Consider the following 57,671-nt stretch of genomic DNA (forward strand, 5'->3'; position numbering starts at 1 on the left):
TCGATCATGGGCATCGGGACATCGCGGTGATTTCCGGGCCATTCAGCGCTTCGGACAATCAGACCCGGCTCGAAGGCTTCTTTGCCGAATTGCTGCGCGAAGGCATCGCACGCGAGGACGTCACGCTGATCGAATCGGACTTCTCGCCAGAAGGCGGCTACGCGGCCGCGCAGAAGCTGCTCGATTCGAAGCGGCGTTTCACCGGTCTCTTTTGCGCGAACGACACAATGGCGGTGAGCGTGCTGGCGCGCTTCCACCAGGCGGGCATTGCCGTACCGGACGAAGTCTCCGTAATCGGCTACGACGATGATTATTCGGCCGCCTATGCCGCGCCTGGCCTCACCTCGGTGCATATCCCGACGGCGGAGTTGACGCAGAACGCGGTGCGCTGGCTGATCAATCAATGTTACCGGACCTCGTGGGAGATCTTCCGCGAGTTTCCGGTGAGCGTGACGATGCGGGAGTCGGTGGGGCCGGCGCCGGGGGGGAAGGCTGCGTCGATCAAGGTCAAGGCAGCCAGTTGCAGCAGCGCGGCGTAGCCTCTTCTCGGAGCCGGCGCGCGGGTGGGTGTGCCAGGCCTCGCTCATGCGCCGCTTACGCGTGGCGTAGGCGCGGTTAGAACTTAGGTCCCGCTGCGCAGCGACTGTTCGTAGCGCAAACGCGCTTCTTCATCGAGCCGCGTGTCTTCGAGTTCCTGCAGCACGGCTTCGAGATCGATCGGCGTGGTGTCCAGTTCGACACGGCCGGTCAACCTGGCGTCCACGTGCAATGCGCCTGCTTCGTACAGCGACCAGATTTCCTTGCCGTAGCTCGTATCGAGCAACGCTGGCGCGAAGCGGCCGAAATACGTGGCGAGGTTGTTCACGTCGCGCTCCAGCATGGCCGGCGCTTCCAGATTGCCGGCGGCATCCACGGCTTGCGGCAGGTCGATGATCACCGGGCCGTCAGCTGCGAGCAGGATGTTGTATTCGGACAGGTCGCCGTGAATCATGCCGGCGCACAGCATGCGCACCACCTGGTTGAGCAGCAGCGCGTGCAATTCGAGCGCGCGTGCTTCGGTCATCTCGACATCGTTCAGACGCGGCGCGACGTTGCCGTCCGCATCGGTCACCAATTCCATCAGCAACACGCCGTCAGTGCAGATAAAGGGCTGCGGCACGCGCACGCCCGCGTTGGCGAGCTGGAACAGCGCATCGACTTCCGCGTTCTGCCACGCCTGTTCCTGCACTTCGCGGCCATAGCGGCTGCCTTTTTCCATGGCGCGCTGCTGGCGGCTGTTCTTGACCTTGCGACCCTGCTGATAGGACGCAGCCTGGCGGAAACTGCGCTGTTTGGCGTCCTTATAGACCTTTGCGCAGCGCGTGGATTCGCCGCTGCGGACCACGTAGACGGTGGCTTCCTTACCGCTCATCAGCTGCGAGATGACTTCGTCGATCAGGCCTTCTTCGACCAGCGGGAGCAGGCGTTTGGGTGTTTTCATGCGGCCGCCGGGGAGCGGTGGGCGGCTGATCGGCGCTGAGCGGCCGGACGTGCGGGGAGAGGGTGCGGAATTCGGATCATGCCGGATTATAAGGGGTATGGAGACATGTGTCGGAACGCGAGCGTCAAGGTGCCGGATGCAACCGGCGCTCCCCGTATGTGTGGCCGCCATGCGAGGGCATCACGCCTGAAATACAGACTCCATTCGCTGTATTTCGGGTCGGGACAGATTCACCGCGGTGGCTTCTTCCCGCCACGTGTTGACGGCGTCTTGAACTTCCGCAACGATGCGGCGCGCTTGCGTATCGTCGAGTCGATAAAACTCAGCGGTTTCGATCGCGGTTTCAAGACTCGGCAGGGCGCTTATGCCATCCAGCGTGAGCGCGTGTTCCCGCTTGCCCGGGTTCGGATTCATATCGAACGCTGGCGAGAGTCGCCAGCCCGATGCCTCGCGAATGAAGCCGTGATTGCGTAGATGATCGTCGCGATTTCCCACGAGCACGTTGAAGACGACTCTTCTGAAGAGTTGAGTGAGATCGTCGTCGATATGACCTTGTGCACCGTTGCCGGCGAGGTACTCGGCAATGTCCAGATAGCTTGCATCCGATTCGCCATCCTGACGTTCGAGCAAGGTCATGGCAGAGGTGTACATGCGCCGGCTGCCTTCACGGCGATCGAATCGTTCGACGCAGAACGTGCCATAACGTGCGCCGACGTACTTGAGTTCGGACTGCGGCACCCAAATGCCGGCTTTTCTCGCTAGTCGGTGGGCGATGTATTCCCACGCGCCGATGTCATAACGGTCGTCTTTCGCCGGGAATTTGGCGATCCAGAGATCGTTGCCCAAGCTGGTGAAGTTCGCTTTCGGGCGAGCGCCGCCGAGCGATGTGCCGGGGGCGATCAGCATGGCGAGCCACCGCTCGTACTCGGGAAGTTTCTCGATATCCGCCTCTTCAATGCGCAGGCTGATATACGCCAAGGTCGCGAGATCGGTGACCGGCGGCGCGGCATCGGCGCTGTTGTCGAGGAAATGTCCCTCCGTGCCCTGAAACCGCAGCGCGCCGACTCGCGTCAGATCGTGTACGCCCAGCAGGAAATCGATTTCCTGCAAATTACGCATGGGCCGGTCTTCGCGATCTGCCGCCGCGGCCTCGCGGCGCTCCATCAGCACGCGGCCCCAGCGATCCGGCGCTGAGTCCATGAAGACGCCGAATGCGGCGGACTTGGCAGGCGGATATTGCTCGTCGGTCCATAACTCGAGGCGCGGGTCGAGCATGAATGCCTGACGTCCGTCTACCCAACTGTTCTCATAGGCAAACGAGGCAGGCAAGTCGGTGCGTGTGGTCTGGCGATACAAGGTGCCGACCTGCTGCATGCTGCTCAGTTCGGCTGCGTCGAGAAATACCTTGAACGCATCTCGAGGTTTATTGCTGACCATCAGATTTCTTCGGGCGGTTTTTTGTCGGCTGCCCGGTTTTGATCGCAGCGGCCCCGGGCGTGTCCGTACGCGGTTTTCGCTGACCCGGCAACTTGAGATCCTGCAACTTGCGGCCGAGTTCGTCGTCGCGGGCGACGGCGTCCATGTCCTTGTCGAGGCCCAACACGCGAAGCGCTCGCATATAGGTGCCGAGCGCGATATTCGGATCGCCTTTCTCGAGGCGGTTCAACGTGTCGCGCGAAATGCCCAGCCTTTCGGCGAACAGAACGGTTGGGAGTTCGCGCCGCAGGCGGGCGAGTTTCAGCCGTTCGCCGAGAGCACGCATCTGCTTCTCGACCGACGGAAAGGGACGTTGAAAGGTGCGAGGCATGTCCGATAGATTAGGCAAATATTCTGAATGTGTCAAAAGTATCGGACAAATCGGGGGCTTGGGGCGGTATACAAATGAATGACACCACACAGGAATGTCCGATATTTTAGTCAAATTTTTATTTTGTGCCTAAAGTATCGGACATTTCAAGGTGGGGCGACCGGCGAAAGAGCCTTGCAAATCACTTCAAACCCCTTCGCCCGTCACCGGCCCCCTCAACAACGGCCCAATTGCCTCCTCGATGCAGTGGACGAAATATTCCGCCGGCCGCGTCAGTTGGGACTCTTGCGGAGACATCAGATACAACTGCAACGGCGGCGTCGGCGCAACGCGTTCCGCGCGTCGGTGGTGTATCGCGATACGTCCGGCGTGCACGACTCGGCAAATAATCTCGCGAAAGATTCGGCATTCGGCGTGATGCTTGGCTACGACTACACCCTCTCCAAACGCACGGGGTTCGATGCGCGCGCCGGCTTCATCCGTAACTACGACATTTCCACCGTACTGCTGAACAATAATCCGCTGCCGACACAAACCGGCAGCACCGCACCGGAACTCGGCACGACGCCGGTCACCGTATCGCTGGGCATGTATCACAACTTCTAGGCGCGAGTCTCCCCATGAATGCAATCCAACACACGGCTAGTGCTGTCGCGACCGAGGTGACCGACGTGAAAGAGCGACGTGGCTTGAGCCGTCGGTCCATCTTGCGCTTGATGGGCCGCGGTAACGTTTTTGTAATACTGCGCAACAGTGTTTTGCGTTTTCCCTCATTCATTTCGCACGGCAATCGCTTAAACTTGCCAGTAACAATTTGTTACGGGGTGCGAGATGTTGGCTGTGTTCATCATCGCCTGTCCGATCTGCATTGCCGCGTTGTTCGGTTTCGCGCGGCATGTGGATCCGCTGACAGGGCAGTTCAAGCGTTAAGTCCAAAGTAGGGGCAGTTCGGCAACGCTGCCGGAAGACCCGCGGGCTTTAGGGTTTTTCTTTACCCGTCCGCAGTCCCAAGCCTTGCCTTTGTGTGCCGAGTCGCGGCACGATGCGCGATAACCTTAGTTCGGGGCACCATCGCGCATGCGAGATTTTCTGTCAAACATCACCACACGCCTTGGCGTACTGAAGAGCGTGCTGCCTTTGAGCCGTGCCGCGGCGGCGCGCGATGCGCTGGCCGGCGTGCAACTGGCGTCGATGGATATTCCGCAGGTGCTCGGTTATGCGCGCATTGCGGGCATGCCTGCCGTTACCGGCCTTTACACCGTCTTTCTGCCGCTTATCGCGTTCGCGTTCTTCGGCGCGTCGCGGCACCTCGTCGTGGCTGCCGACTCTGCCACCGCCACCATTTTCGCCAGCCGGCTCTCGACCATGGCGCCGGCTTCGAGTGCCGAATATGCCGCGCTCGCCGGGATGGTCGCGTTGCTCACTGCCGCGCTCCTGTTCATCGCACGGATCTTCAAGCTCGGTTTTCTCGCTGACTTTCTCTCGCGCACGGTGCTGGTCGGCTTCCTCGCCGGCGTCGGCGTGCAGGTCGGCATCGCCATGCTGGGCGACATGTTCGGCGTGCCCGGGCATGCCGCGCGCAGCGTCGATCAACTCGCGCTCGTGGTGCGCGAGTCGGCGCAGATCAATCTGCCGACGCTCGCTATTTCTGTGCTGGTGGTGGTCTCCATTCTGGTTTGCAAGCGGTTTTTGCCACGTGTGCCGGTGCCGTTGATCGCGGTGGTGGCGGGTATCGCTGCAAGCGACGTCTACGGTTTCGCAGCGCACGGTATTGCCATACTTGGGCCGGTGGCTGGCGGGCTGCCGCCGCTGCGCATGCCCTCGGTCACATGGCAGCAGCTGCTAGATCTGCTGCCGGTCGCCGCCTCGTGTTTCGTCATGATCGTCGCGCAAAGCGCCGCTGCGAGCCGCGTATTCGCCGAGCGCTATCACGAAACCGTCGACACCAATGCCGATCTGCTGGGTATTGCCGCTGCCAACGCCGCAGCGGCGTTTTCCGGCGCCTTCGTGGTGAACGGCAGCCCGACGCAAACCGCCATGGCCGATCGCGCCGGTACGCGCAGCCAGTTCGCACAGATCGTATTCGCGCTAGTGGTGGTCGTGGTGCTGCTGTTTTTCAGCCGTTTTCTGCAGTACCTGCCGCACTGCGTTCTGGCCAGCATCGTGTTTACGATCGCCATCGGCCTGATCAATCTGACGACGCTGTTTTCGATCCGCCGCGAAAGCCCAGGTGAATTCACGCTGGCCGTATTCACCGCGGCGGCCGTGGTGCTGATCGGTGTCGAGCACGGCATTCTGGTGGCGGTGGCGTTATCGTTGCTGCGGCATGTGCGGCACAGTTACCAGCCGCACACCATGATTCTCGTGCCCGGCGAAGGCGGCATCTGGGTACCGGTGCCGGCCGCGCCCGGACTCCAGACCGCACCGGGGCTGATCGTCTATCGCTTCGGCGCCGATCTGTTCTACGCGAACGACCATTTTTTCGTCGACGACACCCGCACCCTGATCGATCATGCGCCGAGCCCGGTACGCTGGTTTGTGATCGACTCCGGCGCGATCACCGACCTCGACTATTCGGCGGCGCGTTCAATCGGCGAGTTGTGCGAGACGCTAAAGAGCCAAGGTACCGAAATGATCTTCGCGCGCGTGAACCGGTATTTGCGCTCGGACATGGACCGGCATGGGATCACGCCGGTCGTCGGTGCAAAATGTATTTTCAGCACCCTGCATGAAGCGCTGCGCGTGGCGGGCGTGGAGCAGCCTGGTACGAACGTGAAAGACGCGTCGTAAATATCTGTTGGCCGGACACGGTGGATTGCTTCAGGTTTGCGGCTCTTCGTCTGCAAAGAAGTAGCCGATAAAAAAACATGCGCCGGCCAGCAGGGCGCCGAGTACGGCCACTGTATAAGCGAGCGCGGTACCGTGCCAAAGACCGTCGAACCACTGATGAAGCTGCGCCATCAGTACCGCCGCATTGCCGCCGATTTGCTGCAATTCGATCTGATAGCGCGGGTCGGTGATGCTGTACATGGCGACGGCGCTGTCTGGCGCCGGAGCCATGGCATAGATGATCGCCGCGGCGATCAGACCGGCGAGCAGCACGGCGGTGCCCGCCAGATAAAGCCGCTTTTGCAATGGCGAGCGCTTTGCTGCCGGATTCAGGTTGTTGCCACCGCTCATCGTGTTCGCGTGTCCGCTCAAGTCATCAGGGTGACAGTATCGCAGAGCGGGCGCGTCTCGAAGGCGCGGCTAGCTTTTCGAAGTCAGCAGCTTGATACCGGCAATGCCGAACATGATCGCGAGCGACCCATCCAGCCAGCGACGGATCGCGACGTAGATGCGCCGTGCGGACGCAGTTGAAAACAGCACGGCGTAGCTGCTGAACACGGATACGCCGATCACCATGCAACCGAGCACCACCGGCGCGGTGTGCGACGTGCCGCCTGCCGGCGACATAGCCAGCGAAACGATCGAGAGCCACACCAGAATCGCTTTCGGATTGGTGAGGTGCAGCAGCAGGCCGCGCAGATAGAGCCGTTTGAGCGGTTCGCCTTCGCGCGCGGTATGCGTGGGCAGCTTTTCCGCGCTGAATGCCGAGCGCGCGGATTTGAAGCCGAGCCACAGCAGATAAAGTCCGCCGGCAATCTTGATCGCCACCAGACATTCCGAGTAAGTGGCAAGTACCGCCGACAAACCGAGCGACGCTAGCAACGCCCAGAAGAATGAACCGGACACCACGCCGAGGGCGAAGGTCAGCGCGGATTTCCTGCCGGCGCTCATGGCAAGCGACATGATCGCGAGATTGCTCGGCCCCGGACTCGCCGTGCCGACGAAATAGGCGCTGTAGGCGATCAGGACATCGGCGGTGAGGAAGGAACTGGCGGTCATGAGCTTGTACCTCGGCGGCAGGCAAACGGTGCCGCTCGTTGCGGCACAGGCGGAGAGCGCGGATCGATGCGCGAGCAACAATTCTGCTCGCCCGCGTGCCAATCTCACAGATACAGTTGACGGCCTGTGCAACGGCACAATCGTGCGTTTGCCGGCTAACCCAGGTCATAACCCAGGTAATAACCCAAGTAATGCAGCAGACTCAGGTAATTCAGCCTGACCGGGCAACTCAGGCTCCCGCCGCAGTGCCGATGCAGTCAGCCAGTGCCCCCGCTACTGCCTGCCGGCTATGCCGCGGACGCTGCACGAGTCCGATTTCACGGTGAAACGTCGCGTCGCCGAGTTCGAGTGCGGTGACGTTGGCGGGCCACCTGCCGAGTCCCGCTGTATTCGGAATCAGCGCCACGCCGATGCCGCGCGCAACCAGTTGCGCGATGCCCTGCAACTCGTCCAGTTCGATCACGTCGTGCACGTTCAGCCGCGCGCGCCGTAGAAATCGGTCGACCAGCCTGCCGCCGAACGACCCGCGGTCGTAGCGGATGAACGGTTCGCTCCTGAGCAGTTCGCGCCAGGACGGTTTGCCACGCGCAAGCGCCTTGGGCACCAGCAGCACGAACGGTTCAGTGACGAGCGTGCGCCATTCGAGTTCAGACGGCAGCGCGAACGGCGGTTTGATGATGACCGCGAGATCGAGTTCGCCCGAGTCCACCTGCCCGAGCAAACCCAGCGACACGCCGGGCACGACGCGAATCCGCCAGCCGGGACGGTCGTCGCGAAAGCGCGCCAGCGCGTCGGCGAGAAACGACACCTGCGCGGATGCGATCGCGCCGACCCGCAGCATGCCGCTTTCGGCCGCGCCCGTGCCGCGTTCCGAGAGCCGTGCGTAAAGCGTCATCATTTCTTCGGCGAGCGCGAGCGTTTCGCGGCCGGCGTCGTTGAGCGTCGCGGAACGGCCGGTGCGGTCGAACAGCGCGAAACCGAGTTCCGTTTCGAGCCGCTGCATCTGCGCGCTCACAGCGGATTGGGTCAGGCCGATGCGCGCGCCCGCGCCGGAAAACGTGCCGTACTGGCTGACGGCGAGAAAGGTTTTGAGTTCGCTGAGCATTGTCGATTGATCGATTTTGGTGGTGGTCAGATCAAATATATATCGTTTTTCACCATTTTTAGTCATGGTTAAAATTTGCCTTACGCGTGCGCCTTTCCGGGCCGCTTCATTGACCGTTCTATTGACCGATACACGAGCCCACATTCCTTTCTGCGAGTTTTCCCATCATGAGCGTTGCCGAAACCGTTTTGCCGCCGTTCCATCTGGCGTTTCCTGTGCATAGCCTCGCCGCCGCACGCGAGTTCTATGGCGAGTTGCTCGGCTGTCCGGAAGGGCGCAGTTCCCCGGACTGGGTCGACTTCAACTTTTACGGCCATCAGATCGTCGCGCACCTCTCGCCCGAGGAAATCGGCCACCGTCAGACGAGCAAGGTCGACGGCGATGCGGTGCCGGTGCGCCACTTCGGTGCGGTGCTCTCGATGCAACAATGGCAGGCCGCCGCGGACAAGCTGCAAAAGGCCGGCATCGACTTCATCATCGAACCGCACGTGCGCTTCAAGGGGGAGGTCGGCGAACAGGCGACGATGTTCTTCCTCGATCCGTCGGGTAACGCGCTGGAATTCAAGGCGTTTGCGGATATGTCGTCGTTGTTTGCGAAGTAATAGCGTCACGCGGTGGCGAGCAACCCCGACCGGGCGTCAGGAGCAGCGTGATCACGGTTAGCGTGTGCGTCGCCCTGACCGCAGTTCGCGGGCTCATCGGGTGACGCCTTCTCAGCGCTCAACCACCTTGAACACCCGATTCTTGTCGAGCGTAGCGGGATCGAGCGTCGTCTCGCCGCCTTGCGCGGGCAACGCGGGGCTGGCGTCTTCCAGCGCGAGTCCGGTATAGCGGCTTCGTGGCCGTATGACCTTGCCCACCCGAAGCTGCTCGATGCAATGCGCGAGCAGACCCACGCTTCGGGCCGTTGCAAACAACGCGAACGATGCGTCGCGTGGCAACGCCAATTGCGCCGCCAGGGCAGCAAGCGCAACGTCGATATTCGGCTTGAGCCCGGTCAGTTCAACCACCTTGTCGATGAACGACATGAGTTCTTGAGGTGGATTCAGCACGTCGAGCAATGCGCCTGCCCGCGGATCGCCGTCCGGATACAGATGATGTCCGAATCCCGGGATGGGAATGGCCGACTGCAAGTGATGGGCGACGACGTACTCCGCACCGAGTCTTCCGACGTCGTCAAACACGGCCCGCACGCGGCCCGACGCATCGCCATGCAGCGGGCCGGAGAAAGTCGCGAGTCCCGTGAGCAGGCATCCCGGCAGCGACGCGCCGGTGGAGGCGGTAATCCTCGCGGCGAACGCCGAACTCGTAATCTCGTGGTCGGCCACGAGGACCATGGCACGGCGGATCAGTTCGGCGCCATCGCGGTCCTGGCCCCAGCCGAGCGCGAGCCGTTCATGCGTCGGTTGTGCCTTCGCGTCACACTGCGCGCCAAACGCTTGCGCGATGAGCGCCACGAGCCGGCCAGCCTCGACATGCAGTGCGCTGTCCGTGCGTCCGTGGGTCGAGTGCCCGTTGGCCGCGAGCGCCGCCAGCGAAGTGAACGCGCATTGCCTGCCTCGCTCGTCGCCCTGTAGCGGCAGGTCACCGGTTTCGAAGGAAACGGGCGCGCGCGCATTCCAGAGAATGGCTGCCACCTCCTCAAGCGTGGCCGTGTCCGAAAGCCGGATGCTATCCCGTCCCCGGTAATACGGCCGGCCTTTCGAGAAGGTGGTGATGTCGCTGTAAATGCAGGGCTCCGCACCGAATATCGTCCCGGCGGCGAGCGCTTCGCGCTTGCGTCCCACCTGTTTTTTACGGCACAGACCAGCGACATCCTCCGCACGATAGAGGCTTTTGCGCGGGTCATGCGGATCCGGCATGACAGCGATGTTGCCTCGACTTACGTACGCGTAGACAGTCTGCGCCTGCACTCCGAGTTGTCGAGCCGCTTCCGTCAGAGTGATCCAGTTTCGCATGGGATGGCAGGCAAGGTGATGCGGCGGCCGGGGTAGCGGGGCAAGTGCGATCCGGATCGCGCCTTGCATACGAGCGCGCCCGATCCAGCGTCAATAGTGACGTTTTTTCAGGTAAAAGTCATCTCGGCGGGGCGCCGCTCCAGGACTTCCACGAGAATATCGCCCGGCGATCGCACGAAGCAGGCTCTGACGCCGGGGCGAACCTGCTTGACCGGCTCGACGATTTCCGCGTCGCAGCGCAACAGATGCTCGAACGCGGCGTCGAGATCGTCCACGACCACGCCGAAATGATCGATGCCCTGCTTTTGCTGGCTATCAGGGCGGCCGGTTTGGGCGCCCGTCAGCGCCGTGATGAAAAGGTTGATGCTGCCGATGCGCAAATCCACTCGCCCCGGGCGGCGCACGATCTCCGCGTTCAGGCAGCGCGCAAACCATGCGGCGGTGGCTTCGGCATCCGCCGAGCACAGTTGCAGATGATCCCACTTGAATTCAATCATTCGATTTCACCAGATAGTTGAAAGCGTCACAGTTCGATGCGGGAAAGCTTCCCCAGCAGCACGGAGTACGAGAGTGCGCCGAGCAGGCATATCGCGCCCATCAGGTTGAGCGCCCAGTAGAAGTGACCGGTGTGGTGGGTGATGTAGCCGATCATGAGCGGGGTGGTGACGGCCGCGATGTTGGCCGCTAGGCTAGTGATGCTGCTGGTCAGTCCCACGTACTGCCGAGGCGCGATTTCGGAGACGGCGGCCCACGACATCGATCCGACGCCCTGCGCGAAGAACGCGATCGTCAGGATGGCGATCACCCCCTCGTTCGACTCGACGAAATTGACGAGTACGATAGACGCGCCGAGCAGCGTGCCAATAATGAGCGGTGCCTTGCGTGCAGTGGAAATCGACACGCCGCGTCGGATGAAAAAGTCTGAGAGAAAGCCGGCAAGGAGAATGCCGACCGTCGCGCCGATAAAAGGGAGTGCCTGGAAGATCCCGACCTTGATCATCGACATGTGACGCGCTTCGATCAGATAGGTCATGAACCAGGTGGTGAAGAAGACCAGCAAGGTGTTGTTGCAGAACTTGCCGATGCAGATGGCGAGAATCTGCCGGTAGCTGAGCAGCTTGAGTGCCATGCGCCAATCGAACTTCTCACGGGGCTTGCGCGCCACCGTACCGCCTTCATTGATGTATTGCAGTTCGGCGGCATTCACGCCCGCGTGCTGATGTGGATCACGGTAAACCCGGTACCAGAGAAAACTGAACAGTATGCCGAAGCCGCCCGTCACGTAAAAGACCGTACGCCAACCGTACGCGGCGGAGATCCACAACAGCAAGCCGGTGAACAAGGGCGTCCCGATGTATTGCCCCATGACATAGACGCTGGTCGCGAAACCGCGCTCCCGGGCGGGAAACCACAACGTCACGGCACGCGCGTTCGAAGGAAAGGCCGGCGCCTCCATTGCGCCGATTGCGAGCCGCGAGCCGAGCAACATGTGATAGCCGGTCGCGAAACCCTGCGTCAACGTGGCGAATGACCAGCCGAGGAGGGACAGCCCATAGGCGAGGCGCGAGCCGAGAACGTCGGTCAGTATGCCGCCGGGCACTAGAGCAATGGAATAGGCTAGGCCGAATCCGGCAAACAGTTCGCCCATCTCCATCCTGTTGAGCGCAAGGCCTTTCGAGAGGCCCGGCGCAACGATACCCAGCGCCGACCGGTCCACGTAATTGAGGATGGTTGCCGCGAGCAGCATCGAGAGCACGACGTACCGCACCCTGGAGCGTTTCGTGGTATCCGCGTAAGCCGGGTTTCGGCCCGGCAATGTGTGTTCCTCTACGGCTTTCATCGGTGTCTCCAGAACATTCGCCAGTTGTCTTTTTATAGTTGGCGCAAGGGTGATTTATCCACGGCCGACAAACGGCATGGTGGTCGCCATGATGGTCATGTTGAGGACATTGGCTTCGAGCGGAAGACTGGCCATGTGCACGACCGCATTCGCCACGTGCGTCACATCCATTCTTGCTTCTGGCGCCATGCTTCCATCCGCTTGAAGTACGCCGCGGTTCATACGTTCCGTGAGTGATGTTGCCGCGTTGCCAATATCGATCTGGCTGCAGGCGATGTTGAATGCGCGTCCATCCAGCGCGATCGATTTGGTGATGCCGGTGACGGCATGTTTCGTTGCCGTGTAGGCGATGGTATGCGGCCTCGGCGAGTGGGCCGAGATCGATCCGTTGTTGATGATTCGTCCCCCTTGAGGCGACTGTGCTTTCATCAGGCGATAAGCGGCCCGAGCGCACAGAAAGACGCCGGTCAGATTGGTGGCCACAACATCGTTCCAGAAATCGACCTCGTAGTCTTCCAGGGGAACAGCCCCCGCGTTGCGGCCCGCGTTGTTGAAGAGCACGTCGAGCCGGCCGAATGTATCGGCGATCTGCGAAAACGCGTGCTCGACCGATGCAGCGTCGGCAACGTTGGCCTGGAATACATGCGCCTCTCCGCCGGCAATGCCGATTGCCTCCTTCGTTTCCAGCAGCGGTTCGGCTCTGCGGCCGATCAGCGCGACGGCGAATCCAGCATGGGCGAGCGCAAGGGCGGCGCTACGGCCGATGCCGGAGCCGGCGCCCGTAACGGCTGCGAACTTCTTCGATGCAGGCATTTGACTTCCTCTCAACGATTCAATTGAACATGGGAAAGAGAGTTGCATTCGCGCGACGTGGTGAGCAATCTTGATTCATTGAATCAACATCTGAGGGCCTTGCCGATGGGGACCGCACCAGGGTTTTCCTGATGCGCGTGTTGCCGGCAGCGAAGCGGAAGGCAGGCGTAGACGCAAACGAATCGCAATGCGCAGGCGCCGCGAACAATAAGGGGTGAATCACGAACGAGGAGTTGATTCATCCAATCAACATTGACGCTCCGATCTGCGGTTTCGTAGTCTCTCGACATCTGTCTACCAAAGGAAAAATCATGTCGGAAGATAATCGCACCAGCCTGTTGATTGCGCGAAAGGTTCCCACAGCCGTGGCGAATCGCGCTGAGGCCGAATTCCATGCCTTCGTGACCGAGTCCGATATGGACTCGTGGTCTGTCGTCGACTTTTGCACGAAGCACGAGGTGCCGGCCGTCCTGATCGGGAAGAAATCCGGTTTGCAGGCGGAGCACATTGCCGCGCTGCCTTCGACCGTCAAGATCATTGCGAACGCGAGCGCGGGCATCGATCACATGGACGTGGCCGCCGCCCGCGAAAGGGGAATCGTCGTCACGAACGCGCCCGATGCATTGACCGAATGCACGGCTGATTTCTGCATGCTGCTCGTGCTGGCGGCCTGCCGTCGCGCGTCGGAGTACGAACGAATCATGCGAAACGGATGGGGGAAATCGTTCGGCATGACCGGGATGCTGGGCACGCGAGTGAATGGCAAGACGCTCGGTATCGTCGGATTCGGCCGTATCGGCCGGGCGGTCGCGAAGCGTGCGCAGGGTTTCGGTATGCGCGTGATCTACACGGACATCCGCCGTGCGGATCCGTCGCTGGAGAATGGCGCGACGTTTTACCCCAGCCTCGAAGAAATGCTGCCGCATTGCCAGGTGCTCACGCTGCACGTGCCGGGAGGGGGCGTCCCGCTGATGTCGACAAACGAGTTTGGACTGTTGCCCAAGGGCGCGGTTTTTGTCAACGCGGCGCGTGGCGGCCTGGTGGACGAAGACGCGCTCTACGAAGCCCTGACTTCGGGACATCTGTTCAGCGCGGGGCTGGACGTGTACCAGAACGAGCCCAACGTCGACAAGCGCTTCGCAGAACTCGACAACGTGTTCCTGACGCCCCATATGGCCAGCGCCACGATCGAGACCCGCGACCAGATGGGGTTTACGGCGCTGGATAATGTCGCCGCCGTGCTGGATAGCCGGCCCGCCTTGAATCCGGTCTGAGGTTCGACGCAAGGTACCTGGACGAAGCAAATCTGCGCGTAAGGTATTAGCATGGCGCAATAAATTCTAAAGGCATGTCTCGCATGGGTTCGGCAAGACATGCCTTTAATCGCCCCCTTAAAATCGTCCATCTTCACCTCATCAAACGTTTGCATTCTCACAACGCGATGTTGTTTGAGGCGTTGCCAATTCTTACATTAGCCTTCCTGACAAATTCGCCATTTTCGCGCCATGCAGGCGTTGGTGCTACCGATCTAGCATAGGTCCTGTTTCACCGGGAGAGGCACGGGCATAGTCCCCGGCAACATGTATTCATGTTTGCCGGCTTCGGCATGTCAATGCTAAAGCAGCGCGGCCTTCCAGCTACGGTGATTCAATTCCTTATCGGTACTCTCTCGGGCGCGTTTCATGTGGATCGTCAACGTTGCGCTTAAGCGGCCATACACGTTCATCGTGATGGCCATTCTGATCTTGCTGGCGACGCCATTCGTGCTGTTGACCACGCCGGTCGACGTGCTGCCGGAAATCAATATTCCGGTGGTCAGCATCATCTGGAATTACACGGGCTTGTCGGCCGAAGACATGGCCAACCGCATCACGTCCGTCAACGAGCGCAGTCTGACCACCACGGTCAACGACATCGAGCACATAGAATCGCAGTCGCTGCAGGGCATCACGATTCTCAAGATATTCCTGCAACCAAACGCGAACATTCAGACCGCGATCGCGCAGACGGTTGCGGTCGAACAGGCGCAGCTCAAACAGATGCCGCCAGGCGCCACACCGCCTTTGGTGATTAGTTATTCGGCCTCCAGCATCCCGGTGATCCAGCTCGGCTTGTCCAGCCCGAAGCTCTCCGAGCAGGCGCTCAACGACACCGCGCTGAACTTTCTGCGACCGCAACTGGTGACGATTCCAGGCGCCGCCGTGCCGTATCCGTACGGCGGCAAATCGCGGCTGATCTCGGTCGACCTCGACACGCGCGCCTTGCTCGCAAAGGGCCTGACGCCTTCGGACGTGGTCAGCGCGTTCAATGCGCAAAACCTGATTCTGCCGACCGGCACGGCCAAGATCGGGCCCAAGGAATACACGATCAATATGAACGGCTCGCCCGCTACGGTGGAGGGGCTCAACGATATTCCGGTGCGCACGCTCAACGGTGCGACGACGTATCTGCGTGAAGTTGCCCACGTGCGTGACGGCTTCTCGCCGCAGACCAATATCGTGCGGCAGGACGGACACCGCGGTGTGTTGATATCGGTGCTGAAGAACGGCAGTGCGTCGACACTCTCGATCGTCAATACGTTGCATGCCCTGCTGCCGAACGTGCGTGCCGCGTTGCCGCAGGACCTGAAGATCACGGCCTTGTTCGACCAGTCGGTGTTTGTGAAAGCGGCCGTGCAGGGCGTGGTGCGCGAAGCGGTGGTGGCCGCCGCATTGACCGCTGCGATGATTCTGCTGTTCCTCGGTAATTGGCGCAGCACCTGCATCATCGCGATCTCGATCCCGCTGTCGATCCTGTCCTCGCTGATCGCACTGCACGCCCTCGGGCAAACCATCAACATCATGACGCTGGGCGGCCTTGCGCTGGCGGTCGGGATTCTGGTCGACGATGCGACGGTGACGATCGAGAATATCGAACGGCACCTGCATATGGGCACGAATCTGCACGATGCGATTCTCGACGGCGCCGGCGAAATCGCGATACCGGCACTCGTCTCGACGCTGTGCATCTGTATCGTGTTCGTGCCGATGTTCTTCCTGACCGGTGTCGCGCGTTATCTGTTCGTGCCGCTTGCCGAAGCGGTGGTGTTCGCAATGCTCGCCTCGTACATCCTGTCGCGTACGCTCGTGCCGACGCTGGCGATGCTGCTGATGGGGCACGCGCACAAGCCCAAGGCCGGCGCCAGCCCGAGTCTGTTCCGGCGCATCTATCTGCGCTTCGATAGCGGTTTCGAGCGCATGCGGGGCGCTTACATCGTGATTCTCAGCAGCGTGCTGGTGCGCCGCGGCAGGTTCGGCAGCGTGTTTCTCGGTTTCTGCGTCGTCTCGATGAGTCTTGTTTTCGTGCTCGGCGAAGACTTCTTCCCGAGCGTCGACGCAGGCGACATTCGTCTGCACATGCGTGCGCCGACCGGCACACGCATCGAGGAAACCGCGCGTCTCGCGGACGAAGTCGAGAAGGTGATTCGCGAGGTCGTGCCGCCGGCTGAACTCAGCACGATCCTCGATAACCTCGGCTTGCCCTACAGCGGTATCAACCTCTCGTATAGCAACGCGGGCACGATCGGCACGCTCGACGGCGAAATTCAGGTGGCTTTGAACGAGGGCCACAAGCCGACGCAACGCTACATGGACAAACTGCGCACGATCTTGCCGCAGCGCTTTCCGGGCGTCGAGTTCTTCTTTCAGCCGGCCGACATCGTTACGCAGATTCTCAACTTCGGCCTGCCCGCCGCAATCGACGTGCAGATTGCCGGTGCGGATCAGCAGGGCAACTTCGACATAGCACGCAAGCTGCTGAAACAGGTGCGGATGATTCCCGGCACCGTCGACACCCACATCCAGCAGAAACTGGACGAACCGGCGATCAATCTTCAGATGGATCGCACCCGCCTGCAGCAACTCAATCTGAGCGCGAGCAACGTGGCGCAGAACGTGCTCATTTCCTTGTCGGGCAGTTCGCAGACCTCGCCGGGTTTCTGGTTCAACAATAAAAACGGTGTGGAATACAGCGTCGCGGTGCAAACTCCGCAGTATCAGGTGTCGTCGATCGATGAACTGTTGCGCACACCGGTCTCCGGTTCCGCCAACGGGCCGACGCAACTGCTCGGCAACCTGGTACGGGTCTCGCCGCAGACTCAGTTCGCGGAAGTCACACACTACAACATCAGGCCGGTGATCGATCTGTACGTGAGCGTCGAGAAGCGCGACCTGGGCAGCGTGGCGAATCAGGTCGACAAGCTCGTCGATAACGTGCGGGCCTCGCTGCCGCGCGGCAGTCAGATCACAGTGCGCGGCCAGGTTCAGACCATGCGCAGTTCGTTCTTCGGTCTGGGCCTTGGCGTAGCGATGGCGATCGTGCTGGTGTATCTGCTGATCGTGGTGAATTTCCAGTCATGGGTCGATCCGCTGATCATCATCAGCGCCTTGCCCGCGGCACTGGCAGGCATCGTCTGGATGCTGTTCCTGACCGGCACGCATTTAAGTGTGCCCGCCTTGACCGGCGCGATCATGACGATGGGTGTCGCCACTGCCAATAGTATTTTGATGGTGTCGTTCGCGCGCCAGCGGCTCTCCGCCGGTGCACCGCCGCTCACCGCCGCGCTCGAAGCCGGTGCAAGCCGGATCAGGCCAGTGCTGATGACCGCGTTCGCGATGATCATCGGCATGATTCCGATGGCGCTGGGTCTCGGCGAGGGCGCCGAGCAGAACGCGCCGCTTGGCCGCGCGGTGATCGGTGGATTGCTGTTCGCCACCGTGTCCACGCTGTTTTTCGTGCCGCTGGTGTTCGCGGCCATTCATACGCGCCTCGCGCGGCGCCACCGCGACGATGACGACACAGACACGACGGGTGGCCACGGCCACGGCAACGACGGCCCCGCGCCGGACCACGGCGGCGCAGGCAAGCCCGCGTAACCTTAATTGACGGCTGACTGAGATAGCTGACTGAGATGACCGAAAAAACTCATGCATCGCTGGCGATTCCCGCGCGCGAGACCGAAGGCGGCCACGTTTTGCCGCCGCGCAATCGCGAATGGAAGCGCGCCAAAATCGCCGTCTGGATCGTGCTGGCGCTGCTCGCCCTGGGCGCCTTGCGCACGGTGATCGCGAATGTTCTGCAAAACCGCTCGGTCGCTGAATCGACGAAGCAGAACGCCACGCAGTATGTGACCGTGGTGAGCCCGACGCAAACCGACGGTGGCGGCAGCACCTTGTTGCCGGGCACGTTGCGCGGCAATGTCGAATCGCCGATCTACGCGCGCTCCACCGGTTATCTGCTGCACTGGTACGCCGATATCGGCGCGCGCGTGAAGCAGGGGCAACTGCTCGCCGATCTGGATACGCCGGAAATCGATCAGGAACTCGCGCAGGCATTGGCGCAGCGTCAGCAAACCAGTTCGAGCCTCGGCCTCGCCAAAAGCTCGCTGGACCGCTGGCAGCAACTGCGTCAACGCGATGCGGTCTCGCAGCAGGAACTCGACGAGCGGCAGAGCACCTACACGCAGGACCTTGCCAACCTCGCCGCCGCCGATGCCAACGTGAAGCGCCTGCAGCAACTTGAATCCTTCAAACGGATCGTCGCGCCGTTTGCGGGTGTGGTCACGCAGCGCAATGTCGATGTCGGCGACCTGATCGACGCAGGCAGCGGTACGAGTCGCGCGCTGTTCGCGCTGGCGCAGTCGGATCCGCTGCGCGTCTATGTGCAACTGCCGCAGGCGTATGCGCAGAACGTGTCGGTCGGACAGAAGGTCGTGGTTACGCAGGCCGAATTGCCGGGGCAGCAGTTCCACGGCACGATCACGCACATCTCCGGCGCGATCGACGTGCCGACCCGCTCGCTGCAAATCGAAGTGACCTTGCCGAATCCTGACGACACGCTGCGACCGGGTGCGTATGTTCAGGTGGCCGTGCCGGCTGTCGCGCATGCGAAATTAATGGTGCCGGGCAATGCCTTGCTGTTTCGCGCCGAAGGTCCGCGGCTCGCGGTGGTCGATGCGAAGGGCAATGTGGCGTTGCACAAGGTCGTGATCGCGCAGGACCTGGGGCAGTCGCTCGAAATCGAAAGCGGAATCGAGGCGAACGACAAGGTCATCGTCAACCCGAGCGATTCGATCGCGGACGGCGATCACGTTCAGATCGCGCCGCCTCAGACAAGCGGCAAGGGGGCGTCGTGATCGCGAAGCAGGCGGCCGCTGATCGGGCACGAACGACACGAACGACATTCACAGCGCTCGCGGCCACCGCGAGCGCCGCGTTGCTGGCCGCGTGCACAGTCGGCCCGGACTACCAGCGGCCGCAAGCCGAGGTGCCGCCGGCCTGGCAAACCGATTCGTACTGGCGCGTCGCGGTCCCTTCGCACGCGCCGATCGCACCGGAGTGGTGGAGTGCGTTTGGCGATCCGACGCTCGCCACGCTGGAAACGCAGGCGCTCGCGCAGAATCAGACATTGGTCGCGGCGAGCGCGCACTATGAGCAGGCCAAGGCCACGCTCGCGAACACCCGTGCGCAGCAGATTCCTGAAGTCGATCTGAGCGCATCCGGGTCGCGCTTCAGGATTTCGCAGAACCGCCCGCTGACGAATTACGCCACACCGACCATGTCGACGGTGCAGAACAATCTGCAACTCGGCCCGACGATCAACTACGACACCGATCTATTCGGCCGGATACGTCGTGAGGTGGAAGGTGCTGCGGCCTCCGCGCAACAATCGGCCGACGACCTCGCCAACGCACGGCTAGTCCTCACCACCGATCTCGCCACCGACTATTTCTCGCTGCGTGAACTCGACGCCGAGATCGACGTGCTGAATCAATCGGTGAAATTGCAGCAAAAGGCGCTCGACTACGTCACGGCCGAGCACGATCTCGGCTCGGTGTCGGGGCTCGACGTGCTGCAGCAAAAGTCGCTGCTCGATTCGACGCGTGTGCAGGCGCAACTGCTGCTGAATCAGCGCGCGCAGTTCGAACATGCAATTGCCGCATTGGCGGGCGTGCCCGCGCCGCAGTTCGCGATCGAACCGAAAGTACTCGACGTGCGGGTGCCGGCGATTCCGCTTGGGCTTCCAAGCGACGTCTTGCAACGCCGCCCGGATATTGCATCGGCGGAGCGCGCAATGGCTGCGGCGAACGCGCAGATCGGCGTCGCCAAGGCAGCGTTCTTCCCGAGCCTGACGCTGACGCCGGGCATCGGCTGGGAAAGCACGCAGTTCGCCAGTTTGCTGAGCGCGCCTACGCTAATGTGGACACTCGGCGCGACGGTCGGCCAGGTGCTGTTCGACGGCGGCCGCCGTGCGGCGAACGTGCAATTCGCGAGCGAAGGCTACAAGGCCACCGAGGCGAACTACCGGCAAACCGTGCTCATTGCGTTCCAGCAGGTCCAGGATGGCATCACGGGCCTCTCGGTGCTGGACGGTGCGGCGAAGCAGTCGAGCGAGGCGGTGACCGATGCGCAGCATCTGCTGGCGCTCGCCAACGACCGTTATTCGGGTGGCCTGGTCGCCTACCTCGACGTCATCACGGCGCAGCAGTCGCTGCTGACCAGCGAGCGTCAGGACGTGCAGATTCACGGCCAGCAGATGACGCTGTCGGTTTCGCTAGTTAAGGCGCTGGGCGGCGGCTGGAATGCCGGCACGGACGTATCGGGCGCCCAGCCGCCTGGCAACACGGCGGACACGAAGGAGGCGATGGCTCCCGCGAAGTGAGCCGCCCGAAAAATGACACGGCCAGGCAGGAAAGAGGAAAACGAGGCGTTTCGTATAATGCAGAGACAAGGGGACGTGCATGAAATTGCTGATTGTTGAAGACGAGCATAAGGTGGTGGACTACCTGCGCTCCGGTTTGACAGAGCAGGGCTGGGTCGTCGACGTCGCGCTCGACGGCGAGGAAGGCATGCATCTGGCTACCGAATTCGATTACGACGTGATCGTCCTCGATGTCATGCTGCCCAAACGCGACGGCTTTAGCGTGCTGAAGGCGCTGCGCATGCGCAAGTCGACGCCGGTCATCATGCTGACCGCCCGCGATCACGTGAACGACCGCGTGCGGGGCTTGCGCGAAGGCGCCGACGACTACCTCACCAAACCCTTTTCCTTCCTCGAACTGGTCGAGCGCCTGCATGCTCTCGCGCGCCGTACGCGTTCGCAGGAGTCGACGCTGATTTCGGTGGGCGATCTGTTCGTCGATCTGATCGGCCGGCGCGCCACCCGAGACGGGTTGCGCCTCGACCTGACCGCCAAGGAGTTCCAGTTGCTGAGCGTACTGGCCCGCCGCCAGGGCGACATCCTCTCGAAGACCGCTATTACCGAACTCGTGTGGGACGTCAACTTCGACAGTCATACGAACGTGGTCGAAACCGCAATCAAACGACTGCGCGCCAAGCTCGACGGCCCGTTTCCCTCCAAGCTGCTGCATACCGTGCGCGGCATGGGTTATGTGCTCGAAGTGCGTGAGGAGGCTGAACAATCATGAACCGCTCGATCGCCCGCCGCCTCGCGCTGATGTTCGCGCTTGTGGCGCTGTTCGTGTTCACGCTGGTCGGCACCGGGCTGTTTCTGGTGTTGCGCACGCAACTCGAACACCATCTGCGCGAATCGCTCGACGATCGCACCGAGATCGCGCGCATCATCGTCTATCACGCGGTGACGCCGGAGAAGTGGCGCATGGCCCGCGAAAAGCTCACCGACATGATGCCGCACGACGGCAGCACGGTGTATGCGGTATCGAGCGCCGATCCGTATTTTCACTATGGCAAGCCCATCGAAGGGCCGGTGGTATCGAACTGGCAGGGCGGGTACTCGAGGGTTTCGCCGCTCGGCGGCGGCCCGGACATGCTGACCATCTCGGTGACGATACCGGCTTACGGCGCCCGCCCACCCGTGCAATTGCAGGTTGCCGCCAGCTGTTCGCCGAACATCCGCACGATGCGTGTGTTCGGCTCGGCGCTCGCCGCACTGTCCGCGTTGGGTAGTCTCGCCGTGCTGCTGCTGAGTTACTCGGTAACGCGGCTCGGTCTGGCACCGTTGACGCGCCTGACCCGAGACGCCTCCGCGGTGAGCCCGAATAACCGCTCACAGCGGTTGAGCACGGCCTCGCTGCCGCTCGAATTAAACGATCTGGCCAATTCGTTCAATGGCGCGCTCGAACGTCTGGACGGCGCATACGGCCGCCTCGAGTCGTTCAACGCGGACGTGGCTCACGAACTGCGTACGCCAGTGACGATTCTGATCGGTCAGACCGAAGTGGCGTTGACGCGCAATCGCTCGGTCGACGATTTGCGCCATACGCTGCAATCGAATCTCGAAGAGTTCGAGCGCATGCGCGCGATCATCAACGACATGCTGTTCCTCGCCCGCGCCGATCAGGGCGAGCGCGCGACCGGCCTCGTCGAAGTCTCGCTGGCCGCGGAAGTCGCGCATACGCTGGAGTTTCTCGAGATTCCGCTGGAAGAAGCGCGCGTGCATGCACAGTTGCGCGGCGATGCGACGGCGCGTGTGAACCGCTCGCTATTCGGCCGTGCCTGCACGAATCTGCTGATGAACGCGATCCAGCACTGCGCGCCGGGCGCGGAGATCAGCGTGACGATTGCGCGTGAAGATGATCAGTTGCGCGTGTCAGTGGCCAACCCCGGCGAGCCGATCGAACCGGCCGTGCTCGAACACCTGTTCGACCGGTTCTATCGCGCGGAAGCGTCTCGTACCAATAGCCGGGAAAACCACGGGCTGGGTCTGGCGATCGTGAAGGCCACTGCGGAGATGCATCGCGGCACGGTGTCGGCGGAAAGCGCGAACGGGATCAATACGTTTGTGTTTTCGATTGCGGCGTCGAGTGCGGACACCGGCTTGCCGGCGGCACGCACGAAGACCGGTGTCCCGGTGGAAGCAGCGGGTTAATCGTCGCTGGTAAAAGGCAAGTCGGCCTGAACCGGTACGCGCTGCTTCACCGGTTGCGCGTTGGCCGGCGTCAATGCGCTCACGCGTACTCCTAGCAGCCGCAACTTGCGGTTCAATTCCACCCGCCTCAGGCATTCGGTTGCGGCGCGCCGGATCTCGGTGGCGTCGGCGGTCGGCTCGTCGAGCGTCAGGTCGCGCGTGACCGTGCGGAAGTCGTCGTAGCGCAGCTTGATGCCCACGGTACGGCCCACATATCCTTTGCGCACGAGGTCTTCCGCGACCCGCACGCACAGGCCGGTAAACGAACTGGACAGAGCCGGGCGATCGTGACGCGGATGCAGATCGCGTTCGAAGGTCGTCTCGCGGCTCATCGACTTGGGCTCCGATTCGACCACCACCGGTCGCTCGTCATAGCCTTGCGCGACTTGCACGAGCCACGCCGAGTAGCTGCGCCCGAAGTGGTCCTGCAACAGCCCCGCGTCAGCCGCCGCCAGATCACCGACCGTGGCGAGGCCAAGCGCCGTGAGCTTTTCCGCGGCCTTCGGGCCGATCCCGTTGACCTTGCGCACCGGCAACGGCCAGACGCGCAAGGGCACATCCGCGGGCGTCAGAATCGTGAGACCGTCGGGTTTGTCGAGTTCGGAGCCGATTTTCGCCAGTAGCTTGTTCGGCGCTACGCAAATGGAGCAGGTGAGACCGGTCGCCTGATTGACGGCCTGCTTGATGCGCGCTGCGATCTCGCGCGGCTCGCCGGGCAACTCGGTGAGGTCGATATAGATTTCGTCGATGCCGCGGTCTTCGATCCGGTCCGTGAAGGTGGCGACCGCCGCTTTGAACAGGCGCGAGTAGTGGCGGTACGACTCGAAATCCGTAGGCAGCAGAATCGCATCCGGCGCGAGCACGGCGGCTTTCATCATGCCCATCGCGGAGAACACGCCGAGCGCGCGGGCCTCGTAGGTGGAAGTAGTCACGACGCCGCGGCCCGCGTAATCGCGCAACTTCGCAAAGCGGCGGCTGCCGTCTTCAAGCGTTTGCGGCACGCCATTGCGGCCGCCGCCGATCACCACCGCCTTGCCGCGCAGTTCCGGATAGCGCAAGAGCTCCACGGACGCGTAGAACGCGTCCATGTCCAGGTGCGCGATACGGCGGCTTGCAGAACTCATGGATGGCGGAAACGGGTGACGGTGCGGGCAGCGAGCATAACAGGCGATGCGCGCGGCCGTTGCCCGGTCTTATGACTTGCTGCATCGGGCGTCAGGACGCGTGAGTAACGATGCTCTGCACGCCGGACGCCAAGCCGTAATAGTACCTTGCTCCGCGGGGGCAAGGAGCCGATCTCAAGCGTGACGGTGATGGGAGCCTTGTGAACGGTTCAGCCCCGCGTACATCGTGCTTTCCTGTCTGACGCAGACTTAACGCTAGCTACGACGTTGCGGAAGATTTGCGTGGTGAGGGGGCAAAGTCACGCGCCCCCCCGTATCAGGTGGGTAAGCTGGAAAATGAGCCGGAACGTCGTGCTCCAACTTACAATCCAGACGAACTGTCCCATCCTTACGACGTGCCCCGCTCACCGGGCTCATGCGTTCTCCAGGCTTTTCAGCATGTCCCATTCCGGCGAACACCGCGCAGAATCCAGTATTTACCCCAGGCGCGCGGTCGAGCATGTTACCGGCACAAAGTTGGTCCCGCCGCGTGGGACACGTCAGCTGATGTCTCGCACGGCCTTGATGGCGCGGTTGATCGAAGCGAGGCGCCAGCGTTGTGTGGTGATCCAGGGGCCGGCCGGAAGCGGCAAGACCAGTGCCATGCTGGCCTGGCGGCAGGCGATGCTGACGCTGGACTTTGATGTCGCGTGGCTGTCACTGGGGCCCGAAGACAACGACTTGACTTCGTTCTTTAGCGGTCTGCTGGCGAGCCTTGCTACCGTCGACGCATCCATTACAAGCGAGGCCGAGCTTCTCGCGGGACGCAACGGAGACGATTCCGCTGTGGAACACTGGGTGATCACACTCGTGCGCGGCATCGCCAGCCGCAGGCGCGACCTGATGTTGATGCTCGACGACATTCAATATCTCGAAGATCCACGGATTTTCGAGGCGCTACGGTGGCTTCTCGACTACGCTCCCCCGCAACTTCACGTGGTGCTGGCTTCGCGTCGAGCCCTGCCGCTTTCGCTGGCGCGTCTGCGCTCACAAGGTCTTACCGCCGAGATCGATCTTCGGGATCTGCGGTTTTCGCCAGAGGAGTCCGAGCGCTTCTTGTGCGAGCAGCTGGGTCAAATCGAGAAACGCGACGCCCAGGCGCTGCACGAACTGACCGATGGCTGGGCTGCCGGCTTGCAACTGTTCGCGATCGACCTCAAGGCAAAGCGAGGCGCGGCATTTGCGCCGATGACGGTGCGTGACGCCGAAGCTTTCGCCAGCTACTTCGAGCGCGAGGTGCTGGTGCGCCTCGCGAGCGACGATCTGCTTTTGCTCACGCGCGCGGCGCTATGCAGTCGTTTTTGTGCGCCGCTGTGCGCGAGACTGCTGGGACACTCAGGAGCCATTGGTGAGATTGCCGCCAGACTCAGCCGCCTTGACGCAGACAACCTGTTCATTACGCAGATCGGCGGGGAAAAGGACCGCGAAACATGGTATCGCCTGCATCCCCTCTTGCGCGAAGTCCTGCTGCGCCGAATCGCCGGGCTGCTTGCGACGGAACAGCGTGAATTGCACGCAGCGGCGTGGCACTGGTTCGATGCGCAGGGTTACGTAGACGAAGCCGTCCATCACGCCGTCCTGGCCGACGACGCGCAGGCCGCCGCGAACATGGTGGAGGGTTATGCGCACAATCTGCTCGCTCGCGGCGAGCTCCGGCAGCTTGCGGGCCTGATACGCCGGTTACCGCCGGAACAGGTCGCAGCGCGTTTCGATCTGCACATCGTGCTGGCCTATCTGCAGATGTATGCAGGTGAAACCGACGCGCTCCTTCAGAGCATTCAACAAATAGAATCCCGCAGCGAGCGGCGTGGCTCGCGTCAGCGCTATGCACTCGCATTGCTGCGCGGCGGACTCGCGTTGCAGCGCGACGATACCGATTCAGTCGCGGCCCTGCTGCCGGAACTGCAACGTGTTCCGCCTGATACCGACGATTTCACCTTCGCAGGACGCGGCAATATCCTCTCGTGGATGTTTATCCATCGCGGTGAATACGAACACGCCCGCAAAGTGCTGGAGGAGAGCGCGCCACATGACGGGGCGCCGCGCGGCATCCTGCTGGGGCGTTGCATGGGAGGCATGACGCATGCCGCCGAAGGCCAGGTGCTGCTCGCCGAACGGGTCTTTTGCGACGTGCTGGCAGAGGCTGAAAAGCAGGGCGCAGCCTATGTTGGCATCGCCTGCATGGCTGCCGCGCTGCTTGGTGAGGCGCTGTATGAGTTGAACGATGTCGAGGCCGCGCTCCTGCTATTGGAAAAACGCATCGACGTGCTCGAGCGCGTGTCGATTCCGGACACCGTGCTGCGGGCGATGCTGGTGCTCGCCAGCGCGCATCGGCTCGCTGGGCGTTGGCTCGAGGCGCACGAGTGCCTCGAGCGCCTTGAAGACTACGCGAAGCGTCATCGCGTGGATCGGCTGCTGGCCAATGCGCTCTGTCTGCGTTCGCGCTGGCTGCTGGAAGAGGGCAGAGTCGACGACGCGGACGCTGCCCTGTTGCGCTGCGAAGCGCTTGCAGCGCGCTACTCGGGTGCCGTGCGCAGCACGGCATGGGAAATCAGCGTCTGTGCCGATCTTGCGCGTATCGGCATGTGCCTGCACCTGAACGACTTCGACGGCGCGATGGTCCACCTCACCCCGCTCAGCGCGCTATCCGAAGCAGGCGGGCGGTGGTGCCGCGTAGCAAGCCTGCGCTTGCAGATGTCGATTGCAGAGAAGGGCCGGCGCAACAATAAAGCGGCCCGCGAGCATCTCGTCGAAGCGTTGCGTCTTGGCCATCGGCTCGGCCTGATGCGCAGCCTGCTGGATGTGTCAGACCATCTGCGGGAGATGCTAGGCGCTTTGCTGGCGGAAGAAGCCTTTGACCCCGTCCTGGCTTTCTATGCCCAGCGTCTGATGGAGGCTGGGCAGGCGCGTGCTCCTGTCGAGCCCAAAATGGCCGGTACGGATGGGGCGCTCGGCTTGCTCAGCGAGCGTGAAAACGAAGTGTTAAATCTGCTTGCGCTCGCGCTGCCCAACAAGAAGATTGCGCGTGTCATGGATGTATCGCTCGACACCGTGAAGTGGCACTTGAAAAATATCTACAGAAAGCTGGACGTGTCCGGGCGCGATGGCGCTGTCGCAAAGATGCGCGACCTGAACGCGGGATAGCCGCGCTTTTCACTCGCAGCAGCAGATGGCCGCGCTCGCAGTCAGCTGGCTGCGAGCCGCGCGCAAATCCGGCGGCCCTTTCTGACCCGTCTCTCTTACCCACCGCAGTATTTCCATGCCGACTACTCCACCGGGGTAGGCCTTTTTGCGGTGCCGCCGCGCATCATAGCTCCATGAAAGCAGCACGCCGATTATCCGGCATGCGTTGCCAACGCAATCAATCGACGAGGAGCATTCGGTGGAAGTCAAGCGTAACGTCTATCGCGAAGACCATGAGATGCTGCGCGAAACAGCGCGGCGTTTCTTCGAGCGTGAGTGTCTGCCACGTCAGGCTCAGTGGGACGCGGCGGGTTGCGTCGATCGTGAGACCTGGCTGAAGGCTGGACGGGAAGGCCTGCTGTGCGTGACCGTGCCGGAAGAATACGGCGGCGGAGGCGGCGATTTCGGGCATTCGGCGGTCGTCGCGGAAGAGTTGCATCGTTCGGGCGTTTCGGGCTTCAGCTATTCCGTGCACTGCGATATCACCGCGCCCTACATCGTGCGGCTCGGCACGGAAGAACAGAAACGCAACTGGCTGCCGGCGATCTGCCGCGGCGAGAAAATTCTGGCGATTGCCATGACCGAGCCAGGGACGGGCTCCGACCTGAAGTCGATCCGCACGACGGCGGTACGGGATGGCGACGATTACATCATTAACGGCAGCAAGACCTTCATCTCCAACGGCCTGAACTGCGACATGGTGGTGGTGGTCTGCAAGACCGACCCATCGGCGGGTGCGAAGGGTGTGAGCCTCATCATGGTCGAGACGGACCGCGCGGGCTTTCGCCGTGGCCGCAAGCTGGAGAAAGTGGGGCAGGCTGCGGCCGATACCGCCGAACTGTTCTTCGACAACGTGCGTGTGCCCGCTGGCAACCTGATCGGCAACGAGAACGGCGGCTTCATTCACCTCATGGAAGAGCTGCCGCAAGAGCGCCTGATCATCGCGGTGTATTGCGCCGCGAAGCTGGAACGGCAACTCGAATTGACGCTGCAATACGTGAAAGATCGCCGTGCGTTCAATCAGACCGTATGGGATTTTCAGAACACCAAATTCAAGCTGGCCGATGTGAAGGCCCAGGCCGTTGCGGTCCGCACGCTCGTCGACTACTACATCCGCGAGCACATGGAGCGCAAGCTCACGCTGCAGGAAGCGGCCATCGCGAAACTATTCGCTACCGAAACGATGTGGAAGTGCATCGACGAGATGGTCCAGCTGCACGGCGGTTATGGCTACATGCTGGAGTATCCGATTGCGCGCGCGTTTGCCGACATGCGGGTGACACGCATCTTCGGCGGCACCAGCGAGGTGTTGCGCGATCTGATCTCGCGCAAGCTGTAAGTCTCCTTACCTTTCAGGAAACATCATGAGCGAAAAAGTACTGGTAGCGGGCGTCGGGATGATCCAGTTCGCCAAACCTGGCGCCAGCCAGAGCTACATCGAAATGGGCGCCGAAGCGACCCGCCGCGCGCTGGCTGACGCGGGCATTGCCTACGACCTCGTGCAACAGGCGTTCACCGGCTACGTCTACGGGGACTCCACGTGCGGTCAAACCGCACTGTACGAAGTGGGCATGACGGGTATCCCCATCGTCAACGTCAACAACAATTGCTCGACCGGGTCGACCGCGCTCTATCTCGCGCGTCAGGCCATCGCCACCGGCGACGCCGACTGCGTGCTGGCGCTCGGTTTCGAACAGATGCAGGCCGGCGCACTGAAGTCGCACTGGGACGACCGCCCGGTGACTCGCGCCCGGTTCGTGCCGATCATGCATGGTCTCACCGCCGACCTCGCGCATCTTCCGCAAGCGCTGCGCACCTTCGGCGGCGCGGGGCGCGAACACATGCAGCGCTATGGCACGCGCATGGAGACGTTTGCCGCGGTGCGCGCCAAGGCGAGCCGTCACGCTGCGAACAACCCGTTGGCGCTGTTTCGCAAGCAGCTAACGACCGAAGACGTGATGAACGACACGGTGCTGATGCCTGGCGTGATGACGCGTCTGATGGCATGTCCGCCCACTTGCGGTGGCGCGGCCGCGATTCTGGTCTCCGAGCGCTTTGCGAAGAAACACAACTTGCGCACGGGTGTGCAGATCGTTGCGCAGTCTCTTACCACTGATCCGCCCGCTTCGTTCGACCCGCCTTCGATGCTCAACTACGTCGGTACGCACATGACGCGTTCGGCCGCGAACAAGGTCTACGAGAAAGCCGGCATCGGACCGGAAGATGTCGACGTATGCGAACTGCACGACTGTTTCGCGCACAACGAAGTCATCTGCTATGAATCGCTCGGGTTCTGTCCGGAGGGCGGTGCGGAGAAGTTCGTGAGCGACGGCGACAACACGTACGGCGGGAAGGTGGTAGTCAATCCGTCGGGCGGCCTGCTTTCCAAAGGGCATCCATTGGGCGCGACGGGCCTTGCGCAGTGCTATGAGCTGACGCACCAGTTGCGTGGCACCGCCGACCAGCGCCAGGTGCAGGGCGCAAAGCTTGCGCTTCAACATAACCTCGGCCTTGGCGGCGCCTGCGTGGTCACGTTATACGGCAAGCACTGAGCCGCGAGTATCGAACGGCGGGTGCATCGAGCCTCGCGCAAACTTACGTAGCAAACAGTACTGAGGATTCACCATGCAGCAGCTTTGCAAGAATCGCGTAGTTGTCGTCACGGGCGCCGGACGAGGACTCGGCCGCGAATACGCGCTGGAGTTCGCCCGCCAGGGCGCGAAAGTCGTCGTCAACGATCTCGGCGGAAAGGGTGATGGTTCAGGCTCGGCGAGCGGCCCCGCGCTTGACGTGGTCGCCGAAATCGAAGCGCTCGGCGGCGAAGCCGTCGCCAACTTCGACGACGTGGCCGACTGGGCCGGTGCGAAGAATATGATCGACACGGCTATTTCCGTCTACGGCGGACTCGATGTGCTGGTCAACAACGCAGGCATTTTGCGCGATCGCACGTTGGCTAACATGAGTGAGGACGATTGGGATTCGGTGATTCGTGTGCACATGCGTGGCACCTTCGCGCCGTCGCGGCACGCCGCCGCATACTGGCGCGATGAGGCCAAGGCCGGGCGCGCGCGGGTGGCGCGGCTGATCAACACCAGCTCGTCGTCGGGGCTTTACTGCAACCCGGGTCAGGCAAACTATGGCGCGGCGAAAGCGGGCATCGCAGCCATGTCGGTGATTGCGGCGCGTGAACTGGAGCGTTATGGCGTGACCGTGAACGCGATTTATCCGACGGCGATGAGCCGCCTGACCGAAGATATCTTCGCGACCCGGCGCGACGAATTTACCGCCGGTGCGGCACCCGGCTTCGATCCTCTGGACCCCAGCAACGTCGCGCCGCTGGTGGCATGGCTTGGCAGTGACGCGTCGAGCGGTGTCACCGGCCGCGTATTCGGCGTGCGTGGCGGCCGCATCACGGTGGCTGAAGGCTGGAGTGCCGGTCCGCGTATCGAGAAGGAAGGACGCTGGGACGCCGCGGAACTTGGCGCGCTGATACCGGAGATGGTGCAACAGGCGGCGCCGAACGCATTGACCTCCGGCGAGATTCCGGCAACCGTGGCATAAGCGCCTAACATCGTCTCGCAGCGCAGGAGAGCGTCCATGAGTGGAACCCCGAAGTACCTCGGCGACCATGCGGAATTGAGCCCGGATAAGCCCGCCGCGATCAACAGCACGAGCGGCGACATCCTGACTTACCGCGAACTCGACGAGCGCTCCAATCGCCTGGCGCACTGTCTATACGCAGCCGGACTGCGGCGCGGCGATCACATCGCGATGGTCCTCGAAAACAATATGCGCTGCTTCGAGGTGTGCTGGGCCGCGCTGCGTTCGGGCCTGCTGATTACGCCAGTCAACCGGTTCCTGACCGCGCCGGAAGCAGCCGGCATTATTGAGGACAGCCATGCGCAAGTCGTGGTCAGCTCGTATGCGATGCGCGAGCTCGCGGCCGAACTGACCAGCATGATGCCGACGTGCCGCTTGCGGCTGATGGTGGAGGGCACCATCGCCGGCTGGGACAGCTACGAAGCGCTCACCCAGCAGTATCCCGCGACGCGTCTTGCCGACGAATGGCTGGGCGCCCTGATGATTTATAGCTCAGGCACAACCGGGCGTCCCAAGGGCATCATTCGGGCGCAACCTGCAGGACGGGTGACCGAAGGCTCCGGTTCCGCGCGCCGTCCGCAATTCGCGCGTTACGGCTTCGACGCGCAGACCGTGTATCTGTCTCCCGCGCCGCTTTATCACACTGCGCCGCTCGGCTACGGACTCGAGACGCAGTTCGGCGGAGGGACCGTGGTCTTCATGGAGAAGTTCGACCCGCTCGACGCGCTGCGGGCGATCGAACGCTACCGCGTCACGCATAGCCAGTGGGTGCCGACCATGCTGATCCGGCTGCTCAAGCTCGACCCTGCGGTGCGCGATGCATTCGACCTGTCGAGCCATCGGGTGGCGATCCATGCAGCCGCACCATGCCCGCAGGAGATAAAACGGCAGATGATCGACTGGTGGGGGCCGATCATCGAAGAGTATTACTCGTCGACCGAAGGCAACGGCGTGACTACGCTCAACACCGCGGAGTGGCTGGCGCATCCCGGTTCTGTTGGCCGCGCGCTGCTCGGCATCATTCATATCTGCGACGACGAAGGCAATGAACTTCCGGTGGGCGAGACCGGGCTGGTCTATTTCGAACGGGATCAGTTGCCGTTCCACTACCACAACGACCCGGACAAGACCCGGGCTGCGCAGCATCCGCGCCATCCGACCTGGACAGCTGTCGGCGATATCGGTCATATCGATAACGACGGCTATCTGTATCTGACCGATCGTAAGGCGTTCATGATCATCTCGGGCGGCGTCAACATCTATCCACAAGCGATTGAAGACGCGCTAGCCGTGCATCCTGATGTGCAGGATGCAGCGGTGATCGGCGTGCCCGATGCCGAGATGGGCGAGCAGGTCAAAGCGATCGTCGAGCTGGCGCCCGGCGTCTCGCCAACGGACGTACTGGTGGAACAACTGCTAGCTTATCTGCGCACGCGGGTGGCGCGCTACATGGTGCCGCGCTCGATCGACTTCATCGACGCGATGCCGCGACTGCCTACCGGTAAGCTCTATAAGCAGGCGCTCCGGGAGCGCTATGCCTTGCCGGCGAATCGTTCGGCATCCTGGCCGATAGCGGTTGCACCTGCTACAAAAAATCTGGAGTGAGACGTGAACAACCTGTTGGATGCCTTCCACCTGACGGCCCTGCCCGCCGAGGCAGAAGCCTTTCGTGCGGATGTGAAGCATTTTCTCGACGAACACCTTCCGCCAGCGCCAGCCGACGTTCGGGCGCGCTCCTGGATGGGCTTCGACGCGGACTTCAGCCGGCGCCTCGCGGCGCGGGGCTGGGTCGGATTGACCTTGCCGACGAGCTACGGCGGTGCGGGTATGGATGCCTTCCGGCGCTTCGTGCTGGTCGAGGAACTGCTGGCGGCGGGCGCGCCAGTCGCCGCCCACTGGATTGCGGACCGTCAAAGCGGCCCGTTGATTCTGCGCTATGGCACCGAGGCGCAGAAGGACTTCTATTTACCGCGAATCTGCGCTGCAACGGCATTTTTTTGCATCGGCATGAGCGAGCCCGACTCGGGTTCCGATCTCGCCAGCGTGCGAACTCGCGCAGTGCGTTGCGAAGGCGGTTGGCGATTGACCGGTCGCAAAATCTGGACGACTAATGCGCAGCACTGCCAGTACATGATCGCGCTGGTCCGTTCGTCGGGCGTGCCGGAAGATCGGCAGAATGGCTTGTCGCAATTCATCGTCGATCTTTCGCTGCCGGGCGTGGAGGTGCGGCCGATCGCCGACCTCACTGGCGACGCCCACTTCTCCGAAGTGACATTCGACGACGTTTTCCTCGCCGACGATACGTTGATCGGCGACGAGGGGGCGGGCTGGCAGCAGGTGACGGCCGAACTCGCCTTCGAACGCAGCGGCCCCGAACGGCTCTATTCGAGCGTCGTGCTGCTCGACTGCTGGCGCGCGCATCTGCGCCGCCACGGCGCGAACGACGCCGAACGCGCCTTGCTCGGCAGCTTCGCGACGCAACTGGCCACGCTGCGCGGTCTGTCGATCGCGGTGACGGCGCGGCTCGCGCAAGGCGAGAGCCCGGTAGTCGAGGCAGCGCTCGTCAAGGATATCGGCACTGAGTTCGAACAGGCGATTCCCGCGCAGCTGGAAGCCGCGATCAGCGCCGGTCCCACACAGACCGTCGAGCCTGAGCTCTATCGCACGGTGGCTTACCTCAGCCAGATTTCGCCGACCTTCTCGCTGCGCGGCGGAACGCGCGAGGTGCTGCGCGGCATGATCGCGCGCGGCCTTGGTTTGCGCTAACCCATCCGGATCAGGAAAGAGACCTGCATGTTTACCGAAGCTATCGAAGCCATTCTGCGCGACCGCGCCACGCCCGAAGCAATCCGGGCGATCGAGAACGGCGGCACGCCCGCGTCTATCTGGAGCGCAGTCGAGGAGGCCGGATTTCTGGAGTTGCTGACGCCGGAAAGCGCGGGCGGCGCTGGATTGTCGATGTCGGCGATTGCGCCGATTTTTCGGGCCTTTGGGCGCTATGCGGTACCTGTGCCGCTCGCGCAGAGCATCGCGGCACGGGCGCTATTGCGCGACACCGGGGTCGCGGCGCCTGCTGGCACGACGACACTCGCTGGCGCCTGTCGCCGTCGCGAGGACGGCTCCTTGGAGGCGCCGCAGGTGCCGTTCGGCATGACCTGCGATCACGTGCTGGCCAACGTCGATGGGGATCTGCTGCTGCTCGACGCAGCGCGAGCCGAACGCAAGCCTTGCGGCGTGCACGGCAGCTTGTCCGGCACGCTTAGCTGGCGTTTCGATGATATTCCCGCACCGCTAGCCGCAAACGGAGAGGAGGTGCTGCTGTTCAGTGCGGCGATTCATGCCGCCGCTATCGCCGGTGCGATGGATCGCGTGTTCGCCATGACGCTGCAGTATTGCAACGATCGCTCGCAATTCGGCAAGTCGATTGGCAAGTTCCAGGCGGTGCAACATCAGTTGAGCGTGATGGCCCAGCAGGTGGCGTCCGCGGGTATGGCGTCCGAGCTGGCGTTCTCCGGCGCAGGTGCCGTACCTGAGCGGCTCGCGACGGCGATCGCCAAAGCTCGCACGAGCATGGCGGTGCCGCTGGTGGCGTCGACGGCGCATGCGCTGCACGGCGCGATCGGCGTCACCGCCGAATACGATCTCCAGCTCTTTACGCGCAGACTGCACGAATGGCGCATGGCTGACGGCTCGGAGGCGTTCTGGAATCGTATGGTGGGGAACGCGGCTCTCACACAGGAGCACGCCACGATCGCGGACTTCGTGCGCACCGCGCCGTATGGCATGGCTGCGTGAGCGAGCGAATGGTCGAGAGTCCATCCGTTTGCGCCTCTCTGGCGTCGGCGGAAAACCTTTACAGCAGCGGAGACGATTAGACATCCTATGAGCCAATTTCTGAACTACGAACAGGACGAACACATCGTCACGCTGACGATGAACGAACCGGAGCGACGCAATCCGCTCACCGGCAACACGGCGGTGCAGGAGTTTATCACGGCGATCGCACGCATCGAAGCCGACCGTTCCGTGCGCGCCGTGATCCTGACAGGCGCCGGTACGGCATTCTCGTCGGGCGGCAACATCCGCGACATGGAGCGGCATGCGTCGGGCGGCGTGCCCGGTATGGAGATTCGCCAGGACTACCGGCGCGGCATTCAGCAACTGCCGCTGGCGTTGTTCAATCTGGAGGTGCCGGTCATCGCCGCCGTGAACGGCGCGGCGATCGGCGCGGGACTCGATCTCGCCTGCATGTGCGACATCCGCATCGCGTCCGAGCTCGCAAAATTCGCCGAGAGCTTCGTCAAGCTGGGCATCATTCCTGGCGACGGCGGCGCGTGGCTGCTGCCGCGCATCATTGGATTGTCGCGCGCTGCGGAGTTGACCTTCACCGGCCAGATGATCGATGCGCAACAGGCACTCGAATGGAATCTGGTTTCCCGCGTCGTGCCGCACGATACGCTGCTTGCGACCGCGCAGGGTATTGCGCGCGCGATTGCCGCCAATCCTCCCCACGCCGTGCGGCTTGCGAAGCGGTTGTTGCGCGAAGGCATGCATTGCCGTCTGGATACGCTGCTCGAAATGTCAGCGGCTTATCAGGCGCTCTCGCATCAGACGGCCGATCATCGTGAAGCCGTGTCTGCCTTCATCGAAAAACGGCCGCCGTCGTTCAATGGTTAGAACGCGTGGTTACGCGTGCCGCTTTACCGGCGGGAGCCGTCGCGGCTGAGCCCTTGACTGTTCACATGCAGCAGAGGAGACAAGCATGTATTTGACTCAGGGCCTGCATCGTTCGCTGCAGCAGAACCCGGACCGGTTGGCGATTTCGTTCAAGGGGCGCCGGCGGACTTTTCGTGAATTCGCGGATCGGGCGGCGCGTCTGGCTACTGCGTTGCGTGGGATCGGCATGGCAGAGGGTGACCGGGTCGGCATGCTCTCGCTCAATTCGGACCGCTACCTCGAATACGTGATGGGCGTGTGGTGGGGCGGCGGTGTGCTGAACCCGGTCAACATCCGTTGGAGCGCGGCGGAGATCGCGTATTCGCTGGATGATTGCGACACGCGCATCCTGATCGTCGACGACCATTTCGCCGGCCTCGCGCGTGAGGTGTGCGCGCTTGCACGGACTGTGCCGATCCTGATTCATGCCGGCGACGGCGCGGCGCCACCGGACATGCTCTCGTTCGACGCGTTGATTGCAGCGGCGGCGCCGATGCAGGACGCCGGCCGTGGCGGCGCGGATCTCGCATGCATCATGTACACCGGCGGCACGACCGGTTTTCCGAAGGGCGTGATGCAGACGCATCTGAACATGTGGTCGTCATGCATCATGCGGATCGCCGAATCTGCACCGCTCCCCGGTACGGCAGTGCTGCACGCTGCGCCGTTTTTCCACGTGGCCGGGCTTGGGCGCGCGCTCGTACAGTTCATCGCCGGCGAGGCGCACGTGATCATCCCGGCTTTCGACGCGAGCGACGTGCTCAAGGCGATCGGCGAAGAGCATGTCAGCGATGTGCTGCTCGTGCCAACCATGATCCAGGCAGTGCTGAATCACCCTGATTTCGCCACGACCGATTTGACGAGTCTGAAACGCCTCACATACGGCGCATCACCGATCCCGGAGTCGCTGCTCGACCGGGTGATCGAATGCCTGCCTGGCGTCGGGCTGTCGCATTCATACGGGATGACAGAGGCGTGTCCGAGCATCTCGGCCAATTCGCCTTCCAATCATGATGAAGCAGGACGAAAGAGTGGACTGTACCGCTCGATTGGTCGCGGCTTGCCGGGCCTGATGGTGAAGGTGGTCGATGCCGATGGCAAGGAGGTTCCGCGCGGCACGGTCGGGGAGATCGTCGTGCGCGGGCCGAACGTCATGGCGGGCTACTGGAAGAAGCCCGAGGAAACCGCGCAGGCCGTCCGCGACGGTTGGCTGCATACCGGCGACGGCGCCTATATGGACGATCAGGGCTACCTGTACATCGTGGACCGCATCAAGGACATGATCGTCAGCGGTGGCGAGAACGTTTACTCCGCCGAGGTAGAGGGTGTGATCGTCCGCCATCCCGCGGTCGCCTCGTGCGCCGTCATCGGGATTCCGCACGACACGTGGGGCGAAGCCGTTCACGCCGTGGTGGTGTGCAAGCCCGGGGTGGCGCTCAGTGAGGACGATATCCGCGGACATTGCCGCCAGTTCATCGCCGCCTACAAGTGCCCGAAGACTGTCGAGTTCCGGGAGCAACTGCCGTTGTCGGCTGCCGGCAAGATTCTGAAGCGGGACATCCGCGCGCCGTATTGGGCGGACAGGCAACGCGCCGTGAATTAACCTGCCCTGCCACCCGGCCGGGGTGGTGCCGGTTTGCGCGCATTCTGGCTTACTTCTACTCAGGCAATGCCGACTTCAACGGTGGGCGCCAACCAACAGCGGTGCGCGCGGCGCACCGTCATGCAAAACGGAGAGTGGAGGGACGATGGGTGTTTTGAGCGGTATTCGCGTGCTGGAGTTCGAGGCGATCGGTCCGGGGCCGTTTGGCGCCATGTTGCTGGCCGACATGGGCGCGGACGTATTGCGTATCGACCGGCCGCTGCCACCTGCCGATCTGGGTCCGAAAACCAACGGCAAGCGTGCGGACATCACAGGGCGTGGCCGTCGCTCGGTCACGCTCGATCTGAAGCAACCCCAGGCCGTCGAAGCCGCGCTGGATCTGATGTCGCGTGCCGACGTCGTGATCGAAGGCTTTCGCCCGGGCACCATGGAGCGCCTCGGTCTCGGGCCGCAAGCCGCACTGGCGCGCAACCCGCGCCTCGTGTACGGGCGGATGACAGGCTGGGGGCAAACGGGTCCGCTCGCGGAGCGGGCGGGGCACGATCTGAACTACATCGCGCTGTCCGGTGTGCTGTCGGGCATCGGCCGCGCTGACGGGCCGCCGGTGCCGCCGCTGAACCTCGTGGGTGACTACGGGGGCGGCGGCATGCTGCTCGCGTTGGGCGTCGTGGCTGCGCTGTTCAATGTGCAGCGTGGTGGCGAAGGGCAGGTCGTCGACGCCGCGATGATCGAGGGTGCGGCGCAGCTCGGCTCGGTGATCTGGGGGCTGCTCGCTTCAGGCAACTGGAGGGAAGAGCGGGCCAGCAATCTGCTGGACGGCGGCACGCCCTGGTACGACAGCTATCGCACGCGCGACGGTCAATACATGGCGGTCGGCGCGGTCGAGTCGCGCTTCTATGCGGAACTGCTGAACAAGCTCGGACTCGCGGATGCCGGCCTGCCGGCACAGCACGATCGCAGCGGCTGGCCGGTACTGCGCGAACGCTTTGCCGCTAGCTTTCTCACGCGCACGCGTGACGAGTGGTGCGCGGTGTTCGAAGGCAGCGACGCGTGCGTCGCGCCGGTGTTGAGTTTTTCTGAAGCGCCGTCGCATCCGCAGCATCGCGCGCGCGGCAGCTTTGTCGAGGTGGGTGGTGTGGTCCAACCGGCTCCCGCGCCGCGTTTTTCCGCGACGCCCTCGACGATCGCGAAGCCCGCGCCGCAGCGCGGCGAACGCGGCCTTGCCGCATTGCGCGATTGGGGCTTCGACGACGCCGCTGTTGCACGCATGCGCGAGCACGGGCTTGGCTATCAGGCGGAAGCGTAAGCGTCATCGGAAAAGAAAGATTGGATGAGGAGTCAACAAATGAAAGCATTGGTCGCGGTCAAACGCGTGGTGGACTTCAACGTCAAGGTACGGGTGAAGTCGGATGGCTCGGGCGTCGATCTCGCCAACGTCAAGATGAGCATCAATCCGTTCGATGAGATCGCCGTCGAAGAGGCGGTGCGCCTGAAGGAAAAGGGCGTGGTGAACGAAGTGATTGCTGTGTCGTGTGGCGCGAACGCCTGTCAGGAGACCTTGCGCACAGCCATGGCGATCGGCGCGGATCGCGGCATTCTGGTCGAAACCGACGCTGAGTTGCAGCCACTCGCCGTCGCCAAACTGCTGAAGGCGCTGGTCGACAAGGAGCAGCCGCAGCTGATTATTCTCGGCAAGCAGGCCATCGATAACGACTGCAACCAGACCGGGCAGATGCTGGCGGCGCTCGCAGGTCTGTCGCAGGCGACGTTCGCGAGCCGCGTCGAGTTCTCCGAAAGTGGCGCAACGGTCACGCGCGAAATCGACGGCGGCCTGGAGACGCTCCAGCTCGCGCTGCCCGCAGTCGTCACGACCGACCTGCGGCTGAACGAACCGCGCTACGCAACACTGCCCAACATCATGAAGGCGAAGAAGAAGCCGCTGGACACAGTGACGCCGGAGCAACTGGGTGTCGACATCGCGCCGCGTCTGAAGACGCTCAGCACAGTCGAGCCGGCCCCGCGCAGCGCGGGCGTGAAGGTGCCCGACGTCGCGGCGCTGATCGCGAAGCTCAAGAACGAAGCCAAAGTCATCTGAGGGAATCGATATGACTGCATCAAATCAAGTGCTGGTCGTGGCTGAGCACGACCACGTTTCGATCAGGACGGCCACGCTGAACACGGTCGCGGCCGCGTTGCAATGCGGCGGCGAGGTTCACGTGCTGGTGGCCGGACATCAGGCCGCGGGTGCGGCAAAAGCCGCCTCGGCGATCAATGGCGTAACGCGAGTACTGCACGCGGACGCGCCGCATCTCGCCAATGGTCTTGCTGAAAACGTCGCGGCTCAGGTCGTCGCGCTCGCCGCGGGTTACGGACACGTTCTGTTCCCGGCGACAAGCGCGGGCAAGAACGTGGCGCCGCGCGTCGCCGCGCTGCTCGACGTGGCACAGGTCTCCGACATTATTCGGGTGGTGAGTCCGGACACATTCCAGCGTCCGATCTACGCGGGCAATGCGCTCGTCACAGTGCAAAGCAGCGACCCGGTGAAGGTGCTCACCGTGCGCGTGACCGGATTCGATGCGGTAGCGGCCGAAGGCGGCGCCGCGCAGATTGAAACGGTCGATGCGGTAGCGGACAGTGGTTTGTCTACCTTCGTCGAGCGCCTGGTCGCAAAGAACGACCGGCCGGATCTGGGCGACGCGCAGATTGTCGTGAGCGGCGGCCGTGCGCTGGGCAGCAGCGAGAAGTTTGCCGAGGTCCTCACACCGCTCGCCGACAAACTCGGCGCCGCACTCGGCGCGAGCCGGGCGGCCGTCGACGCGGGCTTTGCGCCCAACGACTGGCAGGTGGGCCAGACGGGCAAGATCGTTGCACCGCAACTGTATGTGGCGTGCGGCATCTCGGGCGCCATTCAGCATCTGGCCGGGATGAAGGACTCGAAGGTGATCGTCGCGATCAACAAGGACCCTGAGGCGCCGATCTTCAGCATCGCGGATTACGGCCTGGAAGCCGATCTGTTCGACGCGGTGCCGCAGATGGTGAGCGCGATCTGAGGCGTTTTAGCGGGGCATAGGCGAGAAAGGGGCATCGTTGCGTCGTGCAGCGATGCCCCTTTGTATTGTTACGACACCAGCGAATACCCGTGAGCCCCGTCATCGAGAAGTTCGCGTCGAACTTCGCTACGTCAGAGCAGATAGTTCAGGTATGGATTGGCGCCGCAAGACGTTGGCCAACGGATGAAGCGAGTGAGCAGGCGACGCGAAGCTCATGCACTCAACGTTCAAAATGAAAACGCTGGCATGCGTTTCGACGCATGCCAGCGAAGACAAAGTCCCAGCCGATAGCCAGGACCTTTCACATTACTGCAGATTGCCCGCGACCGCGATGGTCTGGCCGGTGATGTAGTTCGACTCGGGCGAGCAGAACAGGTAGACGCCGCCAGCGGCTTCTTCCGGGGTGCCGCCGCGACCAAGCGGATTGCGCTGCGCGTGCATCTTGAGTGCCTCGGGATTGACACCCACCCGGATATCGCGTCCTTCGATCTGCACGGTCGCGCCTGCATGTGCATCGGCCATCGTCATGCGCGTGTGGATCAGACCGAATGCCACGCAATTCACGTTGACGTTGAAGCGCCCCCATTCGCGGGAGAGCGCGCGGGTCATGCCGATTACACCAGCCTTGGCCGACGAGTAATTCATCTGCCCGGCATTACCGTTGAGCGCGGACGTCGACGAGATGTTGACGATCTTGCGGTACACGTCGCGACCGGCTTCCTTGTCGGCGGCATGCAACGCCTTGATGTGCGGGTAAGCCGCACGCAGGATACGGAACGGCGCCGTCATGTGGCAGTCGATGATCGCGTACCACTGCTCGTCGCTCATCTTCTGGACCACGTCGTCCCACGTATAGCCGGCATTGTTGACGATGATGTCGATGCTCTTGAAGGTGCTCATCGCCGTGTTGATGAAGCGCTCGGCGAAATCCGGCGCGCTTACGTTGCCCGGGCAGGCCACCGCTTCCACGCCCATCTTCTTCAGTACTTCGACCGTTTCGTGCGCCGGATCGGCGTCGAGGTCGTTGATGACGAGGCGTGCGCCTTCACTCGCCAGTTTCTCGGCGATCGCGCGGCCGATGCCGCGGCCCGAGCCGGTGACGAGTGCCACCTTACCGTCTAGCTTTCCCATGTTTTTGTCTCCTTGATTGATGCAAATTACAGGGCGATCACCGCGTCGCCGAGGACACGCGGTTCGCCGTATTGATTGGCCGTCTGGATCTCTACCTTCACGCGGCGCTCGCCATCAGCCTCGAATTTTTCGACTACGCGGCCACTGCACGTGATCCGGTGTCCAAGATGCGTGATACCGACAAAGCGCACGCCAAATTGCCGCAGTTGGCGCTGCTCCACCCAGCAGTTCAGCAAACGCCCCAGGTACGCCATCGACAGCATGCCGTGCGCGAACACGTCAGGCATGCCGGTGCGGCGCGCGAAGTCGAGGTCGATGTGGACCGCGTTGTGATCGCCCGAAGCGCCGGCAAACAGCGCCAGCGTCGTGCGGTCGATGGGCGCAAGCGTCAGCGGCGGCAGCGTGTCACCTACCTTGACGTCGTCGAACAATGTGCTCATTCGTGTCTCTCCTCAACCGTTGCGGTGTACCAGCACGCTGCGCATATCGGCCACATGCTCGCCATTCTGGTTGGTCACGCGTGTCTCACGCACCACGAAATCGAGTGCGCCACCTTTCTTGTCGTAGATGTCGGCGATCCGGCATTCGAACAGCAGAACGTCGCCGGCGTAGGCCATCCGGTGATAGGTGAACGACTGTTCGCCGTGCAGGATGCGCGCGACCTGAATGCCGATCTCGTCGCGCCAGCTTTTGTCCGGCTGCTCCAGTTCCAGTGAGAACAGGAAGGTAGGCGGCAAGGGCAGACCGGGGTGGCCGGCGTCGCGGGCGGCCGATTCGTCGAAGTAGACGGGGTTGGTTTCGCCGGTCGCCTTGGCGAAAAAGCGCAAGCGGCCCGCTTCGGCTACGGTGCGAAAACTCGGGATCACCTTGCCAATGTGCTTTTTATCAATCATGTCGAACACTCCGTCAAAAGCGGCGCATCACGCTGCTTTGTAGATGGTCGTGACGCACGCACCACCGAGACCCAGGTTGTGCGCCAGCGCGACCTTCGCGCCTTCGACCTGGCGTTGATCAGCCGTGCCACGCAGTTGATGTGTCAGTTCGTAGCATTGCGCGAGGCCGGTTGCGCCCAGCGGATGCCCCTTCGACAGCAGGCCGCCCGACGGGTTGACCACCCACTTGCCACCATAGGTGTTGTCGCCATCGTTGACGAGTTTTTCCGCTTCACCTTCGCCGCACAGACCAAGACCTTCATAGGTCAACAGTTCGTTTTGCGCAAAGCAGTCGTGCAGTTCGATCACGTCGATATCTTCCGGGCCGACACCGGCCTGCTCGTACGCGAGCTTCGCACCCGAGCGTGTCATGTCGAAACCGACCACGCGGATCATGTCGCGTGTGTCGTACGTGCTCGGCAGGTCGGTGGTCAGGGACTGGCCGGCAATCAGCACATTGGTGCGCAGCCCACGTTTGCGGGCGAATTCCTCCGACATCACGATTGCGGCCGCTGCGCCGCAAGTCGGCGGGCAGGCCATCAGTCGCGTGAGCACGCCTTCCCAGATCATCGGCGAGGCCAGCACTTCTTCCGGCGTCACGACGGTGCGGAACACCGCCAGCGGATTACGCGCTGCGTGCTGGCTCGCTTTCGCGCGAATCTTCGCGAACGTTTCGAGCTTGGTGCCGTACTTTTCCATGTGGGCGCGGCCGGCGCCGCTGAATTGGCGAATCGCGCCCGGCAGATCGGTGCGGTCGACCAGTTCATTGACGAGATTCAGCGCACGTTCGAGCGCCGGCGCACGATCGCTCCACTTCGACGACAGCGCGCCGGGTTGCATGAATTCGAAACCTACTGCGAGCGCGCAGTCGACCGCGCCGCTTTGCACAGCCTGGCGCGCGAGGAACAACGCTGACGATCCCGTCGCGCAGTTGTTGTTCACGTTGATGACCGGAATGCCCGTCATACCCACGTGATACAGCGCTTTCTGACCGCAGGTCGAATCTCCGTACACATAGCCTGCGTAGGCCTGTTGCACGTCCGCGTAATCGATCCCGGCATCGGCCAGTGCCTCACGCACAGCGCCCGCACCCATCACGTCATAGGGATCGCTGCTGCCTGGCTTCTTGAACGGAATCATGCCGACGCCGGCTACGAAGACATTACGGGTCATATCATTGCTCCTTGGTATGGGATGTTCGGATTACAGCTTGCGGGAGATGAGGTCGCGCATGACCTCGCTCGTGCCGCCATAGATACGGTTGACGCGTGCATCGGCGAAGGCTCGTGCCACTGGGTACTCCAGCATGTAGCCGTAGCCGCCATGCAGTTGCACCATGTCGTCGAGCGCCTTGCCGAGCGATTCGGTGGCGAACAGCTTGGCGATCGCGGCTTCTTCCAGCGTGAGACGGCGGCGCACGTGCTCGGCGAGGTAGTGATCGACCAGCACACGTACGGCGGTCGCCAGCGCCTTGATGTCGGCCAGTTTGAACTTCGTGTTCTGAAAGTCCCACACGGTCTGATTGAAAGCCTTGCGGTCCTTCACGTAGTTGATCGTGTGCTCGAGACAGGCTTCGAGTTTTGCGGCAGCGCCGATTGCAATCGAGAGCCGCTCCTGCGGCAGTTCGCCCATCAGATACGCGAAACCCTTACCCTCTTCACCAAGACGGTTGCTGACCGGAACGCGCACGTTGTCGAAGAACAGCTCGGCCGTGTCCTGCGAATGCATGCCGACCTTGTCGAGCTTGCGGCCACGTCGGAATCCCTCGCGGGTCGCTTCCACGACGATCAGGCTGACGCCTTTGGAGCCCGCGCTGGGATCGGTTTTGCAGACCAGGATGATCAGGTCGGCGTTCAATCCATTGCTGATGAAGGTCTTGCTGCCGTTGATCACGTACTCGTCGCCGTCTCGCACGGCGGTGGTCCGTATCGCCTTCAGATCGCTGCCAGTGCCGGGCTCGGTCATGCCGATGGCGAGAATGGACTCACCGGTACACGTCTTCGGCAGCCATTTCTGCTTCTGCTCTTCGTTGCCGATGCGAGCAATGTACGGTGCGATGATGTCCGAGTGCACGCCAAAGCCGAGACCGCTCAAGCCGGCGCGATTCGTTTCCTCGTTGAGGATCGCTGCGTGGCCGAAGTCGCCGCCGCCACCGCCGTATTCCGTCGGCAGCGTGAGGCACAACAAACCTTCGCGCCCGGCCGTTAGCCACGTTTCGCGGTCGACACGGCCGGCCTTGTCCCACTCGGCCTGTTTAGGAGCGCACTCCCGCTCGAGGAAGCGACGCACCGTGGTGCGTAGCATTTCATGATCGTCACGAAAGACGGTACGGGTAATTTGCATGACTAAATTCCTTTGTGTGATTCTGGCGTTAGTCCATAGGTGAGGTTAGCGCGCGCGGGCGATGTGCGCGGCGGCCTCGGGGCGGTAGAGCTCGTCGATCAGATGCGCGCGGCGCGCGCGGGTCACCGCCTGGTTCACGTAACCTTTTTCAGCGATTTCATTGGCGTCGATCGAAGGGGGCTCGGCCATCAGCATCACGCGTTCGACGACCCGGCTGGCGCCGCCCCCTTTCTGCGAGGCGAGACGATCGCGCAGGGCGGCGATCACGAGCGGATGCTGGACCAGCGCTGCTGCATCCAGTTCGGCCAGTTCGGGGAAAAGGCGCCGGCATGCCGCCACATTCGGCCACGCGAGCGCGGCGAGAAAATCGTGATCGTGGCCGCAGATCACCGCGTCGGAAATGAGCGGCGCGCACAAGTCGAGCAAGCCGAGTCGAACGGCGCCCGTCCGTACCCACGTCCCGTTAGTGAGTTTGAAGTCCTCGACCACGCGGCCGGCGAACAGCAATCCCTGACCTGGATCGGCGGGGTCGGCGAGGCGCACGGCGTCCCCCAGTCGGAAGAAGCCCTCGTCGTCGAAAGCGGCGGCGGTGAGGGCAGCGTTGCCGATGTAGCCCGCGAAGACATTGGCGCCGCGCATGCGTATTTCGTAGCGCCCGTCATTGCCTTCGAGCGGCAGCAGTTTCACTTCCGAGCCCGGCACCGGACCGCCAATGTTGCCAAGATCGCTGGATGGCCAGCCGCAGTAGGTACCCATTCCGCTCGTCTCGGTGCAGGCGAGGCCCGTGGAGAATACGATGCGTTTGCCGACGGTCTTGACGGCGGCTCGCTGGATGCGGTGCCAGACGTCCGTCGGCAAGCTCGCCCCGCCATAGCCGAAGTACTGCACGTCGGCGAACAGGCTGCCGGCAAGCACAGGGTCGCGCTCGAGTTCGCCCGCCAGCACGGCCCACGCGGAAGGTACGCTGGTGAAGATGGTCGGCGAGACTTCACGCAGATTGCGCACGGTCCGCTCGATCAACCCGGGCAGCGGGCGGCCGTCGTCAATATGGTGGGTTGCGCCGAACTGTATCGAGCGCCCGAGGTTCAGGACGCCGCCCAGGCCGTGATGCCATGGCAGCCAGTCGAGAAATACGGGCTGGGATTCCCGAAGCCAGCCAAGGTTGTCAGCGTAGTAGGCCGCGACAGCTTTGAAATTGCGGTAGGCGAGCGGCACGCCTTTCGGGGATCCGGTCGAACCTGACGTGAAGAGCACGCGAACGGTGTCGTTCTCGCGAATCGCCGCATGTGCCGCGGCGACCCTCTCGACTCGCGCCGGGGTCATGTCGGTGGCGAGCAGGCCGGCCCATGCGCGATGCACGTTGGCTCCGTTGCGCACAGCGATGACCGGTGTCTCCGCGAGCCCGAAAGCGGCGAGGGCAGCGAGGGCGCGTTCGAGTTGCGTTGCATCCTGCACGAACACGGCCGCGGGCGGGACCAGTTCGAGCACGCCTTTCAGACGGGCAAAGTCCTTGCTGAGCGTCGAATAGGCGGGCGATACCGGCGCAGTGGGAATGCCGACATACTCGGCCGCAAGCAGTAGCACGGCCTGCTCGATCGAGTTGCCCGACAGCAGGATTAGTGGCCGCCCTTGGCCCAATCCCATTTCCAGCAGCGCGGCCGCGACGGTCTGCAACTGCGACCACAGCTCGCGCCAGCTGATCGAACGCCATGCGCCGTTTTCATCCCGTTCGCGGAATGCCGGACTATCGCCGCGATGTGCTGCCCAGGCGGGAATGAAGTCAGCGAAGCTGTTCTCGGTGATCGTGGGTGGCGAGCTGGCCGAGCTAAGAATCAGCGTGCCGTTGGCGCGGCGTTCGACCAGCGGGCGCCGCTCCGGAAAGCGTACGGGACGGTAGGGGGCTACCGTGTATTCATCAGCCGCGAGCGTAGTCATTACGCCTGTCTCCTGAGCTTCAGTGCGCACCATGGTGCGCACCGGCATTGGGTTTTATGGGGTGCGCCTGCCGCGAATGGGCTGCGACAACTTCTTGAGTTGTAGGATAGTGTGTCCCGGCCGCAACGGAACCACCCAAGGTGGGTGGCGCGGGGGCTCTGGTTTGCGGCCTGCGGGCGGGGTCGATTGGATGCATGGGCTGAATGCATGCGGTGGATGCATCAGCGCGCCTGCTGGCGCGTCAGTCTGCCTCGTCGGCCGCGCCGGCAACTGGCGCCGAACCCAGCTCGAAGTCGCGCACGCGCGCGACGGCCTCGTCGCGGCTGGTTACACCAAGCTTGCCGTAGATGTTCTTCAGATGCCATTTGACGGTTTCGGGCGAGATGCCGAGCGTGCGAGCGATTTTCTTGTTCGGCAAGGCCTGCGCGAGCAAGCTGACGACGCGGGTTTCGCGCTCGCTGAGCATTTCAGCGCCAGCAGTGGGCGCGCTCCGGTTGCCGCTCGGAAGTGCCGGCGTCACGCCGCTGCTAAGGGTTGTCTGGTGCGCAGCTTGCAGCCGGCTCACATAAAAGGACAACACCGGATCGTGTGGCTCCTCTTGCACGACCTTCGCGATGAGATCCAGGGCGCCGGGGTCGGCATCGAGCAGGCTGCGCACCAGGCCGAGCCGATGGCCGCGGCGCAGCGCCGCGAGTACAGCGTGGCGTGCGGCGTCGGTTCGTCCGCGCCGGGCGTCGATTACCGCGGCTTGCATCTGGAAATACGCGACATGCCGTTGCCAGCCGCGCGCTTCGCAAAATGGAATCAGCAACTGAAGGCGCATCGCGGCGCCGTCGAAATCTTCGTGCGCAACACACCAGTCGATATGCGAGCGTTCTGCCATCGCGTGGATTTCCGCGACGGTTCCCGAGGGCGTGGACGCAATACGCGCCGCCATCATGTCAATGCGCGCCAGTCCGGCTTCCGCTGCCTCGAACTGACCGCACAACAGGTGCCGATGGATCTGCTCGGCCACGCTGTGGGCGACGAGCCGATGCAAGCCGTGCTGCAACGCGTATTCCTCGAGGCGTTCGAGGTACGCGAAGGCGTCCAGCCGGTGTCCGGCCACCCAGTGGGCCGCCGATAGCACGGTCAGCACACGCAGCACGGAGTCGGGAATGGACACGCGTTCGAGCACATCGATGCGGTCCTCCAGCAGTTTGCGCGCCGCCTCCAGGTCGCTGAACTCGTATAGCACTTCGCCGAGCAGCGCCGCTGCGAAACATGCGGCCTCCGCGGCGGCGCTGCCACGCTGATCGGCGTCGAACAGCACGTCACGGCTGATGCGCTCGACCTGAATGAACTTGCCTTCCAGCGCATAGCTGAACCCCGCGATACAGCGGCCGTTCAGCAGGCCGGCCGACGTGCCCATGAGCGGCTGGCCATCCACCAGAAGATGCGGTGCCTCACGCTGAATGCGCCGCGCCTCTTCGTACTCGCCGCGGCGCATGTGGATCCACGACAGCAGGTTATTGCGCCCGCCCACGGCAAGGCTATCGGCGTCTGCGGGGATTTGCTGCAGCAGCGGCAAGACGGACAGCGCCTCGTCCGTGTCGTCGCGTTGCACGGCAAGCGCCGCCTGCAACAGGATGAGACGGTAGCGCGAATGCGCGTCGCTGGCTGGAATGTCGCTTTGCAGACGGGCAATGCCCGCGGCACAGGCGTCGAATTCGCGTGCATACAGGTGCAGGTGCACCATCCATAACCGCAGGCCAATGCGGGTCTGCACTTCGGCGACGGGTAGCAGGCGGATCAGCCCGATCAGCTTGCGCAGGTCCCCCTTGATCTGCATGGTCCGGGCGACCCGCAGGACAAGGTCGGCCGCGGCCGCCGATTCGCCGGCGAGCAAGGCATGCCGCACCGCTTCGTCGGGCTGCTCGTGATCGCGGAACCAGATCCACGCGGCCAGATGCACCTCGCGCTGATGCAATTCGCTGCGGGCGTGAAAGCGTTCGAGCAGCGTCTCGCGAAAGAGGGGATTCAGCCGGTACCACGTCTCGCTGCCTGAACTTTCGATGGGTGCGATGAACAGGTTGTCGCTCTCCAGTCTTGCCAGCAGCGCACGCACTTCGGCCGGCGATCGCTCATCACCGATCAATGCAATGCATAGCGGCGCGCACAAGCGCGTACAGCTCGCCATTCTGACCAGGAGTTCCACCTCCGGGGGGGCAAGGCGCGACAAAACCTCACGCTCGAAATATTCCGCGAAGCCGCGGGCGTCATGAAGCTGGGCGTGCGCGAGCGAATCGGCCGACGTGCTGTCCTCCGCACCTTGTTTCTTTTTTTTCAGGCGCATCGCGAAGAGTTGCAGGCCCGCTACCCAGCCGTCTGTCTGTTCGTGCATCTGTCGCGCATCGCGCGGACCGATGTCGCCGAGCTGCGCTTTGAGGAATGCTTCGGACTCGGCGGCCGTAAAACGCAGGTCGCGCATGTCCAGTTCCAGCACGAGTCCCTGGTCGCGCGGACGGCCCAGCGAAAGTGGGACCGTGCCGCGCGAGACGAGCACGAGATGAAGGTTCGCCGGTGCATAGTCGAGCAACCATTGCAACGCTTCGTGGTTCCGCGCATTGCCGATGTGATGCAGGTCGTCGAGCACCAGCACGACGTCGTTGGGATGGCTGGCGATACCGCGTACCAGCGCGATCACCGTGCGCTCGACCGTTTCGTCGTCCATGCCGCGGCCGCCCAGCAACGTGGCTTCGCGGCACATGGCGGGGTCGACCTGAGCGAGGCTCGCGACGAGGTAGTCGAGAAAGTGCGCGAGGTCGTTATCTTCCGGTGCGAGCGTCAGCCAGGCGATATCGAAGCCGAGCGACAGCAGTGCTTCGCGCCATGCAATCACCACACTCGTTTTGCCACACCCGGCGGGCCCTTGAAGGACCACGCAACGTTTGCGACGCGCGTCCAGCAACTGCGTGAGCAGCCGTTCACGTGCGACGATGCGGGCGGCGCCGCGTGGCGGAGTCAACCTGGGATCGGCTTTAGATTTTGCTGTGCTGGCTTCGGCGCGGCTCGGGTCCGCGGGAGGGGAATTCTGCGGCATGGTGACCTGCGCTTTGCGTGCCCCGGTTTCGCGCCTTGTCGGCACCAGCCAAAGGACGAAATGATAATCGGCACATTGTAGCGCAGCACAGGTAGCATTTTTCACGCACGGAACGCGGCCTCTTTCCCCGTCATCCGTCGACCAATCCTTTCTGATCAGCGTGTCTGGCGCTTGCTTGCGCCTCAGATTGCGAGGCGCCGTGTTTGCGCTGCAACACGATTCTTACGACATCGCCGCCCGCGCGCCACGCGTAGCAACTGTCGACCATCGGGTGTGCCTGAACACCGTTCGAGTCGTCAGCCGGTGCACTCCTTCTGGCGGTGCTGCTGCGCAAGCCCATCAGCGTTTGAATGGCCGTCGTGGCGATGGGGCCGAGCAGTTCGGTCAAATGCGTGCAGCCGCTCGGGCCGGCGAGTCGGCTTTTCACCTCCTTCATGAAACCCGCGCCAATGGAGAGACCCTTCAGGCTGCCGTAAGCGGCGTTGATCTCGGCGCAAAAGCGGCTCGGGCCGACGTCGGTATGGGCTTGGATATGGCGAATCACGAGCTGTGCGTCGATCGTGACAACCAGGCGCATTTCGTGAATCGGCGAGCCGGCCGGTACGACCTTGAAAAGCAGATCGGAATCATGGCCCTTCGTATCGACCATGCGGCCTTCAATGTCGAACAGGCCGTCGTCCCGCTCATATCCCATGCAGACGATGCGGCGGGCATGCACAAGCCGCCGCATGGATTGATCCGATGGGTTTTCGGACATAGCTATCTCGCTTGTGGATGAGTTCATTCGATTGGCGCAGGACACGTCAGAGATGATCGATGCTTGCCAGCCTAGGTCACCCGTGAGGTGCTGCCGCCCCCCAGATTGGGGGGATAGGTCCAACACGCGCAATGCACACCTGAATAAATTCACCTGGGCCCGAACCTGGTTGTGAAACGCCGTCGATCGTGCGATGCCTTCCCCGCTCGGGGTATTCCCGTCCCCCCTCGGTTCGGGTAGGTGATCTGTCCAGACCTCGCTGCAATATGGGCTCGCAATGATCGGTCGTGCGATTGCGCAACCCTCATCCCAACCCGTGTCCGCCGGACGCGGCAAACATAAAAAGGAGACATGCATGCGTTTCACGAGTCAGGGTATTTTCGGCGCTACATTGTTGCTTGCCGCGGGCGGCGTAATGGCCCAGTCGAGTGTGACTTTGTATGGGGTGGCGGACGTGTTCGTTCAATACCTTGACAATGGCGGTAACCATTCGTATTCCGAACGAAGCGGCGGTTCAACCGGCTCCTTATTCGGCTTGAAGGGCAATGAGGACCTTGGCGGCGGATGGAAGGCGGTGTTCGACGTCGAAAACGGCTTCAACATCAACAACGGTTCATTTTTTGCCGATAGCACCGCTATGTTCTATCGCCAGTCATGGGTGGGGCTGAAGCAGGACACGTATGGCTCGCTGACATTCGGCCGTCAATACCAGCCGAGCTTCTGGGCGGTTTACTTCACCGACCCGTTCCGCGGCAACGAAGTGATGTCGCCGCTCGCGGCCGCTGACCTGGCCAGCGCCACGGACCGTTCGACCCTCGCCACACAGTACGTTTCCGGGCGGACCAGCAATTCGATCGTCTATACGTCGCCGGATCTGCGGGGTGCGCACTTCTATGCGATGTACGCGCTGCCGTCCACGGTGACGCAGCCGGTGCCGGTCTCGTCAGGCGCGATGCTCGATCTGGCCGCGAACTATTCGGGCTATGGTTTCTACGCGGGTGTGGGTTATCAATATCAGCACGGCTCGCGGGAGACGGCGCCGTTGGTCGCCACCGCACCGACCTTGCTGACGAGCTTCGATCTGATGGCAACCGAGCACTTCAGTGGAGCGATCGCTTATCGCGTTGGCATCGTGAATTTCATGTTCAACTATTCCTATAACCGGCCCAAGGATGCGCCTGCCGGCGCGCTCGTGACGATTACGCCCGCGGTGAAGCTTCCGCTTGCCTCGCTGGTCCACGCCTACAGCATCATGGAACTGGGTGCGACGATCCAGGCCACGCCTGCCGACAACATCGAGATCGCCGGCATTGAGCGGGACGTGCGCGGTGTTCACGACAATACGCCGGGTATCGAAGTTGGCGTCGACCACAGTCTGTCGAAGCGGACGAGCCTCTACATGCGTGCGGGCTACCTGAAGAACAACGGCAGCGCGAACATGAGCTGGCCTGGCGTGACTGGCGTAGCGGCCGGTTCGAAGCAGGTCGTCGCGGTGCTGGGGATGACGCATCGCTTTTAAAACGGAAAAATATCCATGAAAACTACCTACGCAATCCGCCTTGTTTGCGGCGCGCTTGTCATGCTGGCGTCTCTGAACGTATTTGCTCAGGAAAGCGCTGCGGCTTCCGCAACCGCAAAGCCTGCGGCATCTGATGCGAAGACCGCCAAGGCTGCTGACCGCGCGCTGCAAAAGGATGTGCTGCGCGCGCTCAGCAAGACGAAGGGACTCAGAGTCTCGGCGATTACGGTTCGCGCGCGTAACGGTGTCGTGACGCTGGAAGGAACCGTCCCGGAACAATCGCAGGTTGGATTGGCGACTCAGGCGGCTGAAGGTGTCGAGGGTGTAAAGTCGGTGACGAATGCGCTGACCCTGTCCACGCTGTAACAGCGCTTCAGGCGTCTTCACCGTAACGCAAAGGGCTGCTCATTTTCGATGAGCAGCCCTTTTTCACGGCAATTCGCGCAACCGCTCAGATCGTTACCGACTTGCACTCCAGGAACTCCGCGAGACCTTCGCGTCCATACTCGCGCCCGTTGCCGGATGTTTTATAGCCGCCGAAGGGCACCGTAATGTCCAGCATGGCGCCATTGATCCGCACCGAGCCGACGCGAAGGCGGGCTGCCACGCGGCGTGCGCGCTCGGGATTGCTGGTGGCGATGTAGCCGGCAAGACCAAAGTCGGTATCGTTGGCAATCGCGATGGCTTCCTCTTCGCCGTCGTACGGGATCATCACGAGCACCGGTCCGAAAATCTCCTCGCGCGCGATGGTCATGTCATTGCGCACGTCAGCGAAGACCGTGGGCCGCGCATAGAAGCCTCGTTGGAGTCCTTCCGGGCGTCCGGGGCCGCCGGCGACGAGTCGCGCGCCTTCCTCGATGCCGACGCGAATCATGTGCTGCACTTTCTCGTATTGCGCTCGGTTGGAGATCGGGCCCATCTTCGTGGCCGGGTCCGCCGGGTCACCTACCGTCACCGCGTTGGCGACCGCGGCGGCGATGGCGACAGCCTCGTCGTAGCGCTCCCGCGGCACCAGCATGCGAGTGGGCGCCACGCAGGTTTGCCCGGAGTTGACCATGCACTGCGCCACGCCGCTCGTCACGGCGGGTTGCAGGTCGGCGTCGTCGAGGATCAGGAGGGGCGATTTGCCGCCGAGTTCCTGCGCAACCCGTTTTACCGTGGGCGCGGCGCTCATGGCCACTTCCACGCCGGCGCGCGTCGAACCGGTGATCGACACCATATCCACGTCGGGGTGGGAGGACAAGCGCGTACCCACGACGCGTCCTTCGCCATAGATCATGTTGAAGACACCGGCAGGCGTGCCGGCCTCATGCATGATTTCGGCAAAGACGATCGCATCCAGCGCCGCGATTTCGGACGGTTTCAGCACGATAGTGCAACCCGCTGCGAGGGCCGGCGCGACCTTGGCGGCGATCTGGTTCAACGGCCAGTTCCATGGCGTGATGAGCGCCGCGACGCCGACCGCTTCACGACGTACGTAACTCTTGCCGTGGCTGCTTTCGAACTTGAAGGTGCGCAGCGTTTCTAGCGCCGCCTGGAGTTGCGCGAGACCGATTGCCGCCTGCAGATTCTTGCTTAGCGTGATGGGCGCGCCGATCTCGGTGCATACCGCTTCCGCGATATCGTCGATGCGCGCGCGGTACCGTTCGATGATCCGCTCGAGCAGGGCGATCCGCTCCTCGCGGCTCGATTCCGACCATGCCGGAAACGCGGCGCGCGCCGCGGCGACGGCACGGTCGGCATCTTCCGCGGTGCCCATCGCGAGCTTGCCGGTCAGCATCTCGGTGGCCGGATCGACCATGTCCATCAGCGTGCTGCCGGTGGATGGCTCGACCCATTTTCCGTCGATGTAGAAGCTGTTCAGTATTTTCATTTCGTTTTCCTCAGATTATCCGGCTGCGCATCCGGATCTCACGCATTAACCGGGCGATCACCAATCACCGTGGCACGCATCATGTGACGTGGCGCCGGGAAGTAGTCCTGCACTGCGTAATGCTGGCAGGAGCGGTTGTCCCAGAACGCGATGGTGTTCGGTTGCCATTTCAGTCGAACCTGGTATTCGGGTGCCTGGGCCTGGCGGAACAGATACTGCAGCAGATCCATTTCGGCGAGCTTGTAGTCGAAGCCGATGCGATACTCGCGCGCCGTCGTGCGGCCGTAGTTCGACAGGTGCGTGGTGAAAGCTTCGTTGATGTAGAGGATCTTCTCACCGGTTTCCGGGTGGATGCGTACCACCGGATGCTCGACAGGCGGGAACTTCGCGCGCATCGCCTCGTGCTGATCTTCGGGAACGGCAATGCCGAACAGCGGCAGAAAATCGTGAACAGCCTTGAGGTTCGCAATGCGCGCCTTGACGTCATCGGACAGATTCTCGTAAGCCGCCACCATGTTGATCCAGATCGTGTCGCCGCCGACCTCGGGGCATTGCACGCAACGCAGCATGGAGCCCATCGACGGGATCTGGCGCCATGAGACATCGGAGTGGTAGAGATTTTCACGCCCGCGTTTCGTGTCGTTGCGGCCCAGTATCACCAGTTCCGGGTGATCCGGATGATGCGGAAACGCGGGATGGATTTCCAGTTCGCCGAAGCGCCGTGCCACCTCGACGTGCTGGGCCGGGCTGATGTCCTGGTCGCGGAAGAACAGGACCTTGAACTTCAACAGCGCGCGGCGCAGCGCCAGGCAGGTAGCGTCATCGAGCGGATTGCGCAGGTCGATGCCGCCGATCTCCGCGCCGATGGTGGGTGTATAACGCTGGACGGTGAACGGCCAGGCTTCGGAATCCGCGTGCGTCGTTGCGGGATTGAGGGCGGTCGCAGTTGTTTGCATGTCATGTCTCCATTCGACTGGAGCCCGCAGACGCCGTGGCGCGTCTCTCGTCGCCGCGGCTGGCGGGCAGTTGCTGATAGGCGGACGCGATTCGCGTAAGCCGGATTACTCTTTCTTCCATCGGCGTGCGGGCCGTCGGGGCGGCACGCGGCCGGCGAGGGCTTATCTGCCGCCCGCGCGAATCAGATCAGCGGCTTTCTCGCCGATCATGATCGCGGGCGCATTGGTGTTGCCGCCGATCAGCGTCGGCATGATCGACGCGTCGGCCACGCGCAGACCGTCTATGCCGCGCACGCACAAGCTTGGGTCGACCACCGCCATCTCGTCGATCCCCATCTTGCAGGTGCCGACCGGGTGATAGACGCTATCGGCGCGACTGCGCACGAACGCGCGGATCGCGTCTTCGTTTGAATCGTCCGGTCCGAAGTCGTCTGTGTCCAATTCCTTGCCGCCCGCGGTGGCCAGCGCCGATTGAGCAAAGATGCGGCGCACGATCCTGACGCCCGCGACGAGCGTGTCGAGGTCCGCCTCGGCCGACAGAAAACGCGGGTCGATTAACGGGGTGTCACGCATGTCCGCGGTGCGCAGCCGCACGTTGCCGCGGCTCTGGGGGCGCAGAATGTAGGCATGACAGGAGTAGCCATGACCCAGTTGGCGGCGGTTCGCTACGCTGCCATTGCCGAGCAGCGCGAGCACGAAGACCAGCTGCAAGTCGGGGATGGCCAGGTCGGGACGGCTCTTCACGAAGGCGCCCGCTTCCGCGAAGTTGGAGCTGACCATGCCGGTTCGATGACGCCGGTAACGCAACACCTCGACGGCGATCCGCAGAAAACCGGCCGTCGAATAGCCGTACAGATCGTTGGACTTCACCTGTTTATTGACGATGACGTCGAGGTGATCCTGGAGATTCTCGCCGACGCCGCGCAGGTCTTGCACCATGTCGATGCCGAGGCTGCGCAGATGCTCCGCCGGCCCGATGCCGGAAGCCATCAGCAGTTGCGGCGAGTTGAAGGCGCCGCAACTAAGGACGATTTCGCGCCGGGCGCGCAATGTCTGTTCGACGCCTGCTCGCACGACGCTGACGCCGCTTGCCCGTTTGCCTTCGAACACGAGGCGCAGCACTTGCGTATCCGTGAGTACGTTGAGGTTCGCGCGGCCGCCGTTCAGGCCGGCATCGCCGGCGTTTCCGCCATGCAGATAAGCACGCGCCGCGTTCCAGCGCTCGCCGTTATATTGCGTGACCTGATGGAGGCCGACGCCTTCCTGCTCTGCGCCGTTGAAGTCGGCGTTCAACGGATATCCGGCCTGCTGCGCCGCTGCGATGAAACGGTGCGAGAACGGATTGGGTGTACGCAGGTCGCTGACGTGCAAGGGGCCTTCGCCACCGTGCCATGGATCGTCGGTGCGTCCGGCGCTGCGTTCATTGCGTTCGCTGCGGCGGAAGTAGGGCAGCACGTCGTCGAAGCCCCAGCCTGAGCAACCGAGGTTCGCCCATTCATCGTAGTCGTTGCGGTGCCCGCGAATATAGACCATGCCATTGATCGACGAGCTCCCGCCCAGCCCGCGGCCGCGCGGCTGGAAGGAGGGCCGCCCGTTAAGGCCGGCCTGCTGCTCGGTGTAGTACGCATAGTTGCGCGGGCCGGCCTTTTTCACCGTTGCTGCGAGGCCGATCGGAGTCCATACGCTCATGTGATGGTCATGCGGACCGGCCTCGAGCAGTGCGACCGTGACCGCAGGATCTTCCGCCAGTCTGGCGGCCACTGCGCAGCCAGCCGAACCTGCACCGACGACGATATAGTCATACTCCGCTGCGAACGCTGTGTTGTGAGTGCCTTTCCCAGGTTTGTTCATGACGCCTTTGTCTGTTGAATAGAGCTCGCGCTGCGACCGTGGTTTCACCCGGAAGCTGACGCGCCCGTCATGCGAGCCGGATGCGCAGGATGTCCTTCTATGTCCAGTTGTGTCCGTTAAGCCGCGGCTCGCGTGACAAAATGGTTCAGCATCCTGTGCGAACGCTCAGGATGGAGCCAGCGCAGAGCGGCGAGCGCGGCGGCGGTCAACAGCGCGGCACTGACCACGAAGCCAAGCTCATACGCATGGCTATTGGCGCTGCCGTACAACTGAACGATCCGGCCCATCGCCACGGGTGCGAACGCGGCGCCAAGGCTTGCGAGCGCAGTGTGAATGGCGACCAGCGAACCGCGCTGGATGTCCGGCACCATTTCGGCGAGCAACGCTGGAGCGAGCGTGAAGCTCAGCGTCGGCAGCGCGCATGCCATCGCCAGCAGCGCTACCTTCTGCAGCGGCAGCAGATGGAACAGCGTCGGCAGGATGTAGATCAGGGCGCCGCCCACCGCGCTCAGACAGATCAGATGAACCCGCGCCCGGCGTGTCGTGGCGCCGCGCTCGAGCATGCGCTGGGATAGCCAGCTCAGCCCGATATTGACCGGCGTAGCCGTCGCGATCACGACGGCAAAGCAGCGGCCTGCTTCGACACCGGTGAAACCCAAGCCCTTTTCCAGGTAGGTTGGCAGCCATGTCAGGGTTAGGCCCAGCGTCCAGTAGGCTGTGAATCCCAGTGCAAACACGCAGAGGACCGACGGGTCCGTCAAAATCCGACGATAGGGCAGGCGATGCGATCGAGCAGTCGCAGCGCTCAGGTCCACATTGCCCTGTTGGGGAAGGGCCGCCCGCGGCTTGCCGAGTTCGCCTTCGCGACCGAAACACAGCCACAGCACGCTCCAGATCGCGCCCACCGCGCCGAGTAGCAGAAAGTTCATGCGCCAGCCCCACTGTCTCGTGACGAGCGGGATCAGCAGGCCGGCCAGCAGCATCCCCATGGCCGCCCCCTGGTTGATAATCGCGACCGGCAGATTGCGTTTCCGGTCAGGAAACCATTTGTACAGCGCATGCACGGACACCGGGAAAGACGGTCCCTCGGCGGCCCCGAGCATGACGCGGCAGATCAGCAGCCCGACCGCGCTCGTCGTCATGGCCTGCGGCAGCTGGAGCA

The 57,671-nt window shown here is 62.8% G+C and carries 47 protein-coding genes (2 of these 47 cut by a window edge); 24 read left to right on the plus strand and 23 right to left on the minus strand.

All coding sequences use genetic code 11. The annotated features are described in order from the left end of the window. Window positions 1-539, plus strand: the 3' portion of a protein-coding gene (locus tag KHO31_RS28270; protein ID WP_211624610.1) for a LacI family DNA-binding transcriptional regulator. 523 nt of this gene lie to the left of the window's left edge; only the last 539 of its 1,062 coding nucleotides appear in the window; its start codon lies off the left edge, out of view; the stop codon is at window positions 537-539. Between the two features lie 83 nt (window positions 540-622). Here the strand turns inward: KHO31_RS28270 and KHO31_RS28275 are convergent, their stop codons facing one another. The 3 genes from KHO31_RS28275 to KHO31_RS28285 form a co-directional block, all read right to left on the minus strand. Next, window positions 623-1,480 carry a PA4780 family RIO1-like protein kinase gene (locus tag KHO31_RS28275; protein WP_201080816.1) on the minus strand — a complete coding sequence of 286 codons (858 nt, stop codon included), beginning with the start codon at window positions 1,478-1,480 and terminating at the stop codon, window positions 623-625. Between the two features lie 180 nt (window positions 1,481-1,660). Further along, window positions 1,661-2,917 carry a type II toxin-antitoxin system HipA family toxin gene (locus KHO31_RS28280; RefSeq protein ID WP_211624612.1) on the minus strand — a complete coding sequence of 419 codons (1,257 nt, stop codon included), beginning with the start codon at window positions 2,915-2,917 and terminating at the stop codon, window positions 1,661-1,663. After that, the gene (locus KHO31_RS28285; protein WP_236061542.1) at window positions 2,904-3,242 is read right to left on the minus strand and encodes a helix-turn-helix transcriptional regulator; all 339 of its coding nucleotides are present in this window, start codon (window positions 3,240-3,242) and stop codon (window positions 2,904-2,906) included. Before KHO31_RS28285 ends, KHO31_RS28280 begins: the two co-directional genes overlap by 14 nt. Window positions 3,243-3,572: 330 nt before the next feature. Between KHO31_RS28285 and KHO31_RS28290 the strand changes: the two genes are divergently transcribed. Beyond that, entirely contained in the window at window positions 3,573-3,893 is a 321-nt protein-coding gene (locus tag KHO31_RS28290; protein ID WP_236071502.1) for a porin family protein, read from the plus strand. Between the two features lie 471 nt (window positions 3,894-4,364). Further along, on the plus strand, window positions 4,365-6,077 hold the full coding sequence (locus KHO31_RS28295) for a SulP family inorganic anion transporter (RefSeq protein WP_201080822.1): 1,713 nt from the start codon (window positions 4,365-4,367) through the stop codon (window positions 6,075-6,077). A gap of 30 nt (window positions 6,078-6,107) precedes the next feature. Here KHO31_RS28295 and KHO31_RS28300 read toward each other — a convergent pair whose 3' ends face one another. The 3 genes from KHO31_RS28300 to KHO31_RS28310 all read right to left on the minus strand — a co-directional run bounded on the left by KHO31_RS28300 (window position 6,108) and on the right by KHO31_RS28310 (window position 8,280). Further along, a complete protein-coding gene (locus tag KHO31_RS28300; RefSeq protein WP_201085997.1) occupies window positions 6,108-6,467 on the minus strand; it encodes a hypothetical protein in 360 nt (119 codons plus the stop codon). Window positions 6,468-6,536: 69 nt separating this feature from the next. Further along, entirely contained in the window at window positions 6,537-7,175 is a 639-nt protein-coding gene (locus KHO31_RS28305; RefSeq protein ID WP_201085996.1) for a LysE family translocator, read from the minus strand. A 229-nt stretch (window positions 7,176-7,404) separates the two neighbouring features. After that, window positions 7,405-8,280: a LysR family transcriptional regulator gene (locus KHO31_RS28310; RefSeq protein WP_211624614.1), complete on the minus strand. Its 876-nt coding sequence runs from the start codon at window positions 8,278-8,280 to the stop codon at window positions 7,405-7,407. 167 nt (window positions 8,281-8,447) lie between these two features. On the opposite strand from KHO31_RS28310, the gene KHO31_RS28315 reads away from it, so the two are divergent. Continuing rightward, window positions 8,448-8,882 (plus strand): VOC family protein, encoded by a 435-nt coding sequence (locus KHO31_RS28315; protein WP_201139516.1) that lies wholly within the window; start codon window positions 8,448-8,450, stop codon window positions 8,880-8,882. A gap of 111 nt (window positions 8,883-8,993) precedes the next feature. Here the strand turns inward: KHO31_RS28315 and KHO31_RS28320 are convergent, their stop codons facing one another. The 4 genes from KHO31_RS28320 to KHO31_RS28335 all read right to left on the minus strand — a co-directional run bounded on the left by KHO31_RS28320 (window position 8,994) and on the right by KHO31_RS28335 (window position 12,891). Then, window positions 8,994-10,238 carry a citrate synthase gene (locus tag KHO31_RS28320; protein ID WP_201139517.1) on the minus strand — a complete coding sequence of 415 codons (1,245 nt, stop codon included), beginning with the start codon at window positions 10,236-10,238 and terminating at the stop codon, window positions 8,994-8,996. Between the two features lie 107 nt (window positions 10,239-10,345). Then, the gene (locus tag KHO31_RS28325; RefSeq protein WP_201139518.1) at window positions 10,346-10,735 is read right to left on the minus strand and encodes a VOC family protein; all 390 of its coding nucleotides are present in this window, start codon (window positions 10,733-10,735) and stop codon (window positions 10,346-10,348) included. A 26-nt stretch (window positions 10,736-10,761) separates the two neighbouring features. Then, window positions 10,762-12,078 carry an MFS transporter gene (locus tag KHO31_RS28330; protein ID WP_201080835.1) on the minus strand — a complete coding sequence of 439 codons (1,317 nt, stop codon included), beginning with the start codon at window positions 12,076-12,078 and terminating at the stop codon, window positions 10,762-10,764. Window positions 12,079-12,132: 54 nt separating this feature from the next. Beyond that, window positions 12,133-12,891: an SDR family oxidoreductase gene (locus KHO31_RS28335; RefSeq protein WP_211624617.1), complete on the minus strand. Its 759-nt coding sequence runs from the start codon at window positions 12,889-12,891 to the stop codon at window positions 12,133-12,135. 311 nt (window positions 12,892-13,202) lie between these two features. On the opposite strand from KHO31_RS28335, the gene KHO31_RS28340 reads away from it, so the two are divergent. The 6 genes from KHO31_RS28340 to KHO31_RS28365 all read left to right on the plus strand — a co-directional run bounded on the left by KHO31_RS28340 (window position 13,203) and on the right by KHO31_RS28365 (window position 22,776). Then, a complete protein-coding gene (locus tag KHO31_RS28340) occupies window positions 13,203-14,165 on the plus strand; it encodes a 2-hydroxyacid dehydrogenase (RefSeq protein ID WP_211624619.1) in 963 nt (320 codons plus the stop codon). A gap of 408 nt (window positions 14,166-14,573) precedes the next feature. After that, the gene (locus KHO31_RS28345; protein WP_211621170.1) at window positions 14,574-17,804 is read left to right on the plus strand and encodes an efflux RND transporter permease subunit; all 3,231 of its coding nucleotides are present in this window, start codon (window positions 14,574-14,576) and stop codon (window positions 17,802-17,804) included. Between the two features lie 35 nt (window positions 17,805-17,839). Then, window positions 17,840-19,063 carry an efflux RND transporter periplasmic adaptor subunit gene (locus tag KHO31_RS28350; protein ID WP_201085991.1) on the plus strand — a complete coding sequence of 408 codons (1,224 nt, stop codon included), beginning with the start codon at window positions 17,840-17,842 and terminating at the stop codon, window positions 19,061-19,063. Continuing rightward, window positions 19,063-20,589, plus strand: a complete 1,527-nt coding sequence (locus KHO31_RS28355; RefSeq protein ID WP_211624623.1) for an efflux transporter outer membrane subunit — start codon at window positions 19,063-19,065, stop codon at window positions 20,587-20,589. The genes KHO31_RS28350 and KHO31_RS28355 overlap by 1 nt, the downstream gene beginning before the upstream one ends. A 79-nt stretch (window positions 20,590-20,668) precedes the next feature. After that, the gene (locus KHO31_RS28360; RefSeq protein ID WP_201080845.1) at window positions 20,669-21,355 is read left to right on the plus strand and encodes a heavy metal response regulator transcription factor; all 687 of its coding nucleotides are present in this window, start codon (window positions 20,669-20,671) and stop codon (window positions 21,353-21,355) included. After that, window positions 21,352-22,776: a heavy metal sensor histidine kinase gene (locus KHO31_RS28365; RefSeq protein ID WP_201080847.1), complete on the plus strand. Its 1,425-nt coding sequence runs from the start codon at window positions 21,352-21,354 to the stop codon at window positions 22,774-22,776. The genes KHO31_RS28360 and KHO31_RS28365 overlap by 4 nt, the downstream gene beginning before the upstream one ends. Here KHO31_RS28365 and dinB read toward each other — a convergent pair. After that, complete coding sequence (gene dinB, locus KHO31_RS28370) at window positions 22,773-23,939, minus strand: DNA polymerase IV (RefSeq protein WP_201080855.1); 1,167 nt, start codon at window positions 23,937-23,939, stop codon at window positions 22,773-22,775. The two genes, KHO31_RS28365 and dinB, sit on opposite strands and share 4 nt — an antisense overlap. Window positions 23,940-24,485: 546 nt before the next feature. On the opposite strand from dinB, the gene KHO31_RS28375 reads away from it, so the two are divergent. The 12 genes from KHO31_RS28375 (at window position 24,486) to KHO31_RS28430 (ending at window position 40,130) form a co-directional block, all read left to right on the plus strand. Further along, complete coding sequence (locus KHO31_RS28375) at window positions 24,486-27,122, plus strand: LuxR C-terminal-related transcriptional regulator (protein WP_236071506.1); 2,637 nt, start codon at window positions 24,486-24,488, stop codon at window positions 27,120-27,122. Window positions 27,123-27,360: 238 nt separating this feature from the next. Continuing rightward, window positions 27,361-28,500, plus strand: coding sequence for an acyl-CoA dehydrogenase family protein (locus tag KHO31_RS28380; RefSeq protein ID WP_201080859.1), 1,140 nt, complete (start codon window positions 27,361-27,363; stop codon window positions 28,498-28,500). Window positions 28,501-28,525: 25 nt separating this feature from the next. After that, the gene (locus KHO31_RS28385) at window positions 28,526-29,713 is read left to right on the plus strand and encodes a lipid-transfer protein (protein ID WP_201080861.1); all 1,188 of its coding nucleotides are present in this window, start codon (window positions 28,526-28,528) and stop codon (window positions 29,711-29,713) included. Between the two features lie 73 nt (window positions 29,714-29,786). Then, entirely contained in the window at window positions 29,787-30,722 is a 936-nt protein-coding gene (locus tag KHO31_RS28390) for an SDR family oxidoreductase (protein WP_201080863.1), read from the plus strand. Between the two features lie 36 nt (window positions 30,723-30,758). Continuing rightward, complete coding sequence (locus tag KHO31_RS28395; protein ID WP_201141009.1) at window positions 30,759-32,366, plus strand: acyl-CoA synthetase; 1,608 nt, start codon at window positions 30,759-30,761, stop codon at window positions 32,364-32,366. 3 nt (window positions 32,367-32,369) lie between these two features. Continuing rightward, a complete protein-coding gene (locus KHO31_RS28400; RefSeq protein WP_201080867.1) occupies window positions 32,370-33,527 on the plus strand; it encodes an acyl-CoA dehydrogenase family protein in 1,158 nt (385 codons plus the stop codon). Between the two features lie 27 nt (window positions 33,528-33,554). Beyond that, the gene (locus KHO31_RS28405) at window positions 33,555-34,556 is read left to right on the plus strand and encodes an acyl-CoA dehydrogenase family protein (RefSeq protein WP_201085987.1); all 1,002 of its coding nucleotides are present in this window, start codon (window positions 33,555-33,557) and stop codon (window positions 34,554-34,556) included. An 87-nt stretch (window positions 34,557-34,643) separates the two neighbouring features. After that, window positions 34,644-35,438 (plus strand): crotonase/enoyl-CoA hydratase family protein, encoded by a 795-nt coding sequence (locus KHO31_RS28410; RefSeq protein ID WP_201085986.1) that lies wholly within the window; start codon window positions 34,644-34,646, stop codon window positions 35,436-35,438. Between the two features lie 85 nt (window positions 35,439-35,523). After that, window positions 35,524-37,080: an acyl-CoA synthetase gene (locus KHO31_RS28415; RefSeq protein WP_201141011.1), complete on the plus strand. Its 1,557-nt coding sequence runs from the start codon at window positions 35,524-35,526 to the stop codon at window positions 37,078-37,080. 145 nt (window positions 37,081-37,225) lie between these two features. Next, on the plus strand, window positions 37,226-38,386 hold the full coding sequence (locus tag KHO31_RS28420) for a CaiB/BaiF CoA transferase family protein (protein ID WP_201080875.1): 1,161 nt from the start codon (window positions 37,226-37,228) through the stop codon (window positions 38,384-38,386). Between the two features lie 39 nt (window positions 38,387-38,425). Then, complete coding sequence (locus KHO31_RS28425; protein WP_201108422.1) at window positions 38,426-39,175, plus strand: electron transfer flavoprotein subunit beta/FixA family protein; 750 nt, start codon at window positions 38,426-38,428, stop codon at window positions 39,173-39,175. Between the two features lie 10 nt (window positions 39,176-39,185). Then, a complete protein-coding gene (locus KHO31_RS28430) occupies window positions 39,186-40,130 on the plus strand; it encodes an electron transfer flavoprotein subunit alpha/FixB family protein (protein ID WP_201108421.1) in 945 nt (314 codons plus the stop codon). A gap of 306 nt (window positions 40,131-40,436) precedes the next feature. Here the strand turns inward: KHO31_RS28430 and KHO31_RS28435 are convergent, their stop codons facing one another. The 8 genes from KHO31_RS28435 to KHO31_RS28470 form a co-directional block, all read right to left on the minus strand. Then, window positions 40,437-41,261, minus strand: a complete 825-nt coding sequence (locus KHO31_RS28435) for an SDR family NAD(P)-dependent oxidoreductase (protein ID WP_201080880.1) — start codon at window positions 41,259-41,261, stop codon at window positions 40,437-40,439. Between the two features lie 26 nt (window positions 41,262-41,287). Beyond that, entirely contained in the window at window positions 41,288-41,701 is a 414-nt protein-coding gene (locus KHO31_RS28440) for a MaoC family dehydratase (protein ID WP_201080882.1), read from the minus strand. Window positions 41,702-41,713: 12 nt separating this feature from the next. Further along, window positions 41,714-42,154: a MaoC family dehydratase N-terminal domain-containing protein gene (locus KHO31_RS28445; RefSeq protein ID WP_201080884.1), complete on the minus strand. Its 441-nt coding sequence runs from the start codon at window positions 42,152-42,154 to the stop codon at window positions 41,714-41,716. Between the two features lie 27 nt (window positions 42,155-42,181). Further along, window positions 42,182-43,366 carry a lipid-transfer protein gene (locus KHO31_RS28450; protein ID WP_201080886.1) on the minus strand — a complete coding sequence of 395 codons (1,185 nt, stop codon included), beginning with the start codon at window positions 43,364-43,366 and terminating at the stop codon, window positions 42,182-42,184. 30 nt (window positions 43,367-43,396) lie between these two features. Then, window positions 43,397-44,536: an acyl-CoA dehydrogenase family protein gene (locus KHO31_RS28455; protein ID WP_201080888.1), complete on the minus strand. Its 1,140-nt coding sequence runs from the start codon at window positions 44,534-44,536 to the stop codon at window positions 43,397-43,399. A gap of 45 nt (window positions 44,537-44,581) precedes the next feature. Continuing rightward, window positions 44,582-46,471 (minus strand): feruloyl-CoA synthase, encoded by a 1,890-nt coding sequence (locus KHO31_RS28460; protein ID WP_201080890.1) that lies wholly within the window; start codon window positions 46,469-46,471, stop codon window positions 44,582-44,584. Window positions 46,472-46,712: 241 nt separating this feature from the next. Further along, entirely contained in the window at window positions 46,713-49,553 is a 2,841-nt protein-coding gene (locus KHO31_RS28465) for a LuxR C-terminal-related transcriptional regulator (RefSeq protein ID WP_201080892.1), read from the minus strand. A gap of 130 nt (window positions 49,554-49,683) precedes the next feature. Beyond that, window positions 49,684-50,310 carry a DUF2889 domain-containing protein gene (locus KHO31_RS28470; RefSeq protein ID WP_201080894.1) on the minus strand — a complete coding sequence of 209 codons (627 nt, stop codon included), beginning with the start codon at window positions 50,308-50,310 and terminating at the stop codon, window positions 49,684-49,686. A gap of 355 nt (window positions 50,311-50,665) precedes the next feature. On the opposite strand from KHO31_RS28470, the gene KHO31_RS28475 reads away from it, so the two are divergent. Beyond that, window positions 50,666-51,829 (plus strand): porin, encoded by a 1,164-nt coding sequence (locus tag KHO31_RS28475; RefSeq protein ID WP_201080896.1) that lies wholly within the window; start codon window positions 50,666-50,668, stop codon window positions 51,827-51,829. Window positions 51,830-51,844: 15 nt separating this feature from the next. Beyond that, the gene (locus tag KHO31_RS28480; RefSeq protein WP_201080898.1) at window positions 51,845-52,195 is read left to right on the plus strand and encodes a BON domain-containing protein; all 351 of its coding nucleotides are present in this window, start codon (window positions 51,845-51,847) and stop codon (window positions 52,193-52,195) included. Window positions 52,196-52,280: 85 nt separating this feature from the next. On the opposite strand, the gene KHO31_RS28485 is transcribed toward KHO31_RS28480, so the two are convergent. The 4 genes from KHO31_RS28485 to KHO31_RS28500 form a co-directional block, all read right to left on the minus strand. Next, window positions 52,281-53,702 carry an aldehyde dehydrogenase family protein gene (locus KHO31_RS28485; protein ID WP_201085983.1) on the minus strand — a complete coding sequence of 474 codons (1,422 nt, stop codon included), beginning with the start codon at window positions 53,700-53,702 and terminating at the stop codon, window positions 52,281-52,283. A gap of 38 nt (window positions 53,703-53,740) precedes the next feature. Then, window positions 53,741-54,658, minus strand: a complete 918-nt coding sequence (locus tag KHO31_RS28490) for a TauD/TfdA dioxygenase family protein (RefSeq protein ID WP_201080902.1) — start codon at window positions 54,656-54,658, stop codon at window positions 53,741-53,743. A 162-nt stretch (window positions 54,659-54,820) separates the two neighbouring features. Next, window positions 54,821-56,509: a GMC family oxidoreductase gene (locus KHO31_RS28495; RefSeq protein ID WP_201080904.1), complete on the minus strand. Its 1,689-nt coding sequence runs from the start codon at window positions 56,507-56,509 to the stop codon at window positions 54,821-54,823. 116 nt (window positions 56,510-56,625) lie between these two features. Further along, window positions 56,626-57,671, minus strand: the 3' portion of a protein-coding gene (locus KHO31_RS28500) for an MFS transporter (RefSeq protein ID WP_201085982.1). It continues 271 nt past the right edge of the window; the window shows 1,046 of its 1,317 coding nt (coding positions 272-1,317); the start codon falls outside the window, past its right edge; the stop codon is at window positions 56,626-56,628.

Origin of the sequence: Paraburkholderia domus (assembly GCF_905220705.1) — a bacterium.
Lineage (GTDB): Bacteria > Pseudomonadota > Gammaproteobacteria > Burkholderiales > Burkholderiaceae > Paraburkholderia > Paraburkholderia domus.

Bases quoted from the DNA above. Each gene is read 5' to 3' on its own strand.
- KHO31_RS28275 (WP_201080816.1), bottom strand. From the start codon at position 1,480: ATGAAAACACCCAAACGCCTGCTCCCGCTGGTCGAAGAAGGCCTGATC.
- KHO31_RS28280 (WP_211624612.1), bottom strand. From the start codon at position 2,917: ATGGTCAGCAATAAACCTCGAGATGCGTTCAAGGTATTTCTCGACGCA.
- KHO31_RS28285 (WP_236061542.1), bottom strand. From the start codon at position 3,242: ATGCGTGCTCTCGGCGAACGGCTGAAACTCGCCCGCCTGCGGCGCGAA.
- KHO31_RS28295 (WP_201080822.1), top strand. From the start codon at position 4,365: ATGCGAGATTTTCTGTCAAACATCACCACACGCCTTGGCGTACTGAAG.
- KHO31_RS28300 (WP_201085997.1), bottom strand. From the start codon at position 6,467: ATGAGCGGTGGCAACAACCTGAATCCGGCAGCAAAGCGCTCGCCATTG.
- KHO31_RS28305 (WP_201085996.1), bottom strand. From the start codon at position 7,175: ATGACCGCCAGTTCCTTCCTCACCGCCGATGTCCTGATCGCCTACAGC.
- KHO31_RS28310 (WP_211624614.1), bottom strand. From the start codon at position 8,280: ATGCTCAGCGAACTCAAAACCTTTCTCGCCGTCAGCCAGTACGGCACG.
- KHO31_RS28315 (WP_201139516.1), top strand. From the start codon at position 8,448: ATGAGCGTTGCCGAAACCGTTTTGCCGCCGTTCCATCTGGCGTTTCCT.
- KHO31_RS28320 (WP_201139517.1), bottom strand. From the start codon at position 10,238: ATGCGAAACTGGATCACTCTGACGGAAGCGGCTCGACAACTCGGAGTG.
- KHO31_RS28325 (WP_201139518.1), bottom strand. From the start codon at position 10,735: ATGATTGAATTCAAGTGGGATCATCTGCAACTGTGCTCGGCGGATGCC.
- KHO31_RS28330 (WP_201080835.1), bottom strand. From the start codon at position 12,078: ATGAAAGCCGTAGAGGAACACACATTGCCGGGCCGAAACCCGGCTTAC.
- KHO31_RS28335 (WP_211624617.1), bottom strand. From the start codon at position 12,891: ATGCCTGCATCGAAGAAGTTCGCAGCCGTTACGGGCGCCGGCTCCGGC.
- KHO31_RS28340 (WP_211624619.1), top strand. From the start codon at position 13,203: ATGTCGGAAGATAATCGCACCAGCCTGTTGATTGCGCGAAAGGTTCCC.
- KHO31_RS28345 (WP_211621170.1), top strand. From the start codon at position 14,574: ATGTGGATCGTCAACGTTGCGCTTAAGCGGCCATACACGTTCATCGTG.
- KHO31_RS28350 (WP_201085991.1), top strand. From the start codon at position 17,840: ATGACCGAAAAAACTCATGCATCGCTGGCGATTCCCGCGCGCGAGACC.
- KHO31_RS28360 (WP_201080845.1), top strand. From the start codon at position 20,669: ATGAAATTGCTGATTGTTGAAGACGAGCATAAGGTGGTGGACTACCTG.
- KHO31_RS28365 (WP_201080847.1), top strand. From the start codon at position 21,352: ATGAACCGCTCGATCGCCCGCCGCCTCGCGCTGATGTTCGCGCTTGTG.
- dinB (WP_201080855.1), bottom strand. From the start codon at position 23,939: ATGAGTTCTGCAAGCCGCCGTATCGCGCACCTGGACATGGACGCGTTC.
- KHO31_RS28375 (WP_236071506.1), top strand. From the start codon at position 24,486: ATGTCTCGCACGGCCTTGATGGCGCGGTTGATCGAAGCGAGGCGCCAG.
- KHO31_RS28385 (WP_201080861.1), top strand. From the start codon at position 28,526: ATGAGCGAAAAAGTACTGGTAGCGGGCGTCGGGATGATCCAGTTCGCC.
- KHO31_RS28390 (WP_201080863.1), top strand. From the start codon at position 29,787: ATGCAGCAGCTTTGCAAGAATCGCGTAGTTGTCGTCACGGGCGCCGGA.
- KHO31_RS28395 (WP_201141009.1), top strand. From the start codon at position 30,759: ATGAGTGGAACCCCGAAGTACCTCGGCGACCATGCGGAATTGAGCCCG.
- KHO31_RS28405 (WP_201085987.1), top strand. From the start codon at position 33,555: ATGTTTACCGAAGCTATCGAAGCCATTCTGCGCGACCGCGCCACGCCC.
- KHO31_RS28410 (WP_201085986.1), top strand. From the start codon at position 34,644: ATGAGCCAATTTCTGAACTACGAACAGGACGAACACATCGTCACGCTG.
- KHO31_RS28415 (WP_201141011.1), top strand. From the start codon at position 35,524: ATGTATTTGACTCAGGGCCTGCATCGTTCGCTGCAGCAGAACCCGGAC.
- KHO31_RS28420 (WP_201080875.1), top strand. From the start codon at position 37,226: ATGGGTGTTTTGAGCGGTATTCGCGTGCTGGAGTTCGAGGCGATCGGT.
- KHO31_RS28425 (WP_201108422.1), top strand. From the start codon at position 38,426: ATGAAAGCATTGGTCGCGGTCAAACGCGTGGTGGACTTCAACGTCAAG.
- KHO31_RS28430 (WP_201108421.1), top strand. From the start codon at position 39,186: ATGACTGCATCAAATCAAGTGCTGGTCGTGGCTGAGCACGACCACGTT.
- KHO31_RS28435 (WP_201080880.1), bottom strand. From the start codon at position 41,261: ATGGGAAAGCTAGACGGTAAGGTGGCACTCGTCACCGGCTCGGGCCGC.
- KHO31_RS28440 (WP_201080882.1), bottom strand. From the start codon at position 41,701: ATGAGCACATTGTTCGACGACGTCAAGGTAGGTGACACGCTGCCGCCG.
- KHO31_RS28445 (WP_201080884.1), bottom strand. From the start codon at position 42,154: ATGATTGATAAAAAGCACATTGGCAAGGTGATCCCGAGTTTTCGCACC.
- KHO31_RS28450 (WP_201080886.1), bottom strand. From the start codon at position 43,366: ATGACCCGTAATGTCTTCGTAGCCGGCGTCGGCATGATTCCGTTCAAG.
- KHO31_RS28455 (WP_201080888.1), bottom strand. From the start codon at position 44,536: ATGCAAATTACCCGTACCGTCTTTCGTGACGATCATGAAATGCTACGC.
- KHO31_RS28460 (WP_201080890.1), bottom strand. From the start codon at position 46,471: ATGACTACGCTCGCGGCTGATGAATACACGGTAGCCCCCTACCGTCCC.
- KHO31_RS28465 (WP_201080892.1), bottom strand. From the start codon at position 49,553: ATGCCGCAGAATTCCCCTCCCGCGGACCCGAGCCGCGCCGAAGCCAGC.
- KHO31_RS28470 (WP_201080894.1), bottom strand. From the start codon at position 50,310: ATGTCCGAAAACCCATCGGATCAATCCATGCGGCGGCTTGTGCATGCC.
- KHO31_RS28475 (WP_201080896.1), top strand. From the start codon at position 50,666: ATGCGTTTCACGAGTCAGGGTATTTTCGGCGCTACATTGTTGCTTGCC.
- KHO31_RS28480 (WP_201080898.1), top strand. From the start codon at position 51,845: ATGAAAACTACCTACGCAATCCGCCTTGTTTGCGGCGCGCTTGTCATG.
- KHO31_RS28485 (WP_201085983.1), bottom strand. From the start codon at position 53,702: ATGAAAATACTGAACAGCTTCTACATCGACGGAAAATGGGTCGAGCCA.
- KHO31_RS28490 (WP_201080902.1), bottom strand. From the start codon at position 54,658: ATGCAAACAACTGCGACCGCCCTCAATCCCGCAACGACGCACGCGGAT.
- KHO31_RS28495 (WP_201080904.1), bottom strand. From the start codon at position 56,509: ATGAACAAACCTGGGAAAGGCACTCACAACACAGCGTTCGCAGCGGAG.